This is a genomic window from Halorubrum aquaticum (genome assembly GCF_900113615.1).
Classification (GTDB): Archaea; Halobacteriota; Halobacteria; order Halobacteriales; family Haloferacaceae; genus Halorubrum; species Halorubrum aquaticum.
Genome location: NZ_FOPZ01000010.1, coordinates 54,893 through 99,190, shown reverse-complemented (window position 1 = coordinate 99,190; position 44,298 = coordinate 54,893). Strand labels below are relative to the sequence as shown.

Annotated in this window: 41 protein-coding genes (1 of these 41 running past the window's edge); 17 read left to right on the top strand and 24 right to left on the bottom strand. The window is 67.5% G+C overall.

Annotated elements, in window-relative coordinates; translation table 11 throughout:
- Nucleotides 1–1,116, top strand: a 1,116-nt coding sequence (locus F3H10_RS10005) for an SPFH domain-containing protein (RefSeq protein ID WP_394349712.1), incomplete at its 5' end; no start/stop codon positions are given.
- Nucleotides 1,117–1,158: 42 nt separating this feature from the next.
- Here the strand turns inward: F3H10_RS10005 and F3H10_RS10000 are convergent.
- The 6 genes from F3H10_RS10000 to uvrB form a co-directional block, all read right to left on the bottom strand.
- Nucleotides 1,159–2,151 carry a ribonucleotide-diphosphate reductase subunit beta gene (locus tag F3H10_RS10000; protein ID WP_149784625.1) on the bottom strand — a complete coding sequence of 331 codons (993 nt, stop codon included), beginning with the start codon at nt 2,149–2,151 and terminating at the stop codon, nt 1,159–1,161.
- A 45-nt stretch (nt 2,152–2,196) separates the two neighbouring features.
- Complete coding sequence (locus F3H10_RS09995; RefSeq protein WP_149784624.1) at nt 2,197–4,800, bottom strand: ribonucleoside-diphosphate reductase subunit alpha; 2,604 nt, start codon at nt 4,798–4,800, stop codon at nt 2,197–2,199.
- A gap of 278 nt (nt 4,801–5,078) precedes the next feature.
- Nucleotides 5,079–5,645 (bottom strand): hypothetical protein, encoded by a 567-nt coding sequence (locus F3H10_RS09990; protein ID WP_149784623.1) that lies wholly within the window; start codon nt 5,643–5,645, stop codon nt 5,079–5,081.
- Between the two features lie 85 nt (nt 5,646–5,730).
- Nucleotides 5,731–6,258 carry a hypothetical protein gene (locus tag F3H10_RS09985; RefSeq protein WP_149784622.1) on the bottom strand — a complete coding sequence of 176 codons (528 nt, stop codon included), beginning with the start codon at nt 6,256–6,258 and terminating at the stop codon, nt 5,731–5,733.
- Nucleotides 6,259–6,324: 66 nt separating this feature from the next.
- The gene (locus F3H10_RS09980) at nt 6,325–6,570 is read right to left on the bottom strand and encodes a DUF2061 domain-containing protein (RefSeq protein ID WP_149784621.1); all 246 of its coding nucleotides are present in this window, start codon (nt 6,568–6,570) and stop codon (nt 6,325–6,327) included.
- A gap of 117 nt (nt 6,571–6,687) precedes the next feature.
- Complete coding sequence (gene uvrB / locus F3H10_RS09975) at nt 6,688–8,742, bottom strand: excinuclease ABC subunit UvrB (protein WP_149784620.1); 2,055 nt, start codon at nt 8,740–8,742, stop codon at nt 6,688–6,690.
- Between the two features lie 159 nt (nt 8,743–8,901).
- On the opposite strand from uvrB, the gene F3H10_RS09970 reads away from it, so the two are divergent.
- Nucleotides 8,902–9,267, top strand: a complete 366-nt coding sequence (locus F3H10_RS09970) for a hypothetical protein (protein WP_142986261.1) — start codon at nt 8,902–8,904, stop codon at nt 9,265–9,267.
- A 96-nt stretch (nt 9,268–9,363) separates the two neighbouring features.
- Nucleotides 9,364–10,254 carry an ATP phosphoribosyltransferase gene (gene hisG / locus F3H10_RS09965; RefSeq protein ID WP_149784619.1) on the top strand — a complete coding sequence of 297 codons (891 nt, stop codon included), beginning with the start codon at nt 9,364–9,366 and terminating at the stop codon, nt 10,252–10,254.
- A gap of 22 nt (nt 10,255–10,276) precedes the next feature.
- Here hisG and F3H10_RS09960 read toward each other — a convergent pair whose 3' ends face one another.
- Both F3H10_RS09960 and larB read right to left on the bottom strand, forming a co-directional pair.
- Nucleotides 10,277–10,525 (bottom strand): GIY-YIG nuclease family protein, encoded by a 249-nt coding sequence (locus tag F3H10_RS09960; protein WP_149784618.1) that lies wholly within the window; start codon nt 10,523–10,525, stop codon nt 10,277–10,279.
- 4 nt (nt 10,526–10,529) lie between these two features.
- Complete coding sequence (gene larB / locus F3H10_RS09955) at nt 10,530–11,330, bottom strand: nickel pincer cofactor biosynthesis protein LarB (protein ID WP_149784617.1); 801 nt, start codon at nt 11,328–11,330, stop codon at nt 10,530–10,532.
- A 216-nt stretch (nt 11,331–11,546) separates the two neighbouring features.
- Between larB and F3H10_RS09950 the strand changes: the two genes are divergently transcribed.
- Nucleotides 11,547–11,714: a DUF1931 family protein gene (locus F3H10_RS09950; protein WP_004267503.1), complete on the top strand. Its 168-nt coding sequence runs from the start codon at nt 11,547–11,549 to the stop codon at nt 11,712–11,714.
- Nucleotides 11,715–11,794: 80 nt separating this feature from the next.
- On the opposite strand, the gene rpiA is transcribed toward F3H10_RS09950, so the two are convergent.
- The 10 genes from rpiA to F3H10_RS09895 form a co-directional block, all read right to left on the bottom strand.
- Nucleotides 11,795–12,496 (bottom strand): ribose-5-phosphate isomerase RpiA, encoded by a 702-nt coding sequence (rpiA, locus tag F3H10_RS09945; protein WP_149784616.1) that lies wholly within the window; start codon nt 12,494–12,496, stop codon nt 11,795–11,797.
- Nucleotides 12,497–12,560: 64 nt separating this feature from the next.
- The gene (locus F3H10_RS09940) at nt 12,561–13,688 is read right to left on the bottom strand and encodes an ORC1-type DNA replication protein (protein ID WP_149784615.1); all 1,128 of its coding nucleotides are present in this window, start codon (nt 13,686–13,688) and stop codon (nt 12,561–12,563) included.
- A 144-nt stretch (nt 13,689–13,832) separates the two neighbouring features.
- Nucleotides 13,833–14,903 (bottom strand): THUMP domain-containing protein, encoded by a 1,071-nt coding sequence (locus F3H10_RS09935; RefSeq protein ID WP_149784614.1) that lies wholly within the window; start codon nt 14,901–14,903, stop codon nt 13,833–13,835.
- A 595-nt stretch (nt 14,904–15,498) separates the two neighbouring features.
- Nucleotides 15,499–16,278 carry a fumarylacetoacetate hydrolase family protein gene (locus tag F3H10_RS09930; protein WP_149784613.1) on the bottom strand — a complete coding sequence of 260 codons (780 nt, stop codon included), beginning with the start codon at nt 16,276–16,278 and terminating at the stop codon, nt 15,499–15,501.
- 135 nt (nt 16,279–16,413) lie between these two features.
- A complete protein-coding gene (locus F3H10_RS09925) occupies nt 16,414–18,255 on the bottom strand; it encodes an ABC transporter substrate-binding protein (RefSeq protein WP_188127919.1) in 1,842 nt (613 codons plus the stop codon).
- Between the two features lie 149 nt (nt 18,256–18,404).
- Entirely contained in the window at nt 18,405–19,403 is a 999-nt protein-coding gene (locus F3H10_RS09915; RefSeq protein ID WP_149784611.1) for an ABC transporter permease, read from the bottom strand.
- Nucleotides 19,404–19,515: 112 nt separating this feature from the next.
- Nucleotides 19,516–20,580 (bottom strand): oligopeptide/dipeptide ABC transporter ATP-binding protein, encoded by a 1,065-nt coding sequence (locus F3H10_RS09910; RefSeq protein ID WP_149784610.1) that lies wholly within the window; start codon nt 20,578–20,580, stop codon nt 19,516–19,518.
- A complete protein-coding gene (locus F3H10_RS09905) occupies nt 20,577–21,620 on the bottom strand; it encodes an ABC transporter ATP-binding protein (protein WP_149784609.1) in 1,044 nt (347 codons plus the stop codon). The genes F3H10_RS09910 and F3H10_RS09905 overlap by 4 nt, the downstream gene beginning before the upstream one ends.
- Nucleotides 21,621–22,523 carry an ABC transporter permease gene (locus F3H10_RS09900; RefSeq protein ID WP_149784608.1) on the bottom strand — a complete coding sequence of 301 codons (903 nt, stop codon included), beginning with the start codon at nt 22,521–22,523 and terminating at the stop codon, nt 21,621–21,623.
- 160 nt (nt 22,524–22,683) lie between these two features.
- Entirely contained in the window at nt 22,684–23,349 is a 666-nt protein-coding gene (locus F3H10_RS09895) for a hypothetical protein (protein ID WP_149784607.1), read from the bottom strand.
- A 185-nt stretch (nt 23,350–23,534) separates the two neighbouring features.
- Here F3H10_RS09895 and F3H10_RS09890 point away from each other — a divergent pair, with 185 nt between their 5' ends.
- Nucleotides 23,535–23,981, top strand: coding sequence for a universal stress protein (locus tag F3H10_RS09890; RefSeq protein ID WP_223174289.1), 447 nt, complete (start codon nt 23,535–23,537; stop codon nt 23,979–23,981).
- Between the two features lie 33 nt (nt 23,982–24,014).
- Here the strand turns inward: F3H10_RS09890 and F3H10_RS09885 are convergent, their stop codons facing one another.
- Nucleotides 24,015–25,457, bottom strand: coding sequence for an amidase (locus F3H10_RS09885; protein ID WP_149784606.1), 1,443 nt, complete (start codon nt 25,455–25,457; stop codon nt 24,015–24,017).
- 56 nt (nt 25,458–25,513) lie between these two features.
- Entirely contained in the window at nt 25,514–26,149 is a 636-nt protein-coding gene (locus tag F3H10_RS09880; RefSeq protein WP_149784605.1) for an IS6 family transposase, read from the bottom strand.
- A gap of 115 nt (nt 26,150–26,264) precedes the next feature.
- Between F3H10_RS09880 and F3H10_RS09875 the strand changes: the two genes are divergently transcribed.
- The 3 genes from F3H10_RS09875 (at nt 26,265) to F3H10_RS09865 (ending at nt 29,110) form a co-directional block, all read left to right on the top strand.
- Nucleotides 26,265–26,948: a 4-carboxy-4-hydroxy-2-oxoadipate aldolase/oxaloacetate decarboxylase gene (locus tag F3H10_RS09875; RefSeq protein WP_149784604.1), complete on the top strand. Its 684-nt coding sequence runs from the start codon at nt 26,265–26,267 to the stop codon at nt 26,946–26,948.
- 70 nt (nt 26,949–27,018) lie between these two features.
- A complete protein-coding gene (locus tag F3H10_RS09870) occupies nt 27,019–27,837 on the top strand; it encodes an aldo/keto reductase (RefSeq protein WP_149784603.1) in 819 nt (272 codons plus the stop codon).
- Between the two features lie 484 nt (nt 27,838–28,321).
- Nucleotides 28,322–29,110 carry an IclR family transcriptional regulator gene (locus F3H10_RS09865; protein ID WP_149784602.1) on the top strand — a complete coding sequence of 263 codons (789 nt, stop codon included), beginning with the start codon at nt 28,322–28,324 and terminating at the stop codon, nt 29,108–29,110.
- 5 nt (nt 29,111–29,115) lie between these two features.
- Here the strand turns inward: F3H10_RS09865 and F3H10_RS09860 are convergent, their stop codons facing one another.
- From F3H10_RS09860 to rdfA, 3 genes are all read right to left on the bottom strand, one after another.
- Nucleotides 29,116–30,018 carry an HpcH/HpaI aldolase/citrate lyase family protein gene (locus F3H10_RS09860; protein WP_149784601.1) on the bottom strand — a complete coding sequence of 301 codons (903 nt, stop codon included), beginning with the start codon at nt 30,016–30,018 and terminating at the stop codon, nt 29,116–29,118.
- 108 nt (nt 30,019–30,126) lie between these two features.
- Complete coding sequence (locus F3H10_RS09855) at nt 30,127–32,100, bottom strand: archaea-specific SMC-related protein (protein WP_149784600.1); 1,974 nt, start codon at nt 32,098–32,100, stop codon at nt 30,127–30,129.
- Between the two features lie 46 nt (nt 32,101–32,146).
- Nucleotides 32,147–32,758 (bottom strand): rod-determining factor RdfA, encoded by a 612-nt coding sequence (gene rdfA / locus F3H10_RS09850; protein ID WP_188127918.1) that lies wholly within the window; start codon nt 32,756–32,758, stop codon nt 32,147–32,149.
- A gap of 676 nt (nt 32,759–33,434) precedes the next feature.
- Between rdfA and F3H10_RS09845 the strand changes: the two genes are divergently transcribed.
- Both F3H10_RS09845 and F3H10_RS09840 read left to right on the top strand, forming a co-directional pair.
- Nucleotides 33,435–33,995: a TATA-box-binding protein gene (locus F3H10_RS09845; RefSeq protein ID WP_149784599.1), complete on the top strand. Its 561-nt coding sequence runs from the start codon at nt 33,435–33,437 to the stop codon at nt 33,993–33,995.
- A 60-nt stretch (nt 33,996–34,055) separates the two neighbouring features.
- Nucleotides 34,056–34,415 (top strand): DUF7473 family protein, encoded by a 360-nt coding sequence (locus F3H10_RS09840; protein WP_149784598.1) that lies wholly within the window; start codon nt 34,056–34,058, stop codon nt 34,413–34,415.
- 31 nt (nt 34,416–34,446) lie between these two features.
- Here F3H10_RS09840 and F3H10_RS09835 read toward each other — a convergent pair whose 3' ends face one another.
- The gene (locus F3H10_RS09835) at nt 34,447–36,636 is read right to left on the bottom strand and encodes an ATP-dependent DNA helicase (protein WP_149784597.1); all 2,190 of its coding nucleotides are present in this window, start codon (nt 36,634–36,636) and stop codon (nt 34,447–34,449) included.
- Between the two features lie 170 nt (nt 36,637–36,806).
- Between F3H10_RS09835 and F3H10_RS09830 the strand changes: the two genes are divergently transcribed.
- The 7 genes from F3H10_RS09830 to F3H10_RS09800 form a co-directional block, all read left to right on the top strand.
- Entirely contained in the window at nt 36,807–37,277 is a 471-nt protein-coding gene (locus F3H10_RS09830) for a DUF6789 family protein (protein WP_149784596.1), read from the top strand.
- Nucleotides 37,278–37,330: 53 nt separating this feature from the next.
- On the top strand, nt 37,331–37,831 hold the full coding sequence (locus tag F3H10_RS09825) for an amino acid-binding protein (protein ID WP_149784595.1): 501 nt from the start codon (nt 37,331–37,333) through the stop codon (nt 37,829–37,831).
- A 186-nt stretch (nt 37,832–38,017) separates the two neighbouring features.
- Nucleotides 38,018–39,049: a DNA repair and recombination protein RadA gene (radA, locus tag F3H10_RS09820; protein WP_149784594.1), complete on the top strand. Its 1,032-nt coding sequence runs from the start codon at nt 38,018–38,020 to the stop codon at nt 39,047–39,049.
- 478 nt (nt 39,050–39,527) lie between these two features.
- The gene (locus F3H10_RS09815; RefSeq protein WP_149784593.1) at nt 39,528–41,216 is read left to right on the top strand and encodes an ammonium transporter; all 1,689 of its coding nucleotides are present in this window, start codon (nt 39,528–39,530) and stop codon (nt 41,214–41,216) included.
- Nucleotides 41,217–41,310: 94 nt separating this feature from the next.
- Entirely contained in the window at nt 41,311–41,766 is a 456-nt protein-coding gene (locus tag F3H10_RS09810; protein WP_149784592.1) for a hypothetical protein, read from the top strand.
- A 78-nt stretch (nt 41,767–41,844) separates the two neighbouring features.
- The gene (hemL, locus tag F3H10_RS09805) at nt 41,845–43,182 is read left to right on the top strand and encodes a glutamate-1-semialdehyde 2,1-aminomutase (protein WP_149784591.1); all 1,338 of its coding nucleotides are present in this window, start codon (nt 41,845–41,847) and stop codon (nt 43,180–43,182) included.
- 605 nt (nt 43,183–43,787) lie between these two features.
- Nucleotides 43,788–44,298 carry the 5' end (the start) of an argininosuccinate synthase gene (locus F3H10_RS09800; protein ID WP_149784590.1) on the top strand. The gene runs 737 nt beyond the window's last position, so the window shows 511 of its 1,248 coding nt (coding positions 1–511); its start codon is at nt 43,788–43,790; the stop codon falls past the right edge of the window.

Here is a 44,298-nt window from a genome sequence, read left to right as displayed (position 1 = left end):
GCGGCGCTGAGCCAGAGCCTCGTCTTCGGGGTGGGCGTGCTGGCGGTCCTGCTCGCGCTGGTCACCGTCGCCAGCGCGGTCGAGGTGGTCGACGCCTACGACAAGGAGGCGTTGACGGTGTTCGGCGAGTACCGGAGGCTGCTCGAACCGGGCGTCCATCTGATCCCGCCGTTCGTCTCGCGGACGTACGCGTTCGACATGCGGACGCAGACGCTGGACGTGCCTCAACAGGAGGCGATCACGCGGGACAACTCGCCGGTGACCGCGGACGCGGTCGTCTACATCAAGGTGATGGACGCCAAGAAGGCGTTCCTCGAGGTCGACGACTACAAGAACGCGACCTCGAATCTGGCACAGACCACGCTCCGCGCCGTCCTCGGCGACATGGAGCTCGACGACACGCTCTCGCGACGCGACCAGATCAACGACCGGATCAACGAGGAGTTGGACGAGCCGACCGACGAGTGGGGGATCCGCGTCGAGGCCGTCGAGGTCCGCGAGGTGAGCCCCTCACAGGAGGTCCAGCGCGCGATGGAGCAACAGACGGGCGCCGAGCGCCGCCGCCGGGCGATGATCCTCGAGGCACAGGGGGAACGGCGCTCGGCGGTCGAGCAGGCGGAGGGCGACAAGCAGGCGAACATCATCCGCGCGCAGGGGGAGAAACAGAGCCAGATCCTCGAGGCGCAGGGCGACGCCATCTCGACCGTGTTGCGCGCGCGCTCGGCCGAGTCGATGGGCGAGCGCGCCATCATCGAGCGGGGCATGGAGACCCTCGAGGAGATCGGCAAGGGGGAGTCCACCACGTTCGTGCTCCCGCAGGAACTCACGAGCCTCGTCGGCCGCTACGGCAAGGCCCTCTCCGGCTCCGACGTCCAACAGATGGAGGGGCTGGAAGGCAAGGAGTTCGACGAGGAGACCGAGAAGCTCCTCGGCTTGGAGGACATCGAGAGCGCGCTCGAACAGCTCGATACGGTGGCCGACAGCGACCTGCGGACCGACGAGACGCGCGACGCGGACACGGCCCGCGACGTCGACCTCGCCCGTCAGGAGGAGGAGACGCGCGAGGCCGACCGCGACATCGAACTGGAGTCGGAGTCGGAGAGTCCGGGTCGCTGAGGCGGGACGGGCGTCTTCGGTCCCGGCCGCCGGCTCCCGCCGCTACCAGTCGAGCGACCCGCCGGACTGGTACTCGGTCACCTGTCGCTCGAAGAAGTTGGCCTCGCGGTTCAGATCGACCGCCTCGGACATCCACGGGAAGGGGTTCTCGGTGCCGTACGCCTCCGCCATCCCCAGCTGGGTGAGCCGGCGGTCCGCGACGTACTCGACGTACTCGACGAACCCCTCGGCGGACATCCCGAGTACGTCCGGCGGACACGCCTCCTCGGCGTAGGTCGACTCGAGGGCGACCGCCTCGCGGATCAGCTCGTCGACCTCCGCCTCGAAGTCGTCGGTCCAGACGCCGGGGTTCTCCTCGCGGATCGTGTTGATCAGGTCGATACCGAAGTTGAGGTGGAGCGACTCGTCGCGCATGATGTACTCGAACTGCTCGCCGACGCCGACCATCTTCCCGCGCCGCTTCAACGCGAGCATCATCGCGAAGCCGGCGTAGAAGAAGACTCCCTCCATGATCACGTAGAACCCGACGAGGTCGCGGAGGAACTCGCGGACGTCGTCGTCGGTCTCGATCGTGAAGTCGGGCCGGTCGATGGCGCGGGTCAGCTCGACGACGAAGTCGTCCTTCGCCTCGATGGCGGGGATGCGGTCGTACATCCCGTAGAGGTACTCGGGCTCGAAGCCGAGCGAGTCACAGCAGTAGATGAACGTGTCCGTGTGGACCGCCTCCTCGTACGCCTGCCGGAGCAGGTACTGGCGGCACTCCGGCGCGGTGACGTAGTCGTAGACGGCCAACACGAGGTTGTTCGCGGTCAGCGACTCGGCCGTCGAGAAGAACCCGAGGTTCCACTCGACGAGCCGGCGCTCGGCGTCGGTCAGCTCGTCGCCCTCCCACTGGTGGACGTCGTCCGCCATCGGGATCTCCTCGGGCACCCAGTTGTTGTTGACGCCGTCGCGGTAGTACTCGCGGGCCCAGTCGTAGTCGATCGGCAGGATCTTGTTCGGGTCGTGCTGGCTGTCGGTGTTGATGAGCGGCATGGTGTGATGCGTGTGGTGTGGTCGTGGCTATCGTTCGTCGGGCGCTCACTGACAGGACTCGCAGGTCGGGTCCTCGACGGTCGGCAGGTCGGAGCCGCCGGCGTCGACGCGACACGCCTCGTCGGCGTCGCGGTCGGCCGGCGCGTCCCCGGCGTCGCGGTCGCCGGACGCCCCGTCTCCCGATCCGAACCCGCCGCCGCGCGACTGGGTGTCGTCGTACTCGGCCATGTCCAGCGTCGACTGCTCGATGCTCGACGCGCCGAGCGTGCGCAGGTAGTAGGTCGTCTTCAGCCCCAGCTCCCAGGCGGTCCCGTACACGTCCGCGAGCAGCGAGCCGTCCGTCGACGGGAAGAAGACGTTGTGCGACTGGCTCTGGTCGATCCACGCGCCGCGACGCGCGGTGAGCCGGAGCTGGTGGCGCGGGTCGATCTCGAAGGCCCCGCGGTAGAGGTCGGAGAGGTCGCCGGGCAGGTCGAGGTCGCCGACCGCGCCGTCGTGGTACTTCAACAGATCGAGCGCCTCCGAGCCCCACTGGCCCTCGGCTTTGAGGTCCGCCACGAGCCGCTCGTTGACGACGGTGAAGTCGCCCGACATGTTGGATTTGACGTAGAGGTTCGAGTACAGCGGCTCGATCGAGGGGGAGGTGCCCACGATGGTGGAGATGGTCGCCGTGGGCGCGACCGCGGTGGTGTTGGAGTTGCGCATGCCGTGGTCGGCGATCCGCTCGCGGACCGCGTCCCAGTCGAGCGTCTCCTCGCGGGCGACGGGGACCTCCCGGCCGCGCTCCTCCTCGAGGAGGTCGAGGGTGTCCTGCGGGAGGAGGTTCCGGTCCCACTTCGAGCCCTCGAAGGAGTCGTACGCGCCGCGTTCCGCCGCCAGCTTCGCGGAGTTGTCGATCGCGTGGTAGCCCAGGAGTTCCCCCGCTCTCCCCGCGAAGCCGAGTGCGCGCTCGGAGTTCATCGGGACGCGCGCGAGCTGGAGCGCCTCGTGAAAGCCCATCATCCCGAGTCCGATGGGTCGGTGGCGGGTGTTGGAGCGTTCGGCCTTCTCCGTCGGGTAGAAGTTGAGGTCGACGACGTTGTCGAGCATCCGCATCGCGGTCTCGGCGGTGTCGGCGAACAGTTCGGCGTCGAGTTCGGCGGCCTCGCCGGCGACGCCGAGGTCGACGTCGACACCGCCGTCGCCGGCGTCCGCCCCGTCGCCGCGGGCCGCGGCGGCGACGTCGTCGGGGGCGGGATGCGCCTCGGCGTCGCCGCGGAACGTCATGTGGCGCGCGAGGTTGATCGAGCCGAGGTTACAGACGGCGGTCTCCTCCTCGCTCGTGTTGAGCGTGATCTCCGTACAGAGGTTCGAGGAGTTGACGACGCCGGCGTGGTCCTGCGGCGACCGGACGTTACACGGGTCCTTGAACGTGACCCACGGGTGACCCGTCTCGAAGAGCCGGGTGAGCGTCTCGCGCCAGAGCTCGCTCGCGTCGACGGTCTCGTACTGGCGTAACTCGCCGTTCTTCGCGGCCTCCTCGTACTCCTCGTACAGCGCCTCGAACTCCTCGCCGTAGGTCCCGTGGAGTTCGGGCACCTCGTCGGGCGAGAAGAGCGTCCACTCCGCGTCGGCCTCGACCCGCTTCATTAACAGGTCGGGCACCCACGCCGCGGTGTTCATGTCGTGGGTGCGGCGACGCTCGTCGCCGGTGTTCCGGCGGAGGTCGATGAACGACGGGAAGTCCAGATGCCACGCCTCGAGGTAGGCGGCCGCGGCCCCCCGACGCTTCCCGGAGCGGTTGATCGCGCCGGTAACGTCGTTGGATATCTTCAGGAACGGGACCGTCCCGGTCGACTCGACGCCCGTCGAGGAGACCAACGCGCCGTCGGCCCGGAGCGGGGTCCAGTCGTTGCCGAGCCCGCCGGACCACTTCGAGAGCTTCGCGTGCTCCTTGTACGCCTCGAAGATCCCCTCGAGGTCGTCGGGGACGGTGGTGAGGTAACACGAGGAGAGCTGCGGATGGGTCGTCCCGGCGTGGAACAGCGTCGGCGTGGAGTGGACGAACCGCAGCGTGGAGAGGACTTCGTAGAACTCCTCGGCGCGGGCCTCGCGCTCGGACTCGTCCTCGCGGAGCGCGACCCCCATCGCCACCCGCATCCAGAAGACCTGCGGGAGCTCGAACGGCTCCGAATCCGGCTCCCGGAGGTAGTAGCGCTGTTCGAGGGTGTCGAGCGCGGTGTAGTCGAACAGCTCGTCCCGCGCCGGCTCGATCGCGGCGGCCAGCCGGTTGAGGTCGTACTCGCCCATCCGCTCGTCGAGGAGGTCCGCCTCGAGGCCGCGATCGATCGCCTCGCGGAAGGAGTCGCGGTACGCCGCCGCGAGGGCGCTCTCGTCGGCGGGCGGCCGCTCGCCCGTCACCCGTCGGAAGTAGTCCTCGCGGGCGACGCGGGCCGCCATCGCGTCGTAGGCGGGGTCGCGTTCGATCCTCGCCGTGAGCGCGTCGACGGTCGCCTCGGCCACCTCGTCGGCGTCGGCCCCGTCGTAGAGCGCGCGCTCGATCTCGGCGACCAGCCGGTCGCGTTCGCCGTCGTCCGGTACGTCCTCGTCTCCCCTTCGGGCTCGGTCGAGTAGGTCGTGAACCGCGGTGTCGTGTGTCGTCGTGCTCATGTGTGCTCGGGGTTCCACGGGCCGATCGCCGGACGGCGTCGCCACTCTCGAAGCGTTCCGGATCCGGCGCGAACGCGCGGCTACCCGCGGAAAACGGGGCAACCGCTCCGGTCGAACCGTCCCGTGTGAACCGTGTCGAACGTCTCCGACTCCACCGGCATAAACATTACCAACAGCATTTCAGTAATACAATTTTACTTGTCTTACGGACAACTGAGCCCGTGCCGTCGCCGATCGCTCGCGCTCCTCGTCGCCCGTGTGCGGCTACTCGAGACGGGTCACGGACGCCAGCTTTCGGCGTCGAGGGTCCACAGCGCCCCGATCGCGACCCCGCCGCCGAGCAGTCCCGCGACCAGCGCGAGGGTGGGCGCGGGCGCGAGACCGATCCCGACCAACAGGAGGACGGCCCCGGCGAGCAGCGCGACCGTGTCCTCGCGAGTCGCCCCGAGAACGACGGGCGCGAGCGACCCGCCGATGGTCGCGCCGGCGACGACGAACGGCGTCACCCCGGAGACGCTCAGCGACGCCGCCGACACGGCCTCGGGGCCGACGTCGACCCCGAGGGCGACGCCTGCGGCGACGCAGACGACGGGAGTCGCGAGGCTCGCACGCGGACTCAGCGTTCGGCCGCGGACGGCCGCGAGACCGGAGAGGAACGTCACCGCCCCGGCGGCCACGAGCGCGGGCGGGGCCAGCGCGACCAGCGTTCCCGGCTCCGCGAGCGTCGGGGTCCCCGCGCCGACGGTGACCGATCGGAGCGCGAGCGGTTGGGAGAGAAGCAGCGTCGCGATCCCGATCTGGACCGCTCCGAGCGCGCGGCGAGGGACGGAGATGGGGGAGGCCATATCCGTGCGACGACGGCGAGGTTCAAATACTCGCTGGACCGCCGAACCGCTGACCTGCCGGCGGCTCGTCGGGCGGGCCGTCGGCTCAGATCGTGACGCCGGCACGGTCACCCTCGATCGAGACGACGACGCGCTCCGGCGGACCGCGTCCGTCGGTCAGTCGGACGAGGAGCGTGTGGACCGCGAGGTCGTCCTCGTCGCCCGGACGGTGACCGATCTCGTCGGCCGCGACCCGCAGCGCGCGGTCGCCGATCCGGCTCACCGACCCAAGCCGGACGTCGATCCCCGGCGGAGCCAACCGCTGTGCGATCACGAGCACCGCCTCGCCCCCGTCGTCGACGAACGGCGTCGACTCGACGAACGACAGCGTCCGCTCCGCGTCCGCGAGAAGCGCGCCCCTCGCGCGGGCGGCCGACCGAAACGAGAGGGCGTGCGTCAGCAGCTCCGGGGGCTGTGTTCGCACGCTCCGTTCGGGAACCAGCGGGTCGTCGTCCACGTACCGGCTCCTGACCGCGATGTCCCGCGGCGTCGACGCCGCGAGGTCGTGGATCCGGTCCGTACACCCCGCGGTCGCGACGGCGAGCGCGCCGGCCACGACCGCGCGACGATACATGTACCCCGGTCGGTCGCTGGCCGATAAAAACCCCGTCGCCGCGACTCGCCCGCGTGATAATCGGGGTTATCCGGAGGCGGACGCGGGGATCCCCCACGAGATACGGTCCCAGGTCCGCTCGTACAGGTAGTACGTCCCGGTCTTCACGACGTTCGCGACGAGCCCGATGTTCACCGCGTCGCCGACGTCCCCCACGACCGCCCACGCGACGATCACCGTGACCAGAACCATGAGGAGCCGGTAACAGAGCGTCTTCACGATCGCGCGCCGCCGCGCCTGGAGCGCCGACCGCGAGCGGAGGTCCCCGAGCATGTGCGTTCGTGGAGCCGCGGGAACTAAGTAACTGGTATCAGCTACTTGTTTGCCTGTTAGTAATTATATATGGTTACTTCAAATCACGACGAGCCGCGTCGCGAAACCGATCCCCGGTCACTCCTCGAGCATCGGCGCGGGCACGCCCTCCTCGTCGCCGTCGAGCTCGAACGCCCGGCGCAGCTCCGCGATCCGGTCGCGGATGTCGGCGGCCAGCTCGAACTCCAGGTTGCTCGCGGCCTCGTTCATCCGCCCTTCGAGCGCCTCGATCCGCGCTTTCGCCTCGTCCTCGTTCTCCACGTCGCCGACGCTCACGCCGCTCGTGTCCGTCTTCGAGCCCGGCAGGTTGGTCTCGCCCACCGGCTTATCGATGGTGGTCGCCTCGTGGCCGTGCTCCTCGTTGTACTCGAGTTGGATCTCCCGGCGGCGCTGGGTCTCCTCGATCGCGGCCTCCATCGAGTCGGTGACTCGGTCCGCGTAGAGGACCACCTCGCCGTTGACGTTGCGGGCGGCCCGCCCCATCGTCTGGACGAGCGTCGTCGTCGAGCGGAGGAACCCCTCCTGGTCGGCGTCGAGGATGGCGACGAGGCTCACCTCCGGGATGTCGAGCCCCTCCCGCAGCAGGTTGATCCCGACGAGCACGTCGATGTTGCCGAGTCGGAGGTCGCGGATGATCTCGTGGCGCTCCAGCGTGTCCGTCTCGTCGTGCATGTACGCCACGTCGACCCCTGCCTCCTCGAAGTACTCCGTGAGGTCCTCGGCCATGCGTTTCGTGAGGGTGGTGACGAGCACCCGCTCGTCGCGCTCGATCCGCTCGTCGACCCGATCGAGGAGGTCCTCGACCTGCCCGGTCGCCCCCGTCACCTCCACCTTCGGGTCGACGAGGTGGGTCGGTCGGACGATCTGTTCGACGACGTTCGCCGACTCCTCGCGCTCGTACTCGCTCGGCGTCGCGGAGACGTACAGCGTCCGGTCGGTCTTCTCCTCGAACTCCTCGAACGTCAGGGGACGGTTGTCGTAGGCGGTCGGGAGCCGGAACCCGTTCTCGACGAGCGAGTCCTTGCGGGACTTGTCGCCCTCGTACTGCCCTCTGATCTGCGGGATCGTCTGGTGTGACTCGTCGACCACGGTGAGGAAGTCGTCGGGGAAGTAATCGAGCAGGGTGTAGGGGGCGTCGCCGGGGTCGCGGTCGTCCATGTGGACCGAGTAGTTCTCGATGCCCGAGCAGTAGCCGGCCTCCCGGAGCATCTCGACGTCGAAGGTGGTGCGCTCCTCGATCCGCTGGGCCGCGACCAGATCGCCCTGTCGCTCGAAGTAGGCCACACGTTTCTCCATCAGGTCCTCGATCTCCGCGATGGCCTGCTCCAGCTTGTCGTCGGGGATCGAGTAGTGCTCGGCGGGGTGGAGCATGACCGCGGGCTCCTCGCTCACGACCTCGCCCTTCATCGGGTCGACCTTCACCATCCGGTCGATCTCCTCGCCCCACAGCTCGACGCGGACCGCGTACCGGCCGTACATCGGGTAGATCTCGACGGTGTCGCCGCGCACGCGGAAGGTGCCCTGCGTGAAGTCCACGTCGTTGCGCTCGTAGTTGAGGTCGACGAGGTCGGCGAGCAGCCCCTCGCGGCCCACCTCCTCGCCGACCTCCAGCCGGAGGGCCATCTCCCGGTAGTTCTGCGGGTCGCCGAGCCCGTAGATGGCCGAGACCGAAGCGACGACGATGACGTCGTCTCGCGTCAACAGGGAGCGGGTCGCGGAGTGCCGCAGCCGGTCGATCTCCTCGTTTATCGACATCTCCTTGTCGATGAACGTGTCCGTCTGCTCGACGTACGCCTCCGGCTGGTAGTAGTCGTAGTAGGAGACGAAGTACTCGACGGCGTTGTCCGGGAAGAGCTCGCGGAACTCCTCGTACAGCTGGGCGGCGAGCGTCTTGTTGTGTGCCAACACGAGCGTCGGCCGGTTCAGTTCCTCGGCGACCCACGAGACGGTGTTGGTCTTGCCGGAGCCGGTCACGCCGAGGAGGGTCTGCTTTTTCGCGCCCGCCTCGAACCCCTCCACCAGCTTCTCGATCGCCTCGGGCTGGTCGCCCGCGGGATCGAACGGGGCGTCCACCCGAAGCGGTCGGTCGGCGGTCGGGCGGTCCTCCGAGAGGGGGGAGTCGGCGTCGCTCACGATACGCCTCGTTGGTGGCCGAGACACTTGAGCGGCGCGCCCGGGGCGGCGGCTCGGGCGGCCTCGTGTCCTCTTCGAACCGAAGACCCACTCCCGTCGAACCGAAGACCCACTCCCGTCGAACCGAAGACCTACCCTCCTCGAACCGAAAGGGGACCCGTGTCACCCGCGTTCGCGCTCGTTATCACGTTCGGCGCACTGCTGTTTCCGGTCGTCTGGGTCGCGACCGGCGCGTGGGTCGTCCTCGACGCCCGCGCCCGCGGGAGCGCCCACCCGTTCCTCTGGGGCGTCCTCGCGCCGCTCTCCGGGATCCTCCTGCTGTACTACATGCTCTGGTGGCGTCGCGGGCACGCCCGAGAGGCGGACCCGTCCCGGTGGGAGCGACGCGCCGCGGTCGTCGCGCTCGCCGGGTTCGGCGGGCTCATCGGTAGCATCGCCGCGTCGCCCGCCGATCCGGTCGTTCAGATGCTCGCGTGGCCCGTCGTCTTCGTCTGCTGTCTCCCCGTCGCGTCCCGACTGATCTGAGCGTACGAGCCGGATCGCTCGTGTGACCGCGGTCGCCCCGCGATCGCTACCGCCGCCGGACGAAAACGTTTCCCCCTCGCCGCACGACCCTCCGGCATGCGCATCGCCGTCCCCAACAAGGGCCGCCTACACGAGCCGACGCTCTCGCTTCTCGAGCGTGCCGGGCTCCACGTCGAGGAGACCGCCGACCGACAGCTGTACGCCGAGACGGTCGACCCCGACGTGACGGTCCTCTACGCGCGCGCGGCCGACATCCCCGAGTACGTCCGCGACGGCGCGGCCGACCTCGGCGTCACCGGGCTGGACCAGGCCGCCGAGTCCGGCGGCGTCGTCGGAGAGGCCGCCGACGCGACCGAGGGCGACCTCGTCGACGTGCTCGATCTGGGATACGGCTCCTGCCGGCTCGTCCTCGCCGCCCCCGAGGACGGCGAGGTGACGACCGTCGAGGACCTGGTCGGGAAGACGATCGCGACCGAGTTCCCGAACGTCACCCGGAACTACCTCGAGCGCGTGGGCGTCGACGCCGACGTGGTCACCGTCACCGGCGCGACGGAGCTTACCCCCCACGTCGACATGGCCGACGCCATCGTCGACATCACCTCCACGGGCACGACCCTGAAGGTGAACCGGCTCGCCGTGATCGACGACGTGCTCGACTCCTCGGTCAGGCTGTTCGCCCGCCCCGACGTCGTCACAGACCCGAAGGTCGAGCAGGTGACCACCGCCTTCGAGTCCGTGCTGGCCGCCGACGGCCGCCGCTACCTGATGATGAACGCCCCGAAGGCGAGACTCGACGAGGTGAAGGACGTGATCCCCGGGCTCGGCGGCCCGACCGTGATGGACGTCGAGGCCGACGAGAACGGGAACGGGACGGTCGCGGTCCACGCCGTCGTCGAGGAGCGCGACGTGTTCGCGACCATCTCGGAGCTGAAGGCGGTCGGCGCGAGCGGCATCCTCGTCACCGAGATCGAGCGCCTCGTCGAGTAGGACCGACGGTCCCGCCGGGAACTCACTCCTCGCCGACCAGTTCCTCCTTCTCGGCGCGCGACAACGACTTGATCGCGTGCTCGCGGGACATCGCCGCCGACTTCGACTCGAACGACTCGACGTGCCGCAGCGTCACCGGCGTCCGCCCGCGGGTGTACTTGGCCCCCTCGCCGGCGTCGTGTTCGGCGACCCGCCGCTCCACGTCGGTGGTGTAGCCGGTGTAGAGCGTGCCGTCGGCACACTCGATCACGTACACGTGGTGGTCCGACACGACCTCAGTCCCCGCCGTCGATCGCGCGGGCGATGAGCCCCGCCTGCGCGCCGGCGACGAACCCGGCGTCGACGTTCACGGTCGTGAGCACGGTACACGACTGGAGCGCCCCCGCGAGCGCGGCCGCGCCCTCGCCGCCCTCGCCGTACCCCGTCGAGACCGGGACCGCGATCACGGGCGCGGCGACCAGCCCGGCGACCACCGTGGGGAGCGCCCCCTCGCGACCGGCCGCGACGACGACGACGTCGGCCTCGCGGATCCGCTCGATCTGATCGAGCAGGCGGTCGAGGTTCGCGACGCCCACGTCGTCGATCCGGTCGACGCTCGCGCCGACCTCGCGGGCGATGACGGCGGCCTCGCCGGCGACCGGCGCGTCCGCGGTCCCGGCGGTCACGATCGCGATGGTCGCGGAGAGCGCCGGCGGCTCGAACCCCGCGGCGTGAACGACGACGGTTCGGGTCACCTCGTCGTGGTCGACCGAGGCGTCCGGCGCGGCGTCCCCGACCGCCTCTCTGACCGCCGCCGCGTGGTCGGGACTCGCGCGGGTCACGAGCGCCCGGCCCGTCGTCTCCAGGGCGGTGGTCGCGAGCGCCGCGGTCTCGGCGGGGCGTTTCCCCTCCGCGAGCACCGCCTCGGGGATCCCGCGACGGTCCTCGCGGGCGGCGTCGAACCGTCCCGCGGCCGTCGTCGCGTACCCCGCGATCCGCGATTCCGCCTCGGCGACGTCGATCTCCCCGTCCGCGAGCGCCTCGAGCGTCCCGCGAACCGTCGATCCGTCCCTCCCGTTCGGCTTCTCCTCGCGCATGGTCGGCCCCTCGAGGCGCACGGGTTCGTAGCCGTCGATCCGCGATCGACGCGAAACACCTTGTGAGCCGTTGTCGTGGACGGGTCGGATCCGGCTTCGCGCTCCAAAAGACATATATAACTCCCTCACGCGCCCCCGCCGTGAACCGCCCGCACGGCGTCCCTCGCGGGCGAATTCAGGAACTCTTATTAACTCCCGACGGATACGCCCGATCGCATGGCAGACCTCATTGTCAAAGCGGCAGTCAAGGAAGCCCTGGACGACAAGAACGTCGCTTCGGACTTCTACGACGCGCTGGACGAAGAAGTGGACGAGCTGCTCGAAGACGCCGCACGCCGCGCCGAGGCCAACGACCGGAAGACGGTCCAGCCTCGCGACCTGTAAGGCGTCCGAACCTGCCGTTTTCTTTCGATCCGCTCTTCTCGGATAGCGACCGCCATCGGCGGATCACGGGTCGCGCGCGGTCACGGCTCCAGTACGCGAACCCCGTCCGCGGTCCCGACGTGGACCTCGTCGGCGAGCCCGACGAACAGCCCGTGTTCGAGCACGCCCGGGGTCTCCGCGAGCGTCGTCACGAGGGTTCCCGGATCCGGGATCGTCCCGAACGCGCAGTCGAGAAGGAGGTTCCCGTTGTCGGTGACGACCGGGCCGTCCTTGCGTTCGGCCCGCCGAAGCGTCGCCTCGCCGTCGGCCGCCCGTACCGCGTCAGCGACGACGCCGCGAGCGCTCGCGAGCACCTCGACCGGAACCGGGCGGTCGAGGACCGCGGTCTCCTTCGAGGGGTCGGCGACGACGACGAACCGGTCCGCGGTCGAATCGACGAGTTTCTCGCGGGCGTGTGCGCCCCCGCCACCCTTGATCAGGTCGCCGGCGGCGACCTGATCGGCCCCGTCGATGGCGACGTCGACCCCGGCCGCGTCCGGTCCCGTGACCTCGTCGAGGTCGACGAGCGGGATCCGCTCCTCGATGGCGAGTTCTCGGCTCGCGAAGGAGGTCGCCACGCCCCGGATCTCTACTCCGGCGTCGACGCGCTCCCCGAGCGCGCGGATCGCGTGCGCGGCCGTCGACCCGGTCCCGAGACCGACCACGTCGCCGTCCTCGATCGTCTCCGCGGCCGACTCGCCCGCCCGTCGCTTCATCGCGTCGCTGCCGCCGCTCGTCTTCATGCCCTCGCGTGCGTGCGGGGAGGGTGAAAAGGCGTCGCCCTGCTTCCCGCCCGGACCGTCCCGCTCACTCCAGCCGGTCCAACACCGCCTCGGAGTCGTACGCGAGAGTGAGCTCGCGCGAGCGTCCGCGCCCCTCGACGTCGGCGTACTCGGCGTCGATCACGCCGAGCTGGTCGAGCTTGTTGATGATCTCCGAGTAGCGGGTGTAGCCGAGGTCCGTCTCCTCGTGGAACGCCTCGTACACCGTCCCGGCCTGCTCGCCGTCGTTGGCCGCGAGCACGCGGACGAGCGCGCGCTCGGACTCCGAGAGCCCCCGGAGCGACCGCGAGAGGTGGACGTGTTTCGACTTGTCGTAGGCGGACTCGACGTCCTCGAGCGCGATCGTCCTGGAGGCGCGCATCTCGGCGTTGAGCCCGGCCCGACGCAGGAGGTCGATCCCGACGCGGAGGTCGCCGCTCTCGGCGGTCAGCTCCGCGATCCGGTCCAGTTCGGCGTCGCCGATCACGTCCTCGTGGAAGCCGCGTTTCGCGCGCTCCCCGAGGATGTCGTAGATCTCCGGCGCGTCGTACACCGGGAAGTACACCTCCTCGGGGCGGAACACCGACTGGACCCGGCCGTCGAGGTCGTCGATGACGTCGAGCGAGAGGTCCGAGGAGACGACGATCACGCCGATCTTCGCGCCCGAGTGCGCCTCGTGGGCGCGCAAGAGCGAGTAGAGCGTGTCGGAGGCCTCGTTCTCGTAGAAGAGGTAGTTCACGTCGTCGAGCGCGACCACGAGCACCTCGTCCTCCTCGACGAGCCGGTCGGTGATCTGTCCGAACAGCTTCTTGAAGGAGATCCCCGAGGAGGGCGGCTCGTACTCGAATATCCCCTCGAAGAGCCGGGAGAAGACGGCGTACCGCGTCGAGTCGACCTGGCAGTTCACCCGGACGGTCCGCACCTCGGTGCGCGCGCGCAGTTCCGAGAAGAGCTTCTGGACCGCGGTGGTTTTGCCGGTCCCCGGCGGCCCCCGGACGATCGTGTTCAGGGGTCGGGAGCCGCGAACGGCGGGTCGGAGCGCGTACTTCAGGCTCTCGAGCTGGCTCTCCCGGTGCCGGAACGTCTCGGGGACGTGGTCGATCTCGAACACCGACTCGTCGCGGAACACCGACTCGTCCCACGAGAGCATGTCGTCGTCGGCGTCCCCGGGCATGGAGGAACCACTCCCCGCCGATCACTTAATCGTTGCCCGGCCGCGGCGAAACTGAAAACCGATTCGACGGCGGTCGAACCCCGCGGTACCCGGGCGTTCGGTTTCACTCTCACGTCGGTCGAATCGCGACGCTCGGTCTCGCTTTCAGTTCCCCTCGATCGTCGTCCGTGCCGATCCCCGCTCGCGCTCCAACACCAGCACGTGTCGCGTCAGCGACCGGTGAACCCGGCGCTCGAAGGCGGCGGCGACCTCCCATCCCGCCTCGCGGGCGGGTCCCCGCCAATCGCGGTCGGCGACGAGCACGGCGCGCGGGGCGACGCGGGCCGCCTCCGCGAGCGCGCCGGCGACGAGGTCCGCGAGCTCGTGTCGAGCGATCTTGGACTGTCTGCCGTACGGCGCGTCGAAGGCGACGCCGTCGACCGCGTCGTCGACGAGCGGGAGATCGGTGGCGTCGCCGCGGGCGACGTGCCAGGTCGGCGGGTCGCCGTCGTGTCCGCCCCCCACGTACGTCCGGAGGTTCTCCCTCGTTCCGCGGACCATCTTCTCCTGGGCGTCGCAGGCGACCGCGTCCGCCCCGACGAGTCCCGCCTCGAGCGGGAGTCCGCCGGTTCCGCACATCGGGTCGAGCAGGGTCCGTCCCGGGGCCGCGCCGGCGAGGTTGACGTACGCCCTGGCGTCCGCGGGAGCCATGCTCCCCGGCTGGAAGAAGGGGCGGTCGGTCGGGTCCGGCGCGAAGTCGCGTGCCGCCTCTCGGGCCACCCAGCCGAGCACGCACGTCGAGGCGCTCTCGCCGTCCGCCCCGGCGACCGCGTCGTGTTCGGCGCGCTCGCCCGCGGCGAACAGCGCGCGCAGGACGTGGTCGGGGTCGTCGAGGTCGACCGAGAACCCGCGGTCGACGAGGACGCTCCCGAGCGCCCGCTCGGCGTCGGTCGTGGAGACGTCGGCGGTGTTCCGGACGTTGCGGGCGCGGACCGCGACGCTCCCCTCACGGTCGAGCGGCGCGGCCTCGAGGGCGGCGACCGCCGGAGCGACCGTCGCGTCGGTCCGGGCGACCGCCTCGTGGGCGGCGCGGGTGTACGCCAGCCGGCCGATCCCCTCGCCGACGCTCCCGGCGGTCGCGATCCCGGGCGCGAGGAGTTCGACGCCGGTCGCGGCGGTCGCCGCCTCACAGGCCGCGAACGCGTCCGTCTCCCCCGCGAGCTCGAGCCAGTACACGTCCGGGCCTCCGCGGGCGCGTCGCATGAGGATGACGGATCCGGCCCGACCGTTCCTCGAATTCACGCGTTCTGGTATGTTCTACAATAGGTACTCTTTCGGATGTGTTCTGGGACCGAATCGGACCCTCGGCGATACGCCACTGTTTCGCCCATTGGAAGCGTTTAGACCGCAAACACGCGATGCGTGCTCTCCCGGATCACCTACTCCTTCGGACCGGTTCATTTCGCGTTTAACGGTGCGTGAACCGTTTATCCTCGTTTCTACGGCGGACGACGTCATCGTGCCGCTGCTCCCTTACTATCCGTAATAAACATATTCACGTATTCAGTCATTTCACTCGTGGCGGGACGCCGACTGCTCGAGCGGTGCGTCTCGATCGGTTTCGGGTGATCCCGGTCGGTTTCCGGCAGTTCCGGTCAGTTTCCGGCAATTCCGGTCGGTTTCCGGCGATCACCCGGCGTGTGCGCTCGAGCGCCGGGGATACGTGTGCCTCCGTGTGACCGTTCGTTGGTCGTCCTCCGGCTCCCTCGGCTCGCGTCTCTCCCTTTCGATCGGTCCGCTCAGCGTCGTTTCGGCGGTCGTTCGGTGGGAGTCACTGGTTCGGCATGAACCGGTGATCGACGTCGCCGGAGAACTCCCCGGCACCGACGATGTCGTGTTCGAGCGTTCCGACGCCCTCGACGGTGACCGCGACGGTGTCGCCGTCACTGAGCGGGCTGACGCCCGAGGGCGTCCCCGTCGCGATGACGTCGCCGCGCTCGAGTGTGACCAGCTTCGTGATCTCGCTGATGAGCTCCGGGACGGAGAAGATCAGGTCGTCGATCGAGGAGTGCTGTTTCTCCTCGCCGTTGACCGTCAACGTGATCTCCGCGTCGTCGGGCACGTGTTCCGGGTCGGCGACGACCGGTCCGATCGGCGCGGCGTTGTCGAACGCCTTCCCGCGGATCCAGTTCTGCTCTTTCCGCTGGTCGTCGCGGTTCGAGAGGTCGTTCACGCAGGTGTAGCCGGCGATGACCTCCTCGGCTTTGTCCTCGGGGACGTTTCGACACTGCTCGCCGATGACGACGCCGAACTCGGCCTCGTGGTCGACCCGCTCTTTCCCCTCGGGCAGCGAGATCGTGTCCCCGTGAGCGGCCAGCGTGTTCGGTCCCTTCAGGAACAACAGCGGACGGTCGGGGATCTCCGAGTCGGTCTCCTCGGCGTGGGCCGAGTAGTTGAGACCGACGCAGACGATCTTGCTCGGTTCGGTCGGCGGAAGCACGTCGACCTCGGACGGATCGAACTTCTCCTCGCCGAAGCGAAGCTCGTCGTCGTCGGTCCATTCGCCGGTACGGACGGATCCAGCCGGATCTCGAAATCTAACCTTTCGCATGGCGAGTTACTGTGCGACACTCTCCCAAAAAAAGGTTCGGGGTCGTCGCCGCGGTTCCGCGACGTTCGCCGTCACGTCGTCGGAACTCGACGGGCCTCCGAACCGCAAAAAAAGCGTCGCGGAACGCGTCGCCGATCAGAAGTCGTCCGGGTTCGGCGTCTCGCCCTCGGGCCACGCCTCGAGGTCCGCGTCCTCGGGGTAGTACAGGTTGCCGTCGTCGTCCCAGCCCCAGCCGGCGTCCTCGAGGACCTGTCGGGCGGTCTCGATGTCGCGGGTCTCCGGGCCGGCCTCGCTGAGGTACTCCTCGTCGTACCACGGGTGCTGTTGGGAGTTGAACGTGCAGTACGTCACCACGTCGGACTCGCCGAAGGCGTACGTCTCGTTCAGGCCCTGCCGGTCGACCATGTGCGAGAGCGCCTGCCGGAACTCGTGGTGCATGCCGGGCGCGTAGGACATCTGCGGCATCATGCCGAACGGCAGGAACGCCGCCCCGTTGACGATCTGGGCGGTGTCGCCCATCGTCTGGTTGATCTGTCGACCGGCGTCGGGGGTCAGCGTCACCGCGATGCTGAGCTCCCCGTTCTCGAAGGCCCGACGGACCGCCGAGACGCTGTCGTAGATCGACATGATGATCGGCGACTCCACGTCGAACGCCGGGTTCCCGTCGTGGGGCACCAGCTCGATGTTCTCCTGGTTGTTGTACGTCGCGATCTCGTAGGGCCCCGCGCCGATCATGGGGTCCTCGAAGTCCGTCGGGTTCTCCTCGATCCCGGCGTCGACGTACGCGTCACGCGGAAGCACGCCGAACGTCGGCAGCTGGGCGGTCAGAAGCGTCGGCGCCGGCTCCGGCGTCTCGAACCGGGCGGTGGTCTCGTCGACGGCCACGACGGTCAGTTCCTCCGGGAGATCCGTCCACTGGTAGGGACCGTTGTGGTACTGCTCGCTCAGGAACTCGTAGGTCCACTTGACGTCGCTCGCGGTCACCGGCTCCCCGTTGTGGAAGGTGGCGTCGCGGAGGTTGAACGTCACCGCCGTCCCGTCGTCCGAGACCTCCCAGTCCTCCGCGAGCACGGGCACCCGCTCGTAGTTGGAGTCGTACAGCAGCAGCGGCGAGTGGGTCAGCTGCGTGTACAGCCCCAGCGAGTCGGTGTCCCCGACCGTCGGGTAGAAGCTGCTCGTGAGGAACTCGCCCGGCAGGTTCGCCAGGATCGTGTCGGTGCCGCCGGTCGTCTGAGCACCCGACTCGACCAGCGCGGCCCAGTTGACCGCGGAGAGCCCCGCGCCGCCCGCCTCGACCGGTTCCACCATGTCGGTGTTGACCGCCGCGGTCGTCGGCCGCTCGATCGTCGGGATGAACGGCAGGTCCTCCGAGTAGAGGCTCATCGCCTCGCCGACGACCTGTCGACGCTCGTCGGGAACCCCGATCGACGCCTGATCGTCGGCGAGGTTCGAGAACTCCGTGTTGGCGTAGTTCGACGGGTTGTACTGCCCGTTCGACCCGGCGTTGTCGATGCTGTAGGCCTGTAACAGCCCGTTGGGATCGAGCCGTCCCGGATCCGGTCCGTGACTGTTCACGGCCAGGTGGAAGTCGCGCACGTCGTCGCTGACCGCCGTGATCCCCTCCGCGGTCGTCATCGGCTGCGTCTCGATCTGGATGCCGATGTCCGACGCGACCGACTGGATGCTCGAGATGGTCTCCTCGAACAGGATCGTCGGCGGCCCCTGGTCCGACCAGTACTGGAAGGTCAGCGTGGGAACGCGCTCCCCGAGTCCCTCCGGACTGCTTCCGCCGTCGCCGCCGCCGCTGCCGTCGCCGCCGCTGCCGTCGCCGCCGCTGCCGTCACCGCCGCTGCCGTCACCGCCTTCGCCGTTCCCGCCACATCCGGCGAGCGCCGCGGCCGACGCCACGGAGATGACTTTCAGTGCTTGCCGACGGTCGATACCCTCCCCTTCTACGCGGTTGCCACTTGGTGGCATACTCTGTGGGTTCGGAGGAACTATTTAAAAAATTTGTGATACTTAGAATTTCTGACGTACGTTACGTCTCGGACCGCCTCATGGCCCGAAATCGACCATATGAACGGTCCGACGGGGTCGTCCGCGCCGACGAGGGTGTGAGGGAGTCGTCAGTCCTCGTCGCCGGCGACGGACACGCGCGGATCGAGCACGCCGTACAGCAGGTCGACGAGGAAGTTCCCGATGATGACCCAGACGGCCGCGATGAGGAACACGAACTGGATCACGGGGAAGTCCCTCGCCAGGACCGAGGAGACGAGCAGCTGGCCGATCCCGGGCCAGTTGAACACGACCTCGATCAGGACGAGCCCGCTGATCGACGCCGCAAGCGAGATCGGGTACAGCGTGATGACCGGCAGCGAAGCGTGACGGATGATCTTCCGGAGCAGCTTCGACTCGGGAAGTCCCTTCAGCCGGTGGTAGTGGAGGTACTCCTGGTCGCTCACCTCGACGACGCTGTTACGCATGATGAGCGTCGGGTACTGCATGAAGTACAGGAGCACCGTCATGAACGGGAGCGTGTAGTGTCTCCAGAACTCCGGCATCAGGAACCGCTGCCAGTACGCCTGGTCCTGGATCTGGATCATCGTCGCCGGCGAGAGCATCCCCGAGGTCGGGAAGATCCCCAGCGTCGAGGAGAACAGCGCGATCAGCATGATCCCGAGGAAGAAGTCCGGGATCGAGTGGAAGACGGAGACCGAGATGATCCCCGACTTCTCGAGCGGGCTCCCGCGGCGGCGGCCGATGTACGCGCCGAAGAGCCCCCCGACGATGTACGTCGCCGTGATGGCCGGCGCGACGAGCACGAACGAGTTCAGGATGCGCGGGGCCACGAGCTCCCAGACCGGCTGGCTGAAGCGGAAGGACTGGCCCGCGTTCCCGGTCAGCAGGTTGGTGATGTACTCGTAGTACTGGACGTACAGGGGTTCATCGAGCCCCCAGTCGGCCCGTAGCTCCGCGATCTGTTCGGGGTTCATCCCCTGTTGAACCAGAAGCGACGAGTAGTCCCCCGGCATCGCCCTGAAGAAGAAGAACAGCGCCGAGGCCACGAGGAAGATGAGCACCGCCGTTATCGCCGTCCGGCGGACGAAGTAGCTCAGGCGGCTCACGGGCGCTCACCTCCGGCTCGGAGCCACGCTCTGCCGTCGCCGTCTCCGCCCGCGACGGTGTTCGTCGGTCGCTGCACGTCGGATCGCGTGTTCGTGCTCGGGTCGTGTCGAGTCATGTCGGTGTCTCCGGAGTGTGTTCCCCGGCCGGCTCGTCCACCTGACCGGCCGTCGCTTCGTGATCGTAGTAGAGGTGACAGGCGACCGTGCGCTCCCCGTCACCGTCCGGATCGACGTCCCGCGGTTTCTGGTCACAGACGTCCATCCGTTCCGGACAGCGGGTCTTGAACCGACACCCCTCCGGCATGTCGATCGGGTCGCCCGGTTCCCCCCCGATCGTCGCTCGCTCGCGCGCGTGGTGCGGGTCGGGGATCGGGATCGACTGGATCAGCGCCTTCGTGTACGGGTGTTTCGGGTCCGAGAGCAGCTTCCGCGTCTCGGCCTTCTCGACGATCCGCCCCAGGTACATGACGTTGATCTCGTCACAGACGTACGAGACCGTCGAGAGGTCGTGGGAGATGTAGATCATCGAGACGCCGAACTCGTTGGTCAGATCGTTCAACAGGTTGAGGATCGACGCCTGCGTCGAGACGTCGAGCATCGACGACGGCTCGTCGGCGAGGATCACCTCGGGATCGGTGATCAGCGCCCGCGCGATGGCGACGCGCTGTTTCTCCCCGCCCGACAGCTGGTTCGGGAACTGCTGGATGTACTGGCTCGCGGGCGTCAACCCGACCTTCTCCAGCATCTCCTCGATGTCGGACCGCTCGTAGTCGATGTCGTGTATCTCCAACGGCTCGGCGATCGTGCGCCGGACGCTGAACTTCGGGTCCAGGGAGTTGAACGGGTCCTGGAACACGATCTGGACCTTCCGGCGGAACTCCTTCCAGTCGGACTTGTCGAACTCGCTCGTCGACTGCCCCTGGAACCGGATGTCTCCGCCCGACGGGTCGTACAGCCCCATCACGGTCCGCAGGAGGGTCGTCTTCCCACAGCCGCTCTCGCCGATGACGCCCTGGACCTGGTTCTGTTCGAGCGTCATGTCCAGGTCGTCGACGGCGCGAACCAGCTTCGGCCCCTCCCCGAAGACGCGCTCCTTGACCGTCTCGACGAAGCTCGACGTCGTCTGGAAGTGCTTGTCCACCGACCGGAGCTCGAGGACGGGATCGTTCGCGCTCATTCTTGTCCCTCCAGGATGCTCTCCTCGTCGGCGTTCGGCTCGAGGTGTTCGGCCGCCAGTTCCTCCATCTCGTCCGCGCGGATACACCAGGCCTGATGGTCGTCGTCGCCGGCGACGGCCTGGGCGTCGGGAGCGCCCTCGCGACACTCGGGTTGTGCCCACGGACACCGGTCGGCGAACGTACAGAAGTCCACCTCGTCGCGGAGCTGCGGCGGGTGCCCGTCGATGACCGCCAGCTCGCGGTCCGGGAACCGCACGTCCGGGAACGCGTTCTGTAGCAGGATCGCGTACGGGTGACGCGGCCTGTCGTACACGTCGACCACGCTCCCGGTCTCGGCGACCTGCCCGCCGTGCATCACGGCCATCGAGTCGCAGTTCTCGAAGACGACCGAGATGTCGTGGGTGATCATCAGCATGCTGATGTCCCACTCGTCTTTCAGGCCGTTGATGTAGTCGATGATCTGGTCCTGCATGATCACGTCCAGCGCCGTCGTCGGCTCGTCGGCGATGATGAGGCTGGGTCGGAGGTACAGCGCGAACGCGATGATCGCCCGCTGTTGCATCCCGCCGGAGAACTGGTGCGGGTAGTCGTGGATCCGCGACTCGGAGAGCCCGACGACCTCGAACAGCTCACGCAGCCGGTCGACCGCCTCCGTCTCCGTGAGGTCGGTGTGGTACTTCGCCATCTCGACCGCCTGGTTGCTCAGCTTCATCACCGGGTCCAGGCTGTTCATCGACGACTGGGGAATGACCGAGATCTCCTTCCACCGGACGTTCTCGTTGAACTCCGACTCGGAGTAGTCCTGGATCTCCTCGCCCTTGTAGCGGATCGTTCCGGACGTGACCTCGCCGTTCGAGTCGAGGCCGCCGACGATGGCGTCCGCGATCGTGCTCTTGCCACAGCCGCTCTCGCCGACCAGCCCGAAGTAGTCGTGGCGGTCGATCGAGAACGACGCGTCGTTGACCGCGTACACGTCGTTTCCTTTCTCCGTCCGATAGCGAATGTCGACGTTCTCGAACTCGAGTATTGGGTCCGTCATTTACACCACCACCTCGTCGTCTCCGCTCCCCTCGTATCCGCGGCCGAGGAGGTACAGCGACAGCACGGTCAATGCGATCATGATGCCCGGCGGGAACGTCCACCACCAGGCTTCGGCGATACGACCCGCTTGGTTGGCGTTCCGGATCATGATCCCCCACGTCGGCGTGAACGGGTCGGTGACGCCGATGAACGAGAGTCCGGCCTGTTCGAGGATCGCCAACCCGACGCCCATCGCGAAGAACAGCGCCGCCATGTTCGCGATGTTCGGGAGGATGTGTTTCCGCATGATCCACGGGGTGCTCGCCCCGGTCGCTCGTGCGGCCATGATGTACGGCCGTTGGTTTATCTGAAGCACCTGGGATCGTATCACCCTGGCTATGAACCGCCAGAGTACGAGTCCCAGGATGGCGACCGTCGTGTAGAATCCCGCCCCGAAGAACGTGATGAGGACGATCGCGAACGGGATGAACGGGATCCCGTACATGAAGTCCACGAATCGCATGAGGAAGCTCTCCGTCCGTCCTCCGACGTAACCGGCGGTCATCCCGACCGTCAACCCGATCGTCATCATCAGGCCGCCGGCGAGCAGTCCGGTGATGAGCGTCGCCCGCGCCCCGTACAACAGTCGGGAGAGGACGTCCTCTCCGCGGTCGTTCGTGCCGAGCGGATGATCGAGCGACGGTTCGGCGTAGCGCATCAGATCGCCGTCGTCGGTCGTCTGCTGGGTGTTGTACGAGTACGGCGCGATCGCCGGGCCGATCAGACCCATGACGAGGATGATCGCCAGGATCACGAAGGCGAACTTCGTTATCCGTTCCTCGAGGAGGTTCCCTAGCGCCCGTCTCGCGATGATCGCGAGATCGCTATTGCGGTACGCGTGAACCTTGTCAGCGATGCTCATCGGTCTGTGCGGACCTCTCGATAGTGTGTATACTCTCCGTTATCGCCATTGTGGGGTGTATGTCGGCTTCTTCCAATACTTAATAAAAGTTCGGGTGGATGGGGGTGTCATTCCGGGACGGCTCGACGATCTCGGCCGGATCCTCCCCGGCGGGACGGGCTCACCGCCGATGTCGTTCGAGCTCCGTCTCGATGGTACCGGGCCCGTGAGCGCCGTAGATCCGTGCCTCGACCGCGCCGTCGCGCGTGAACAACACCGCCGGACCCGCCGTCAGGGAGTACTCCCGGTCGAGGAACTCCTTGTACGCGGAGCCGTACACCGCGAACGGCATCACGTCCTGTGGCTCCTCGAACACCGTCTCGAGGTCGCGCTTCGCGAGGTCACACTTCTCGGAGTCGTCGAGCCACACGTACACGAGCGCCGGCGAGTAGATCCGTAACAGCTGTGGAAGCTGCGTCGCGGGAACGGGGACGAACGACTCGGGCGCGCCGTCCGACCGAACGTCGTCGTCCCGAAACAGTCGCAGGGACGGGAGCAGCTGTACCGGGTTTCCGTCCGCCTTCCCGTCGTCGGTCCCCAGCCGCTCGGCGAGGGCGCACAGCTCGGCGATCGTTCGCGGGTCCTCCTCGCCGAGCGCCGCCAGCGGCTCGACCGCGACGTCGTCGCCGACGGCGGCTTCGATCTCGGCGGCGAACTCCTCGTTCGTGTGTCCCTCGAACCGCGACAGGTACGTTTCGACTGCCTCCTCGAACTCCTCGGAGAACGTCACCGATCCCTCCTCGGTGGTGAGGACGCCGGACGCGAAGAGCGGGTTGTCGGTTGACATGGTGTCTCTACCCGGTCACCGTACCCACATAAACGCTTCCGCAGCGGAATCGATCCGCCGCCGCCGGACGTACGGCCCCCACCCCCGCTCTCCGATCCTTCGACACACGGGTTCGTCTCGAATACGCGGGTTCACGCGGGTCCCGGGGCCAATCTATATTACAGGGGGGATCGATCACCACGGGTGTGACCGTTCTGATAGCTGTCGGCGAGACCGAGGCCATGAACCGCGTCGTCCCCCTGGGCTACGAGCTCGCGGAGCGATACGACGACACCGTCACGGCGTTCCACGTCGTCCCGCGGTCGGAGTTCGAGGACCACAAGGAGACCATCGAGAGCTCGAAGCGGTTCCACGACATCTCGATCACCCAGGAGAAGGAGAGCGCCGCTCGGTTCGCCCGCCGTGCGGTCCGCGATGCCGTCCCGGAGGCCGACAGCGCTCGCGTCGACGCGCGCGGGGCCGTCGGGGAGCCGTCCGAGGAGATCGTCTCGATGGCGAACGACCTCGACCCGCGCTTCCTCGTGCTCGGCGGGCGACGGCGGTCGCCCGTCGGCAAGGCGCTGTTCGGGAGCATCACCCAGGACGTGCTGCTCGACGTGGACTGCCCCGTCGTCACCGTGATGACGGACTGAAAACGATCCGCCACCGCGCTCCGTTCTCGACGTTCACGCCGGGTAGTCGTCGTGCCAGGGACGTTCCCGCTCGATCGCGGCGCTGGCGGCCAACACGTCCTCCTCGGCCTGACGCCGTCCGACGACCTGCATCCCGACGGGGAGCCCGTCGTCCGAGATCCCGGCGGGGACGGCCCCCACCGGATGTCCCGAGAAGTTGAACGGCTGGGTGAGGAGCCATCCGCGGAGCGGCTCGATCTCGGTCCCCTCGATCTCCGTGGGATGCTCCCCGTGGGGAAACGGCTCGACGCCGAGCGTCGGCGTCACGAGGACGTCGTACTCCCCGAGCAGGTCGACGACCGCGTCGTACACCCGCGTCCGCGTCCCGTCGGCCGACTTGTACTCCCGGGTCGTGACCGAGTCGCTCTCGAGGATCGTCTCCACGGTGATCGGCCGGAGGTCGGACCGGTCCTCTCCCCGCGGGTCCAACCCGTGTTCGGCCTCGAGCCCGTCGAACAGGGCCTCCCACTTCACCTTCGCGAACGTGTAGAACGCGTCGAGGACGTCCGACTGGTCCAGGTCGAGGTCAGGATCCGCCCGCTCGACGGTCGCGCCGGCATCCTCGAACGCCCCCACGGCGTCGTCGACGACGGACCGAACCGACGACGCGACCGGGTAGACGCCGAAGTTCGGGCTGTAGGCGACCTCGAGGTCGTCGATCGGCTCCCGGGTCGCGGCGAGGTAGTCCGTCCCCTCGTCGGGGAGACTGAACGGGTCGCGCGGGTCCGGTCCGGCCATCACGTCGAGCATGAGCGCCGCGTCCTCGACGGTACGGGTCATCGGACCGGTGTGCGAGAACGGGGTGTGGTCGCCGAACGCGTTCGGCCGGCCGACCCGCGGCACTCGGCCGAAGGAGGGCTTGAGGCCGAACACGTTACAACAGGACGCCGGCGTCCGGATCGATCCCCCGGTGTCGGTCCCCTGTGCCAGCGGGACGAGCCGGTCCGCCAGCGCCGCCGCCGCCCCTCCGGACGAGCCCCCGGCGATCCGCGTCGGGTCGAACGGGGTCCCGGTCGGCCCGACGACGCGGTTGTCCGTCGTACAGCCGAGGCCGAACTCCGGCGTGTTCGTCTTCCCGATCACGATCGCCCCGGCGTCGATCAGCCGTCGGACGAACGGGTCCGACGACTCGGCGATCCGGTCCTCGAACAGCAGCGAGCCCGAGGTCGTTCGCACGCCCGCCACGTCGTTGAGGTCCTTGACTGCCACGGGGACCCCGTGGAGCGGGCCCAGCGACTCCCCGGCTTCGACGGCCCGTTCCGCCTCCTTCGCCCGATCGAGCGCCCGCTCTCGGGTCACCGTCACGAACGCGTTCGTCCGGTCGTTCCGCTCGTCGATCCTGTCCAGTAGGTGCTCGACGACCTCGACCGGGGATCGATCCCCCTCGCGGATCTCCTCGGCGAGCTCCGTCGCCGAGCGTGTGTGAATTCGGCTCACACCTCGACTGACCGCACGGACCGAAAAAAGTGTTTAGCCCCTGCTCCCGGTCGTGTTTAGTTTGGAGCATTGAGCCAGGCAGCAAATGCTTGGAGCCACTTTTCGGCGGTTTGAGGCTCAACATGGCTGAAACAGTTTGAGAACGAAGACGTTCGGCGTTTGAGTTCTCGAAAGATCCGTTCGATGGCATTCCGATTTCCATGGCGTTCTGTCTGAAATCGGAGTCCAGCTCTAGCAAGCGCAGTTTGGAGGTGTTGAGCGCCATCGACGAGAAATACGGCAGATTCAATCTCATGTTTTTCGCGGAGTTCTCGGAGAAACATCTCGGTTAATGCGGTCGTTGTCGTCGAAAATAATCGGAGGTGTAGCAGATCGTTCGTCTCAGGATCAGCCGCAGCGTACAGCCAGAATTGCTGATCATTGATTCGAATCACGGTTTCGTCAATCGCAACGTGATTCGGGCTTCGGCCTTCTGTGGGCTGTAGATCAGCCTTCTGTATCCAATCGTGGATTGCCTTGCGAGATCGCTCGACACCCAGTTCCTCGAGAAGAGAAACGGTATTCGACAGCGACAGCCCCGCTAACTGGAGTTGAATACCAATCTTCATCGCACGCTCGGGTGTCCGCTGGCGCTCCACAAAATCCAAATCAATCCAGTCTGTACATCCGTTGAGGCGGGCGATTTCTGCCATAGACCAGCAAGAAATCACTCCGCCTCACTCTTCATCCTTAACTAAACACGACCCTGCTCCCGGGGGGGACGAGGACCGCCGGTACGTTCTTGACCCGTCGGCGAATCTCGGGCGTATGGTCGTCGTGAAGGACTTCGAACGGCCGGACGGGGAAACGATCGACGCGCTCGCCGCCTCGGACTCCGCGAGCGTTCACGAGGCGCTGGGGGAACGAACGGCGATGGACCCGGAGATCGGACCGATCAACGACGAGGTCACGGTCTGTGGTCCCGCCTGTACGGTGCGGGTTCCGCCGGGCGACAACGCGATGGTCCACCTCGCGTCGGATCTGGCGGAGCCGGGCGACGTCCTCGTCGTCGCCACCGAGTCGAAGCGGGCGGCCGTCTGGGGGGAACTCCTCACGCGCAACGCGAGACGACGGGGGCTCGGCGGGGTCGTCACCGACGGCAACGTCCGGGACACGGACCACCTCGCGGAGAGCGAGTTCCCGGTGTTCTCCGCGGCCGTCTCGCAGGCGGGTGCGGTGAAGGAGACTCCCGGTTCGGTGAACGTGCCGGTGTCGGTCGGCGGCGTCGCCGTCCGACCGGGCGACGTCGTCGTCGGCGACGCCGACGGGGTCACCGTGGTCCCACGCGAGACGGCCGACGCTACGGCGGCAGCCGCGGCGGACGTCGCCGACCACGAGGCCACCCTGCGCGAGCGGATCGACGACGGTGAGACGCTGGCCGACCTGCTCGGCGTCCACGAACTGATCGAGGACGCCGGCGTTCGCGTCGTCGATTCGCCCGACGACGTCTGATCGGAACCGCCGACTCGGTTGTCACACGACAACACTTACTATACCCGTTCCGAATATGTGAACCGGACGCATGACAGGGGACATTCCCGCGCCGGGGCTCGGTACGTACCGGGTCACGGAGCACGACGACTGCGTCCGGAGCGTCCGGACCGCACTGGAGGAGGGGTATCGACACGTCGACACCGCGGAGGCGTACGGGAACGAGGTCGCCGTCGGCGAGGGGATCGCCGCCGCCGACGTCGATCGCGAGGACGTCTTCCTCGCCACCAAGGTGTTACATCCGAAGTTCACCGACGACTACTCGGCGGCGAGCGTCAAGGAGAACGCACACGCGTGTCTCGACCGGCTCGGCGTCGACCGCGTCGACCTCCTCTACGCCGTCCACTGGCCGGCCGACGGCTACGATCCGGAGGCGACCTTCGACGCGGTCGCGGACCTCCACGACGAGGGGGTCTTCGACCGGCTCGGCGTCTGTAACATGACCCCGGAGGAGATCGACGAGGCCCGCGACCGGGCGCCAGTCCCGATCGACGCGCTCCAGGTCGAGATGCATCCGCTTCTCCCCCAGCGACGACTCCGGACGTACTGTGACTCCCACGACATCGACCTCGTCGCGTACGCGCCGCTCGGAAACGGGCGCGTCCTCGACGTGCCGGAACTCGTGGAGATCGGCGACGCACACGGTGTCAGCCCGGCACGCGTCAGCATCGCGTGGGCCATGGAGAAGGGCGTCGTCCCGATCCCGAAGGCGACGAGCCGCGACCACATCGTCGACAACGTCCGTGCCCGAGACCTCGAACTCTCGGCGGCGGACGTGGAGCGGATCGACGGGATCGACCGTCGCGACCGGCAGTACGACCCGCCGTACGCGCCGGCCTGGTCGGGCTGATCGACGGAGACCGCCAAGCTACGGATCGCCCGAAGGTGGCGTCGCGTCCTCGCTGCCAACGAACTCACCGCTTCTTTTCGATCGTCCGTGGTCGCCCGTCCTGTCAGTCGTCGTCCGTCGCCATCCGTCATCGTCCGTCGCCATTCGTCGCGGTCCATCGTCATTCGTCGCGGTCCGTCGCCACGCCGAGCAAATTCGTTCAGTATATCTGAACGACCTCGGTCCGATCGCGCTGCTTGATCGGCGGAAACGAACCCCCAGTTCGAAAACACCGATTATTCGTCCTCTAACTCCCGGATCTAGGTATGTGTTGTCTTCACACCCCACGACGCCGTTCTACTATAATGAACGTCCATGTGATACGCTCCGCCGCGGGCCGGCATGTCCTCGCCGTCGCACCCGATCCCGTCCCGAACACGACCGCCTTCACTTCAAATATTTAGTATATCCGAACAGATTTGTACTCGTGGATCGATCGTTACGTATGGCTGAACCATCGCCGAATCGAGTCGGGACCACCGAGAAATCGCTCACCATTCTCGAACTGCTCCAGCAGGAGGACGGTGCCGGCGTCACCGAGGTCGCCACCACGCTCGAGATGAGCAAGAGCACGGTACACAGCCACCTGTCGACGCTTGTCGATTGCGGGTACGTGACCCATCACGACAGACAGTACCACGTCTCGACGAAGCTGCTCCGGCTCGGCGGGAGGCTCCGCGACCAGTCGCCGCTCTATCAGGCGGCGCGGATCGAGATGAAGTCGCTGGCGGCCGAGACCGACGGCGTCGTACACCTCTTTCTCAAGGAGGAGAGCGACGCGACGATGATCGCTCAGGAGGGATACTACCCGGGCGTCCGGGAGCGACACCTCGGGGAACGGACGCCGCTCTCTGAATCGATCGTCGGACCCGTGATGCTCGCCGAACGCGAGCGAAGCGACGACGGGGAACCCGACGACGCTCCCGAGGAGGACGACGTCTCCCAGGTGGACGACGACGTCCGGGACCGGTTCGATCGTATCCGCCGCCGAGGGTACGCGGTCGAGACGCGCTCCGGGAGTTCGGACCGGACGTTCGCCGGCGTGCTCTCCCGCCAGGACGGGACCGTCATGGGCGCGCTGACGGTGACCGTTCCGGGCGACTCCGGTAGCCCGCTCTCGGCGGGCGACCGCCTGCTCGAGGCGATCGAACGCGTCGAACTCTCGCTCACCTCCTGGTACGACTCGCAGGCGACCTTCTCGCCGAAGCACTCCTGGCACGTCCACTCGAACTGACCCGTTCAGCCGTCGGACAGCTCGTCGGCCTCCGTCGCCTTCTCGACGATCTCCTTGGCCATCTCGAACGTCTCCTCGTCGATCACCTGCCCGTCGATCTCGATGGTCCCGCGCTCCTCGTGATCGGACGCGGTGTACGCCTCGTAGATCCGGCGCGCGCGCCGGACGTCCTGTGGACTCGGCGTGAAGATCTCGTTCGCGATGTGGATCTGGTTCGGATGGACGACCGTCTTCCCGTCGAACCCGAGCGCGCGGCTCCGCTGACACGCCGTACGGAACCCCTGCGTGTCGCCCGTTTCGGGATACATCCCGTCTATCACCTGGATCCCCACCTCCCTCGCCGCGTTCACCACTCGGGAACGCGCGTACTCCCAGTGTTGCCCCACTTCCGACTCCTCCCCGGTCTCGCCGACCCCGATGCTCGCCGCGTAGTCACCGGGACCGAACAGGAGGGCAGTCAACCGATCCACCGACCGGGCGATCCGCGTCGCGTTGTTGACCGCCGTCGCGCTCTCGAGCTGTGGGATCAGGCCGATCTCGCCGGTCTCCACCCCGGCGTTCACTTCGACCTGTCGCAACAGCAGGTCGACGGCGTGGAGCTGTTCGACCTTCGAGACCTTCGGGACGATGACGCTGTCGATGTGGTCTCCGCCCGCCGTGACGGTCTCGATCAGGTCGTCGTACCACCACTTCGTGGTGACGGCGTTGATCCGCACGGCGACCGACTTGTCGATGTCGGGGTCCGAGGCGAGGAACTCGACGAGGTCGCTCCGGGTTCCGTCCTTCCGCTCCGAGAGGATGGCGTCCTCCAGGTCGAGGAACAGCGCGTCCGCGTCCGTCGTGCGACCCTTTCGGATGAGGTCCTCGTCCGAAGCGGGCGTGATGAGGAGCGTGCGTCTGAGGTTCATGGCTGTCGGATCCACCCCCCGATGTAAAAATCCACGTACGCGACGAATATTCGCGTCCGGTCGCGACGCCCGCCGTCGTTTCAGCCGTCAGTCGCCGATGGCGACGGTTCAGATGTCGGAGACGACGTCGTAGCCGTCGTCGAGAGCGGCGGCGTCCTCCGGGAGGAGGGCGACGACGAGGTGTTCGGCGTACTCCTCGAAGTACTCGACCACGCGCGCGATCCGGTCGGAGTCGATGACCTCGAGGGAGTCGAGCAGCACGAACGGGATGTCCTCGTACACCTCGTGTGCCAGGTATCCCGCCAGCGCGAACACCAGTCCCGTCACGGCGCGCTCGCTTTCGGAGAGATGTGCGACGGAGTCCTGATAGCTCGCGCCCTCGTCGTTGGATCTGACGACGTGAAGCTCCGATTCCGTTCGGACGGCACTCGATCCCTTGGTGTCGTTCAGCTCCCGTCGCTCGATCCAGATCCGCTCGATGTTGTCGTATTCCAGGATGTCGAGGACGGCGGCCATGTGTTCGTTGAACGACTCCACCGCGTCGGCCTCGATGCGGTCGACACGTGTCCGGAGATCGACCAGTTCCTCCGTGAGCGTCTCACGCTCGTCCTCGAGACGATCCCGCTCCTCGATCGCCGCCTCCGCCTCGTCGATCTCGTCGTCGACCTCCTCCATCTCGGTCTCGATCCGGTCGATCTCGAGTTCGAGTTCGGTGGCGTCGCGGTGGAGTCGGATGACCTCGTCGTAGTCGGGGCCGCCGGTGTCCCGTGCCTCCGACTCCAGCGTCTCGATCTCGGCCTCCTTCTCGTCGATCTCCGCTTCCAGCTCGTCGATCCGATCGTGACACCGCTCGAGCTCGGCGATCACGTCGGCCAGCCGTCCCTCCGCTTCGTCGATCTCGCGGGTCCGGTCGAGGACCGCCGACCGACGCTCGGAGAGTTCGTCGATCCGCGTCTGGAGCTCGTTTCGGTCGGAGAGCTTCTCCTCGTGGAGGCTCCGAAGCCGCTCGATCGTCTCCTCGATCGCGGTCCGTTCGACTCGTGAGCCGCACGACCAGCAGACGGTCCGGTCCGCGTTGGTGACCAGCGCGTCGGTCACGTCGCCTCCGCCGCCGTCTCCGCCGTCACCCTCTCCGCCATCGGCGTCTCCGCCGTCGGCGAGATCGACGTCGAGCGGTCCGTCGGCCAGCATGTCCTCGTTGAAACTGATGACGCTCCGAAGCTCCCCGAGCGTGTCGTCGAGGTCGCGTTTCCGTTCACGCAGCTCCCCGATGCGGTCCTCGATCCGGTCCGGGTCCGTCTCCGGCACGTCGAACGCCTCGAGTTCGGCCTCGAGTTCCGCGCGTTCCGCCTCGAGTTCCTCGACCGTTGCCTCCTCCGTAGAGCGTTCGAACCGGAGGTCCTCCAGCTCCGATCGTGCCCGTCGGACCGTCTCGAACGCGTCGTCGATCTCCTCGCGTCGCTCGCGGCTCTCCTCGATGTCGGCGTCCGCCCGCTCGATGGCCTCCTCCACCTCCTCGAGCTCCGCGCGTTTCTCGTTCAGCCGCTCGCGAAGGGCGGCCCGGTCCGATTCGAGTCGCGGCAGCTCCGTTTCGATCCCCTCGAGTTCGGCGATCCGGTCGTCGATCGCGTTCCGTTCGCGCGTTCGCTCCTCGATCGCCGCCTCGATCGCGTCCACGTCGATCGGGCGCATGATCACTTCCCGGAGGTCCTCCCCGCGTGCGACGGCCGACCGCGCCTCGTTGTCCCCGAGCAGGAACGCGAACAGGTCCGCGGCCGTCGGGTCGTCGAGGTACGGCTCTCCCTCGAAGACGACCGTCCCGTCCCGTCGCTTCAGCGTTCGCGAGTACCGTTCCCCGTCGATATCGACCGTTACCTCCCCCTCGTCGGCGTCCCCCTTCAGCGAGGGACGGGTGCTCCCGAGCCCCACCATGATCGCCTGTAGGAACGAGGACCGATGCGTGGCGTTTCGCCCGCGTAAGAGGGTCACGCCGGGAGAGAGGTCGACCTCCGTTCGATCGATTCCACCGATGTTCCGCGCGTGTACCCGAACGGACTCCAGCGCCACTTCACTCGTTGCCATCGTCTACGCACACGAGTCCCCGGCGTTATATATTTATGTCCCGTCGTCACTCGCCCGCACAACCGCATCCGCCCCGCTGAAGCAGTTCGCCCACCCGGTAGTCGGCGCCGCAAGCGCCACAGGTCACCCGAACGTCCACGAACACCTCGTACGGGCGATCGCTGAGTTCGCCCGCGTCCACGAGCGCGTCGACGGCCGACTCGGAGACCGCCTCCGTTCGCCCCGCGAGCCGTTCGATCGTCTCTCGGCGCTCCTCGAGCCGGTTCTCGTTTCCCTCCGGCGGACGGACGTTCCGATCGGCCGTGAGGTAGGTGTGGACCGTCTGGTGGCTCACGAAGTCGTCGAGCACCGCGTCCACGTCGACCCCCCGCCGTTCGAGGTCCCGTCGCGTTCGAAGCGCCTCCGACCGCGGGACGTCGTCGTCGGTGAGCGTCCGATGGACGCTCTCGACCTCCGAGCCGGTCGCCGAGCCGTCCGCCTCGCGTACGGCCGCTTCGAGGACCGCCCGGTTGAACTCGTCGGCGAGCGACCGTAGGCTCGTCCGGTCCCCGTTCTCTCCCGTCCAAGCCGCTTCCAGTTCGTCCCCGAGACCGTCGAGGTCGTACTCGTCGATCTTTCGTTCGACCTTGTTCGTCGCTCCGGACCCGGCGTCGTTCATACGCATATCTTCCATCCCTACTTTACAAAAGTACTGGTGTAAAGGAGACGCGCTTCACGCGCCGACACTACCACGTGAATTCGTTTCTCACTTCTTACCATTCTATTCAAGTACCAACTATATTTATTATATACTCCCGCCAGCGTCGACGGACTGGCGGTCGGCTCGTTTCCCTCCGAGTTCACGACACCGGAATGACGATATCGGAACATTCGGTGTGAATAACGCCGGATCGGCCGATCGGATCGGACTTCTCTGAGGTCATCGACCAACTCCACCATCGATCACGGTCTCCCATCGGATCCGATCTCGCTCGTGAGGCTGACGGGGCGTCTTCCGGTCTCCTTTCGCTTCCGGACCTCACTCCCGGTCATCATCCATTTCCCGATTGAAGCGGCTCGTGTTCGAGATCGGCGGATATGGGCGGTTCCCGGCGGACCTCGATGGATCTCGGCCGATCGACATCCGAGCTTCGACACGTCGACGGCTCCCCATCACCGCCGTCCGTCCCGCTGACGCGTCCGCCATCGGTGTCACCCGCTCTCCCACATACTCCTCGGAAAAACATATATTATGGGTATATGATGTCTCTTCTCGTTCGTAATCTCCGCTCCCGTCGATCGTTCTCCCCGGCTACCGACCTTTTTAAAACCCTGACCGCCGTACGTCCGGAGGAATGGCCGACCCGAAGGACACGATCACGATAGAGAACGTCGTCGCCTCTACCGGGATCGGGCAGGAGCTCGACCTCCAGAGCGTCGCGATGGACCTCGAGGGTGCCGACTACGACCCCGAGCAGTTCCCCGGGCTCGTCTACCGGACCACGGACCCGAAGTCCGCGGCGCTCATCTTCCGCTCCGGAAAGATCGTCTGTACCGGCGCGAACTCGACCGAGGCCGTCCACGAGAGCCTCGAAATCGTCTTCGAGAAGCTCCGTGCCCTGGATATCCCGATCGAGGACGACCCCGAGATCACGGTCCAGAACATCGTCACTTCCGCCGACCTCGGCGAGAGCCTCAACCTCAACGCGATCGCCATCGGGCTCGGACTGGAGCACATCGAGTACGAGCCGGAGCAGTTCCCCGGGCTCGTCTACCGGATCGACGAGCCCGACGTCGTCGCCCTGCTCTTCGGCAGCGGCAAGCTCGTGGTCACCGGCGGCACCGACCCGGCCGACGCGGCCGCCGCCGTCGACGTGATCGTCGAGGAGCTCTCGGGACTCGGCCTCCTCGAGTAACGCGCGCGTGCCCGCTCTCGATCCCGTCGGTCCTTTTAGCCTCCGTCGCCTACGCCGCGTATGCCCGCTCAGACGGTGACGCCGCTGTCGGTGCTCGTGACGACCGTCCTGTTCGCGCTGTTTCTCTCCCTCACCGCACACCTCGCCGCCCGCAACGTCCTCGGCGACGTGGACCCGCGGCGCGCGCTGTACGTCGGCCCGCTTCCCGCCGTCGTCAGCGTCGTCGGCGGCGGGTTCGCCGTGCCCGCGGCCGTGACCGTGACCGTCGCGTTCGCCCTCGACGCCGTCATGTTCCGGTGGAGCTACGACCAGCCGCCGCGCGTCGTCGCGGTGATGACCGTCATCCACGCCGCCGTCACGATCCTCGTTGGCGTCGTCCTCGGCGGGATCGCGCTGCTGCTCTCGACGCGTCCGACGTGAGCCCGGGAGTCCCGGAGGTGACCGGGGCCGCTCACGGCTGCGGTGGCGCTCCGTCGTACGCGTCGTGGTCGCCGTAGAAGTTCAACACCGCGAACTTCAGCTTCCCGGGGTCGACGTCGAGCAGCTCCTCGCGCTCCTCCGGAGGGAACGCCCCCCGCACGGAGTACTTGCCCATGTCGGCGGTCGTGTACCGCCGGTCGGCGAGGATCCGGACGCCGAAGTCCTCGGGACCGCGAACCACTCGACCGATCGCCTGTCGCGTCTTCCGGACCGTCGGGATCTCGACGGCGTACGCCCAGCCGGGGTCGCGGGCACGGTCGCGGTCGGCGAACGCCCGGTCGTAGGCGTCCTGAACCGCCTCCATCCGGTCCGAGAGGTGCGGGTACGGGACGCCCACGACGACGACCGTGCGGGCGTCGTCGCCGTCGAAGCTCACCCCCTCCGCGAGGGTTCCCCACAGGGAGGTGAAGAGCGCGGCGTCGTCGCTCGCGACGAACCGCCGCCGCAGCGCCTCCTCGTCCTCGCCAGAGCCGTCGAGGTACAGCGATCCGAGGTCCGCGCCCGCGAGCCCGCCGTCGCCGCCGAGCCGCTCGTAGTAGCGCTCGGCCTCGCCGTAGGAGGGGAAGAAGACGAGCGTGTTGCCCGGGGTGAACCGGATCGCGTCGCGGAGCAGCTCGCTCACCGCCTCTTGGGTCTCCGGGTCGTTCCGCTCGGAGGCGAAAAGCGGCGGCGTGTCCACCGCGTACGTCCGCCGGTTCTCCGCCGGATATCCCATCCCGTACGCGAGCGTTGCGACGTCCTCCAGGCCGAGCACGTCCTCCGTCACGTCGAAGGGGCGGAGGGTCGCGCTCATCAGCACCGAGGCGGCGACCTCCTCGAACAGCGCCGAGGTGACCGAACGCGGGATACAGGTGTAGAGCTCGGCGCGGCCGTACACCTCGTCGGTGCCGCCGTCGCGACGGACGGAGACGACCGGATACTGCCCGAGCGCGGTCCCCTCCTCCATCCACGTCGAGACGAACCGGGCGGCCTGAAGCGTGCGACACTCCGCCCGGCTCGTCGCCTCGCCCTCGCGGTAGGCCCGCTCGTACTCCTCGTCGATCGCCTTCCCGAGCTGGACCGCGAGTTCGAGCTCGGCGTCGATCCCCCGGCCCTCGTACCGCTCGAGGAAGGCGAGCGTGAGGTCGTCACGGCGGTCGTCGTTGGCGATCGACACGTCCTCCCAGCTCTCGCCGACGGACTCGCGCGCGCCGAATCCGAGCGCGCCGTCGTACGCGTCGACGAGGGCGTCGCGGAACGCCGAGAGCACGTTCTCGGCAGGCTCGGCGCGGGAGTCGTCGCTGTCCTCGAGCTCCTCGAGGGCGGCCTCGAGGGTGTTCTCCGTGAGCGACCGGGAGGCGTGCTCGCGGGCGGCGTCCTCGACGTTGTGCGCCTCGTCGAACACCGTGATTATCTCGGAGGGGTCGCGGTCGATCCACCGGAAGAACTGCTCGCGGATGTTCGGGTCGAGGAGGTGGTGGTAGTTACAGACGACGAGGTCCACGCCCTCCATCCCCTCCTTCAACAGCTCGTATCCGCACAGGTCGCGCTCCTCGGCGTACTCGTAGACGTCGTCCGGGGTTCGCACGTCCTCGAAGAGCCACTCGAAGAAGCCGTCCGTGTTCCGGGTCAGGTTGTTGTGGTACCGTTCACAGACGTTCGCCGCCTCGAACTCGTCCATCTCCTCCTCGAGGTCGTCGAGCTCGTCCATGACCGCCTCACGGGCCTCGGCGGCCCCGGCGTCGCCCTCGCGGCTCTCCGCGAGCAGCTCGCGCTGACGCTGCTCGAGTTCGTGCTTCTCCGACTCCGTCTCCACCATCGAGCGGGTGGTGTCCCGGAGCGTCTGACACTCCTGGTAGTCGACGCCGATGTGGCACATCGAGGACTTCCCCTTGAACACGACCGCGCGGAGCGGTTCGGTTCGCGTGATCGCGCGAGCGTCCTCGACGAACTGGCGCATCTGCTGGTGGACGTTCGTCGTGATGACGACGGTACGGTCGTTCTCCCGCGCGTGCTCGAGCGCGGGCACGAGCGCGGAGAGGGTCTTTCCCGTCCCCGGCGCGCCCTCGAACAGCACGTCCTGGCCCCGAGAGAGCGCGTTGGCGACCCGGTCCATCGCCTCGCGCTGGTTCGGGTACGGCTCCTCGTACGGGAAGAACCGCAGGTGCGGCGACTCTGACACGGCCGAGGCTTCGGCGGCATCGGGCAAAAGGGGTCGGGTACCTCGGCGGAAGTGGTCGATCGACGAAACCCCCTGAAGTTGGAACCCACCGTATATATCCGTTGAGGTCCCGTGCGGCACGAACGCACACTACCGGCGTTTATTACCGGTTATCGTGCGACGAGCGGGATATGGCGACCGAAACCGCGACGACGACGGGCGTATCGACGGAGACCGGCAACTGGAGGGCGGGCGTGACCGGTGGACTGGTCGGCGGGCTCGTCTTCGGCGCGATGATGTCGATGATGACCCCCGGCGTGCTACAGATGGCGATCCCGGCGATGTACGGCATCCAGGGTCCCGCCGGCGCCCTCGGCTGGGCGATCCACATGTCCCACGGCGCGGTCATCGGTCTCGGGTTCGCGGCGATCGCGAGCCTGAAGCCGGGCCTGGGACGCTCGACCGGAACGAGCCTCGGGGTCGGTGCGGGCTACGGCTTCCTCGTCTGGGTCGCGCTCGCGGTGATCGCGATGCCGATCTGGCTCGGCGCCGTCGGGTTCCCGGGCGCGCCGCCGCTGCCGAACGTCGGCGTCGAGAGCCTCGTCGGCCACGTCGTCTACGGTGTGGTCCTCGGCGGCGTCTACTCGGTAATGGCGAACTGAGGTCCCGCAGTCCCCGCTCTTTAAGCCCTGGGTGACGAGCACCGTAGCAACGAATGTTCGACGAGATCCTCGAGAAGTTCGAGGGGTCCCCGAGCCAGCAGGCCGTCATCCGGCTGTTCTTGGAGCGCGGCTTCTCCGTCAACGAGGAGGGGCGGGTCGTCTCCGGCGGGATCGAGATCCCGTACACGGGGATCGCCCGCGAGCTCGACGTCGACCGGCGCGTCGTCGACTCCACGACCGACGCGATCCTCGCGGACCCGGAACTGAAACGCATCTTCACCAACATCTCGTCGATCCCGAGCCTGATGGACTTGGCCCCCGTCCTCGATCTCACCGTCCTCACGATCGAGGTCGCCGCGGCGGACGAGGCGGGGATAGTCGCGGAGGTCACGGGGATCCTCGCGGACCACGGCGTCCCGATCCGTCAAGTGTTGAGCGACGATCCCGAGTTCACGGACGACCCCAAACTGTACGTGATCACGGACGCCGAACTGCCCGGCGAACTGCTCGTCGAGATCCGCGAACTGGAGTACGTCCGCCGCGTCGGGTTCTGACCGAGCGGGGGACGCGGCGGCCGCGCCGGGCCGACGACCAGTTTCGCCGGCGGCCCGACCGCTCGCTTCCTTCCGAGTCCTTCGATGGGAAGCCGACGCGTCGCCGAGCGCGTCATCGGCGCAGGTTCCACTTTCACCCGGGTGTAAACCAGTCTTTATACCGGATGGCGAACAAGGGTCGTGTACATGCCTGAAGACGAACTCGAGGACCTCCCAGGAGTCGGCCCGGCGACCGCGGACAAGCTCGTCGAGAACGGATTCGAGAGCTACCAGTCGATCGCGGTCGCGAGCCCCGGCGAGATGTCGAACACGGCCGACATCGGCGAATCGTCCGCCTCCGACATCATCAACGCCGCCCGCGACGCGGCCGACGTCGGCGGCTTCGAGACGGGCGCGACCGTGCTCGAACGCCGCGAGGAGATCGGCAAGCTCTCCTGGCAGATCGACGAGGTCGACGACCTGCTCGGCGGCGGCATCGAGACGCAGTCGATCACCGAGGTGTACGGCGAGTTCGGGTCCGGGAAGTCGCAGGTCACCCACCAGATGGCCGTCAACGTCCAGCTCTCGAAGGAGAACGGCGGCCTCGAGGGCGGTTGTATCTTCGTCGACTCCGAGGACACGTTCCGCCCGGAGCGCATCGACGACATGGTCCGCGGGCTCGACGACGAGATCCTCGCCGACGAGATGGAGCGACGCGAGATCGAGGGAACGCCGGGGAACGAGGAGGCCATGGAGGAGCTGGTCGCCGCTTTCCTCGACCAGATCCACGTCGCGAAGGCGTTCAACTCCAACCACCAGATCCTGCTGGCCGAGAAGGCCAAGGAGCTCGCGGGCGAACACGAGGAGAGCGAGTGGCCCATCCGGATCGTCTGTGTGGACTCGCTGACCGCCCACTTCCGCGCCGAGTACGTCGGCCGCGGCGAGCTCGCCGAACGCCAGCAGAAACTCAACAAGCACCTCCACGACCTGATGCGGATCGGCGACCTGTTCAACACCGCCATCCTCGTCACCAACCAGGTCGCGTCGAACCCCGACTCGTACTTCGGGGACCCCACGCAGGCGATCGGCGGCAACATCCTCGGCCACGCCTCCACGTTCCGGATCTATCTCCGAAAGTCCAAGGGCAACAAGCGGATCGTCCGGCTCGTGGACGCGCCGAACCTCGCCGACGGCGAGGCCGTGATGCGCGTCCAGGGCGAGGGACTGAAACCGGAGTGATCGCGGCGATCGGCTCCGCGTAGTCCGCCACTCGACGCTCTCGTTCCGGCCGATCGTGACGGCCGGTGTACGAACGTCAACTTCTCCGTACATCGGGTGTATCGCCCGTAATCCGCGGACTCGACGGATATCCCGCGTCAACGCCGACTCCTCGGCCGGCAATATTCGCAAAAGGGGGTCGCGCCCGGCGCGATGGCCGACGATCGCCGCCGTTCCCGCGAGAGTAGTTAGAAAAACAATACTATATTCGGTCAGTTCCCTCGCAACGATTGCCGAACGACCGGCTGGAATACGTCCTTAAACACCATAGTGTCCTCCTTATATTTGACACTGACAGTATTATTAAAGAGATTTCTTTCGAAACTCAACTCAAACGTTTATATATTCGTGATACCCGACCCGGAAACGTGATTCAACACATGAACGCAGATGAAACGGCTCGTGTGGTAGACGTACGTTCAACTGAGGTGCGTTCGGCGTGACGATCGGCGTCCTCGCCAGCATCGATCCGAGCGTGCTCGCGGAGGGGGTGAACCTGATGTGGGTCGCGGTGGTGTGTTTCCTCATCTTCTTCATGCACGCCGGCTTCGCGATGCTCGAGGCGGGACAAGTCCGTGCGAAGAACGTCGCCAACCAGCTCACGAAGAACCTGCTCACGTGGAGCGTCGGCGTCCTCGTGTACTTCCTCGTCGGCTTCGGGATCGAGGGAGTCGCCGGCGGCGGCGGCTTCTCGTCCGCCGCGGCTCTCGGCGACGGTAGCTGGGTCAACAGCTGGCTGTTCGGTGCCGTCTTCGCGATGACGGCGGCCACCATCGTCTCCGGCGCGGTCGCCGGCCGCGCGAAGCTCCGCGCGTACGTGGCGTACACGGTCGCCATCTCGGCGGTCATCTACCCGGTCGTCGCGGGCATCACCTGGGGCGGCGGATTCCTCGGAGGTGCCGGGCTCGGGTTCACCGACTTCGCCGGCGGGATGATCGTCCACGGAGTCGGCGGCATCGCCGGTCTCACCGCGGCGTACGTGATCGGCCCGCGCATGGACCGCTACGGTGAGGACGGCTCCACGAACGTCATTCCCGGACACTCGATGACGTTCGCGGTGCTCGGTACGCTCGTCTTGGCGTTCGGCTGGTACGGGTTCAACGTCGGCACGACCGCCACCGTGTTCTCGGTCACCGAGGGCGGCGAGCTCGCCCTCGGCGGCTACGCGTCCGTCGGTCGGGTCTCGCTGGCGACGACCCTCGGAATGGCCGCGGGCGGTGCCGGTGCGGCGATCGCCTCGCTGTACACCACGAAGAAGGTCGACACGCTGTACGTCGCGAACGGCCTGCTCGCGGGGCTCGTCGGCGTGACGGGCATCGCGAACGTCGTCACGTGGTGGGGAGCGATCCTGGTCGCGCTCGTCTGCGGTCTCCAGCTCCCGCTCGTCTTCGAGTTCGCCTCCGACCGGATGAAGATCGACGACGTCTGTGCGGTGTTCCCCGTCCACGGCTCCGCCGGCGTCATCGGCGTGCTCGCGCTGCCGTTCGTCCACGTCGACGGCTTCTCCTCGAGCCTGCTCGTCTCGCAGGTGATCGGCGTCGCCGTCATCACGGTGTGGACGGTCGCCGCGACCGCCGCCGTCTTCGGGGCGTTCAAGGCGGTCGGACAGGCCCGCGTCACGCCGGAACACGAGCGCGACGGCCTCGACGTCAGCGAACACGGCGTGGAGACGTACCCCGAGTTCGGCAAGCCGACCGTCAGCACCGACGGGGGGACGGTCGCCGCCGGCGACGCCCGCTCGGCGGACGGCTCTCCGCGCGCCGACGGCGGCGAGGAGGGCGGCACGGAGATCAAGATGGTCACCGCGATCGTCCGTCCCGACAAGCTCGGCGCGATAAAACAGGCGCTCGCGGAGATCAACGCGCCCTCGCTCACCGTGACGAACGTCTCCGGTCGCGGCTCCCAGCCCGCCAAGACCGGCCAGTGGCGCGGCGAGGAGTTCACCGTCGACCTCCACCAGAAGGTGAAAGTCGACGTCGTCGTCGCCGACATCCCCGCCGACGAGGTCGCGGAGGCGATCCGCGACGCCGCGGAGACCGGCGAACCGGGCGACGGCAAGGTGTTCGTCCTGCCCGTCGAGGACGCGCTTCAGGTCCGGACCGGCGTGACGGGTCCCGAGGCGGTGTAGTCGGCGAGGGCGATTCCCCTCGCGGGATGACTCGCCTCGCGGAACCGACACACGACCGACCAACCCTTTTGCTGTCGGCGTCGTGAGACCGCGTATGGTCTCGGACACTCGGCTGTACGGCGCGGCGATCGCGTTCGCCTCCGGCGGCTACTCGATCGCGAGCGCCGCCGGCGCGACGCGAACGACGCTGACCGCGTGGCTCATGCTCGCGCTCGGAGCGGTGGTCGTCGTCCACGGTGCCCTCCTGCTCGCGCCGGCCGTTCCCCTCGACGACGCGACGAGCGGGGGGCTAATGCTCGCGTACGCGGTCGTCATGCTCGCGAACCAGGCGGCGCTGGCGACCGGCATGGCGGGTGGGACGACCGGCGGCGGAACGGACGGCGGCGGAATGACAGACGGATCGATGGGCGGGGGAATCGGGACGATGGGGAGCATGGGCGGCGACGCGACGATGACCGCGGCGATGCCGTGGGACCTCGGGATGGCCGTGCTCGCGCTGCTCATGCTCGTCAGCGGCGCGATAATGCTCCGGAGCGACGACGGAATGTAGCCGACCGATGCCGGAGGGATCGAGGCGACCGAAGCCGACTCGGTAACACCTTTCCACGGGGCGTTCGAAGCGCCGGACATGAACCACGAGCGTTCCCGCGAGCTGTACGACCGCGCGCTGTCGGTCATGCCGGGCGGGGTCAACTCCTCGGTCCGGGCGACGATGCCGCACCCGTTCTTCGTCGAGCGCGGCGACGGCGGCCACGTGATCGACGCCGACGGCAACCGGTACGTCGACTGGGTGATGGGGTACGGCCCCCTGCTGTACGGTCACGACCTCCCCGAGCCGGTCGAGGCGGCGATCCAGTCGCACGTCGCGGCCGGGCCGATGTACGGCGCGCCGACGGAGGTCGAGGTCGAACACGCCGAGTTCGTGGCGCGACACGTCCCGAGCGTCGAATCGATCCGGTTCGTCAACTCGGGGACGGAGGCGACGGTGTCGGCGGTGCGGCTGGCGCGCGGCCACACCGGCCGCGACAAGGTCGTCGTGATGCAGGGCGGGTATCACGGCGCACAGGAGTCGACGCTCGTGGAGGGGTCCGCCGAGGACCCCCGTCCGTCGACGGCGGGGATCCCGGAGGAGTTCGCGAAACACACCCTCCCGGTCCCGTTCAACGACCCCGAGGCGGCGAAGGAGGTGTTCGCCGAGCACGGCGACGACATCGCGGCCGTCCTCGTCGAGCCGATCCTCGCCAACACGGGGATCGTCATGCCCGTCGACGGCTACCACGAGACGCTCCGGGACCTGTGTGACGACTACGGCGCGCTCCTGGTCTTCGACGAGGTGATCACCGGATTCCGGGTGGGCGGGCTCGGCTGCGCACAGTCGAAGTTCGGCGTCACCCCGGACGTGACGACCTTCGGGAAGATAATCGGCGGGGGGTTCCCGGTCGGCGCGATCGGCGGCCGGGCCGACGTGATCGAGGGGTTCACGCCCGCGGGCGACGTCTTCCAGTCGGGCACGTTCTCGGGGCATCCGGTCACGATGGCCGCGGGCAAGGCCACTCTGGAGTACGCCGCCGAGAACGACGTGTACGAACACGTGAACCGGCTCGGCCGGAAGCTCCGCGAGGGGATCACGGAGATCTGCGCGGAGCGGGCCCCGGAGTACACCGTCGTCGGCACCGACTCGATGTTCAAGACGGTGTTCACCCGCGAGGCGCCCGACGACCCCGACGACTGCTGTGCGGGCGGGTGTCGGCAGAACCCCGACTGCGACCGCTACGACGCCTGTCCGAAGACCGGCGCGGACGTCGCGAACGCCGCCACCGACCGCTGGGAGCGGGTGTTCTGGCAGGAGATGAAGGAGCGCGGCGTGTTCCTCACCGCCAACCAGTTCGAGTGTCAGTTCACCTCCTACGCGCACACGGAGGAGGACGTCGAGACGACGCTCGAGGCGTACCGAGAGGCGATCTGAGGACGCCACGTTGTAGTGGCGCGCCCGGGAGCGGGCCGTCGGCCCGCGACCGGCCCGCGAGGGAGTCGGTCGCCGGAGGCGACCGACGAGGCTGGGGAGGCGTGAGGTGCGGGGCTGTGCTGTGGGGTGGGACTCAAAGGGGCAATCGCGAGGCCCCCGAGTCCTCGCGATTGGGGCTTTGACGGTGTTCTCCGCCGGAAAATTGACTGTATAGTACCGAGCGGCTGGGGCTTTGACGGCACTCGTCGTCGAGTCGCAGCCGTTCGCGTGCGGACCCTCGGCGAGGACCGTTCTCGTCGGAAGTGCGGAATCTTTTTATGCCGAAGCGGGATTACGTCCTAGTGATGACCGCGGAGGCTCGTCGTGACCCCACGCTCTTCCGACGACGACGAGCCCCGCGACCGCGACGAGCAGTCCGACCGCCGCGACCGGCTTCCGGCGCGGCGCGACGACCGGCCCCCTGAGGCCGAAGGTTTCACTCGTCGCGTTCGCGCCGTTTCGTCCCGGAGAGTCGTCGCTATATCGCTCGTCAGCGTCGGCTCTCCCAGTTCATTACGACATCTAAACCGATGAATTTAAGGGGTTAAGACGGTTCTACTCCGGTAATGACAAGCGTTGCACTCGCGTTCAGTGGGGGACTCGACACGACCGTTTGCGTTCCGATCCTGAAAGAGGAGTACGGCTATGACGAGGTCATCGGCGTCAACGTCGACGTCGGCCAGCCGACCGACGAGTTCGACGAGGCGGAGGAGACCGCGGAGGCGCTCGGACTCGACCTCCACGTCGTCGACGCGAAGGCGGAGTTCGCCGACCTCTGTTACGACGCGGTGAAGGCGAACGCGACCTATCAGGGCTACCCGCTCGGGACCGCGCTCGCGCGCCCCGTCATCGCCGAGGCCATTCTGGGCGTCGCCGAGGAACAGGGCTGTGACGCCATCGCCCACGGCTGTACGGGCAAGGGCAACGACCAGCTCCGGTTCGAGGCCGTCTGGCGCGGCTCCGACCTCGAAGTGATCGCGCCCGTCCGCGAGCTCGGGCTCACCCGCGAGTGGGAGATCGAGTACGCGGCCGAGAAGGACCTGCCCGTCGAGGCGGGCGACGGCGGCGTCTGGTCCA

What these genes read in the sequence shown, in the direction of transcription:
- F3H10_RS10000 (WP_149784625.1), bottom strand. Translation starts at nt 2,151, where the DNA reads ATGCCGCTCATCAACACCGACAGCCAGCACGACCCGAACAAGATCCTG.
- F3H10_RS09995 (WP_149784624.1), bottom strand. Translation starts at nt 4,800, where the DNA reads ATGAGCACGACGACACACGACACCGCGGTTCACGACCTACTCGACCGA.
- F3H10_RS09990 (WP_149784623.1), bottom strand. Translation starts at nt 5,645, where the DNA reads ATGGCCTCCCCCATCTCCGTCCCTCGCCGCGCGCTCGGAGCGGTCCAG.
- F3H10_RS09985 (WP_149784622.1), bottom strand. Translation starts at nt 6,258, where the DNA reads ATGTATCGTCGCGCGGTCGTGGCCGGCGCGCTCGCCGTCGCGACCGCG.
- F3H10_RS09980 (WP_149784621.1), bottom strand. Translation starts at nt 6,570, where the DNA reads ATGCTCGGGGACCTCCGCTCGCGGTCGGCGCTCCAGGCGCGGCGGCGC.
- hisG (WP_149784619.1), top strand. Translation starts at nt 9,364, where the DNA reads ATGCGCATCGCCGTCCCCAACAAGGGCCGCCTACACGAGCCGACGCTC.
- larB (WP_149784617.1), bottom strand. Translation starts at nt 11,330, where the DNA reads ATGCGCGAGGAGAAGCCGAACGGGAGGGACGGATCGACGGTTCGCGGG.
- F3H10_RS09950 (WP_004267503.1), top strand. Translation starts at nt 11,547, where the DNA reads ATGGCAGACCTCATTGTCAAAGCGGCAGTCAAGGAAGCCCTGGACGAC.
- rpiA (WP_149784616.1), bottom strand. Translation starts at nt 12,496, where the DNA reads ATGAAGACGAGCGGCGGCAGCGACGCGATGAAGCGACGGGCGGGCGAG.
- F3H10_RS09940 (WP_149784615.1), bottom strand. Translation starts at nt 13,688, where the DNA reads ATGCCCGGGGACGCCGACGACGACATGCTCTCGTGGGACGAGTCGGTG.
- F3H10_RS09930 (WP_149784613.1), bottom strand. Translation starts at nt 16,278, where the DNA reads ATGCGAAAGGTTAGATTTCGAGATCCGGCTGGATCCGTCCGTACCGGC.
- F3H10_RS09925 (WP_188127919.1), bottom strand. Translation starts at nt 18,255, where the DNA reads ATGCCACCAAGTGGCAACCGCGTAGAAGGGGAGGGTATCGACCGTCGG.
- F3H10_RS09910 (WP_149784610.1), bottom strand. Translation starts at nt 20,580, where the DNA reads ATGAGCGCGAACGATCCCGTCCTCGAGCTCCGGTCGGTGGACAAGCAC.
- F3H10_RS09905 (WP_149784609.1), bottom strand. Translation starts at nt 21,620, where the DNA reads ATGACGGACCCAATACTCGAGTTCGAGAACGTCGACATTCGCTATCGG.
- F3H10_RS09900 (WP_149784608.1), bottom strand. Translation starts at nt 22,523, where the DNA reads ATGAGCATCGCTGACAAGGTTCACGCGTACCGCAATAGCGATCTCGCG.
- F3H10_RS09895 (WP_149784607.1), bottom strand. Translation starts at nt 23,349, where the DNA reads ATGTCAACCGACAACCCGCTCTTCGCGTCCGGCGTCCTCACCACCGAG.
- F3H10_RS09880 (WP_149784605.1), bottom strand. Translation starts at nt 26,149, where the DNA reads ATGGCAGAAATCGCCCGCCTCAACGGATGTACAGACTGGATTGATTTG.
- F3H10_RS09875 (WP_149784604.1), top strand. Translation starts at nt 26,265, where the DNA reads ATGGTCGTCGTGAAGGACTTCGAACGGCCGGACGGGGAAACGATCGAC.
- F3H10_RS09870 (WP_149784603.1), top strand. Translation starts at nt 27,019, where the DNA reads ATGACAGGGGACATTCCCGCGCCGGGGCTCGGTACGTACCGGGTCACG.
- F3H10_RS09865 (WP_149784602.1), top strand. Translation starts at nt 28,322, where the DNA reads ATGGCTGAACCATCGCCGAATCGAGTCGGGACCACCGAGAAATCGCTC.
- F3H10_RS09860 (WP_149784601.1), bottom strand. Translation starts at nt 30,018, where the DNA reads ATGAACCTCAGACGCACGCTCCTCATCACGCCCGCTTCGGACGAGGAC.
- F3H10_RS09855 (WP_149784600.1), bottom strand. Translation starts at nt 32,100, where the DNA reads ATGGCAACGAGTGAAGTGGCGCTGGAGTCCGTTCGGGTACACGCGCGG.
- rdfA (WP_188127918.1), bottom strand. Translation starts at nt 32,758, where the DNA reads ATGAACGACGCCGGGTCCGGAGCGACGAACAAGGTCGAACGAAAGATC.
- F3H10_RS09845 (WP_149784599.1), top strand. Translation starts at nt 33,435, where the DNA reads ATGGCCGACCCGAAGGACACGATCACGATAGAGAACGTCGTCGCCTCT.
- F3H10_RS09840 (WP_149784598.1), top strand. Translation starts at nt 34,056, where the DNA reads ATGCCCGCTCAGACGGTGACGCCGCTGTCGGTGCTCGTGACGACCGTC.
- F3H10_RS09830 (WP_149784596.1), top strand. Translation starts at nt 36,807, where the DNA reads ATGGCGACCGAAACCGCGACGACGACGGGCGTATCGACGGAGACCGGC.
- F3H10_RS09825 (WP_149784595.1), top strand. Translation starts at nt 37,331, where the DNA reads ATGTTCGACGAGATCCTCGAGAAGTTCGAGGGGTCCCCGAGCCAGCAG.
- radA (WP_149784594.1), top strand. Translation starts at nt 38,018, where the DNA reads ATGCCTGAAGACGAACTCGAGGACCTCCCAGGAGTCGGCCCGGCGACC.
- F3H10_RS09810 (WP_149784592.1), top strand. Translation starts at nt 41,311, where the DNA reads ATGGTCTCGGACACTCGGCTGTACGGCGCGGCGATCGCGTTCGCCTCC.
- hemL (WP_149784591.1), top strand. Translation starts at nt 41,845, where the DNA reads ATGAACCACGAGCGTTCCCGCGAGCTGTACGACCGCGCGCTGTCGGTC.